This is a genomic window from Pedobacter petrophilus, assembly GCF_009674725.1.
Lineage (GTDB): Bacteria > Bacteroidota > Bacteroidia > Sphingobacteriales > Sphingobacteriaceae > Pedobacter > Pedobacter petrophilus.
This window is the reverse complement of sequence record NZ_WKKH01000031.1, coordinates 1-57,220: the sequence shown is the minus strand read 5'-3', so window position 1 is coordinate 57,220 and position 57,220 is coordinate 1. Positions and strand designations below refer to the sequence as shown.

29 protein-coding genes are annotated in these 57,220 nt (G+C 40.8%); 18 read left to right on the top strand and 11 right to left on the bottom strand.

Going from position 1 to position 57,220, the window contains the following annotated elements; genetic code table 11:
• Nucleotides 1–187: 187 nt before the first annotated feature.
• The 11 genes from rhaM (at nt 188) to GJU39_RS17020 (ending at nt 21,668) form a co-directional block, all read left to right on the top strand.
• The gene (gene rhaM, locus GJU39_RS17070) at nt 188–496 is read left to right on the top strand and encodes an L-rhamnose mutarotase (protein ID WP_154282213.1); all 309 of its coding nucleotides are present in this window, start codon (nt 188–190) and stop codon (nt 494–496) included.
• A 4-nt stretch (nt 497–500) separates the two neighbouring features.
• Nucleotides 501–3,272: a glycosyl hydrolase gene (locus tag GJU39_RS17065; protein ID WP_154282212.1), complete on the top strand. Its 2,772-nt coding sequence runs from the start codon at nt 501–503 to the stop codon at nt 3,270–3,272.
• A gap of 1,026 nt (nt 3,273–4,298) precedes the next feature.
• The gene (locus GJU39_RS17060) at nt 4,299–6,521 is read left to right on the top strand and encodes a fasciclin domain-containing protein (protein ID WP_154282211.1); all 2,223 of its coding nucleotides are present in this window, start codon (nt 4,299–4,301) and stop codon (nt 6,519–6,521) included.
• A 6-nt stretch (nt 6,522–6,527) separates the two neighbouring features.
• Nucleotides 6,528–9,821 carry a SusC/RagA family TonB-linked outer membrane protein gene (locus tag GJU39_RS17055; RefSeq protein ID WP_154282210.1) on the top strand — a complete coding sequence of 1,098 codons (3,294 nt, stop codon included), beginning with the start codon at nt 6,528–6,530 and terminating at the stop codon, nt 9,819–9,821.
• An 11-nt stretch (nt 9,822–9,832) separates the two neighbouring features.
• Nucleotides 9,833–11,308, top strand: coding sequence for a RagB/SusD family nutrient uptake outer membrane protein (locus GJU39_RS17050; RefSeq protein ID WP_154282209.1), 1,476 nt, complete (start codon nt 9,833–9,835; stop codon nt 11,306–11,308).
• A gap of 9 nt (nt 11,309–11,317) precedes the next feature.
• Complete coding sequence (locus GJU39_RS17045) at nt 11,318–13,129, top strand: fasciclin domain-containing protein (RefSeq protein WP_154282208.1); 1,812 nt, start codon at nt 11,318–11,320, stop codon at nt 13,127–13,129.
• 26 nt (nt 13,130–13,155) lie between these two features.
• A complete protein-coding gene (locus tag GJU39_RS17040; RefSeq protein ID WP_154282207.1) occupies nt 13,156–14,598 on the top strand; it encodes a fasciclin domain-containing protein in 1,443 nt (480 codons plus the stop codon).
• A gap of 27 nt (nt 14,599–14,625) precedes the next feature.
• Complete coding sequence (locus tag GJU39_RS17035) at nt 14,626–17,886, top strand: SusC/RagA family TonB-linked outer membrane protein (protein ID WP_154282206.1); 3,261 nt, start codon at nt 14,626–14,628, stop codon at nt 17,884–17,886.
• Nucleotides 17,887–17,910: 24 nt separating this feature from the next.
• The gene (locus tag GJU39_RS17030; RefSeq protein ID WP_167515710.1) at nt 17,911–19,656 is read left to right on the top strand and encodes a RagB/SusD family nutrient uptake outer membrane protein; all 1,746 of its coding nucleotides are present in this window, start codon (nt 17,911–17,913) and stop codon (nt 19,654–19,656) included.
• 119 nt (nt 19,657–19,775) lie between these two features.
• Nucleotides 19,776–20,234: a hypothetical protein gene (locus tag GJU39_RS17025; RefSeq protein WP_154282204.1), complete on the top strand. Its 459-nt coding sequence runs from the start codon at nt 19,776–19,778 to the stop codon at nt 20,232–20,234.
• A gap of 180 nt (nt 20,235–20,414) precedes the next feature.
• A complete protein-coding gene (locus GJU39_RS17020) occupies nt 20,415–21,668 on the top strand; it encodes a glycoside hydrolase family 28 protein (RefSeq protein ID WP_154282203.1) in 1,254 nt (417 codons plus the stop codon).
• A gap of 267 nt (nt 21,669–21,935) precedes the next feature.
• On the opposite strand, the gene GJU39_RS17015 is transcribed toward GJU39_RS17020, so the two are convergent.
• The 11 genes from GJU39_RS17015 to GJU39_RS23430 form a co-directional block, all read right to left on the bottom strand.
• Nucleotides 21,936–24,308 (bottom strand): glycosyl hydrolase 115 family protein, encoded by a 2,373-nt coding sequence (locus GJU39_RS17015; RefSeq protein WP_154282202.1) that lies wholly within the window; start codon nt 24,306–24,308, stop codon nt 21,936–21,938.
• Between the two features lie 7 nt (nt 24,309–24,315).
• Nucleotides 24,316–25,728, bottom strand: coding sequence for a family 43 glycosylhydrolase (locus GJU39_RS17010; protein WP_209437670.1), 1,413 nt, complete (start codon nt 25,726–25,728; stop codon nt 24,316–24,318).
• A gap of 54 nt (nt 25,729–25,782) precedes the next feature.
• Nucleotides 25,783–27,399: a family 43 glycosylhydrolase gene (locus GJU39_RS17005; RefSeq protein WP_209437669.1), complete on the bottom strand. Its 1,617-nt coding sequence runs from the start codon at nt 27,397–27,399 to the stop codon at nt 25,783–25,785.
• Nucleotides 27,396–29,063 (bottom strand): GH39 family glycosyl hydrolase, encoded by a 1,668-nt coding sequence (locus GJU39_RS17000; RefSeq protein WP_154282200.1) that lies wholly within the window; start codon nt 29,061–29,063, stop codon nt 27,396–27,398. The genes GJU39_RS17005 and GJU39_RS17000 overlap by 4 nt, the downstream gene beginning before the upstream one ends.
• Before the next feature lie 32 nt (nt 29,064–29,095).
• Complete coding sequence (locus GJU39_RS16995; RefSeq protein WP_245227980.1) at nt 29,096–32,059, bottom strand: glycoside hydrolase family 2 protein; 2,964 nt, start codon at nt 32,057–32,059, stop codon at nt 29,096–29,098.
• A 368-nt stretch (nt 32,060–32,427) separates the two neighbouring features.
• Nucleotides 32,428–34,395, bottom strand: a complete 1,968-nt coding sequence (locus tag GJU39_RS16990; RefSeq protein WP_154282198.1) for a RagB/SusD family nutrient uptake outer membrane protein — start codon at nt 34,393–34,395, stop codon at nt 32,428–32,430.
• 69 nt (nt 34,396–34,464) lie between these two features.
• Complete coding sequence (locus GJU39_RS16985; protein ID WP_154282197.1) at nt 34,465–37,689, bottom strand: SusC/RagA family TonB-linked outer membrane protein; 3,225 nt, start codon at nt 37,687–37,689, stop codon at nt 34,465–34,467.
• A 695-nt stretch (nt 37,690–38,384) separates the two neighbouring features.
• Nucleotides 38,385–39,884, bottom strand: a complete 1,500-nt coding sequence (locus GJU39_RS16980) for an acyl-CoA dehydrogenase family protein (protein WP_154282196.1) — start codon at nt 39,882–39,884, stop codon at nt 38,385–38,387.
• Nucleotides 39,885–40,193: 309 nt separating this feature from the next.
• Nucleotides 40,194–41,015, bottom strand: a complete 822-nt coding sequence (locus tag GJU39_RS16975; protein ID WP_154282195.1) for an MOSC domain-containing protein — start codon at nt 41,013–41,015, stop codon at nt 40,194–40,196.
• 120 nt (nt 41,016–41,135) lie between these two features.
• Nucleotides 41,136–41,891 (bottom strand): class I SAM-dependent methyltransferase, encoded by a 756-nt coding sequence (locus tag GJU39_RS16970; RefSeq protein WP_154282194.1) that lies wholly within the window; start codon nt 41,889–41,891, stop codon nt 41,136–41,138.
• Nucleotides 41,892–42,225: 334 nt separating this feature from the next.
• Nucleotides 42,226–42,378 carry a hypothetical protein gene (locus tag GJU39_RS23430; RefSeq protein WP_167515709.1) on the bottom strand — a complete coding sequence of 51 codons (153 nt, stop codon included), beginning with the start codon at nt 42,376–42,378 and terminating at the stop codon, nt 42,226–42,228.
• A 288-nt stretch (nt 42,379–42,666) separates the two neighbouring features.
• On the opposite strand from GJU39_RS23430, the gene GJU39_RS16965 reads away from it, so the two are divergent.
• The 7 genes from GJU39_RS16965 (at nt 42,667) to GJU39_RS16940 (ending at nt 56,674) form a co-directional block, all read left to right on the top strand.
• Nucleotides 42,667–46,782 carry a hybrid sensor histidine kinase/response regulator transcription factor gene (locus GJU39_RS16965; protein WP_154282193.1) on the top strand — a complete coding sequence of 1,372 codons (4,116 nt, stop codon included), beginning with the start codon at nt 42,667–42,669 and terminating at the stop codon, nt 46,780–46,782.
• Between the two features lie 373 nt (nt 46,783–47,155).
• The gene (locus GJU39_RS23630) at nt 47,156–48,169 is read left to right on the top strand and encodes a TonB-dependent receptor plug domain-containing protein (RefSeq protein ID WP_209437668.1); all 1,014 of its coding nucleotides are present in this window, start codon (nt 47,156–47,158) and stop codon (nt 48,167–48,169) included.
• Entirely contained in the window at nt 48,136–50,355 is a 2,220-nt protein-coding gene (locus tag GJU39_RS16960; protein ID WP_342448221.1) for a SusC/RagA family TonB-linked outer membrane protein, read from the top strand. The genes GJU39_RS23630 and GJU39_RS16960 overlap by 34 nt, the downstream gene beginning before the upstream one ends.
• 4 nt (nt 50,356–50,359) lie before the next feature.
• The gene (locus tag GJU39_RS16955; protein WP_154282192.1) at nt 50,360–52,051 is read left to right on the top strand and encodes a RagB/SusD family nutrient uptake outer membrane protein; all 1,692 of its coding nucleotides are present in this window, start codon (nt 50,360–50,362) and stop codon (nt 52,049–52,051) included.
• A gap of 159 nt (nt 52,052–52,210) precedes the next feature.
• Nucleotides 52,211–53,740: a glycoside hydrolase family 30 protein gene (locus GJU39_RS16950; RefSeq protein ID WP_154282191.1), complete on the top strand. Its 1,530-nt coding sequence runs from the start codon at nt 52,211–52,213 to the stop codon at nt 53,738–53,740.
• 36 nt (nt 53,741–53,776) lie between these two features.
• Nucleotides 53,777–55,621, top strand: coding sequence for a glycoside hydrolase family 35 protein (locus GJU39_RS16945; protein WP_154282190.1), 1,845 nt, complete (start codon nt 53,777–53,779; stop codon nt 55,619–55,621).
• A 39-nt stretch (nt 55,622–55,660) separates the two neighbouring features.
• Complete coding sequence (locus GJU39_RS16940; RefSeq protein WP_154282189.1) at nt 55,661–56,674, top strand: cellulase family glycosylhydrolase; 1,014 nt, start codon at nt 55,661–55,663, stop codon at nt 56,672–56,674.
• Nucleotides 56,675–57,220 lie beyond the last annotated feature (546 nt).

The window sequence follows — 57,220 nt, the reverse complement described above, 5'->3', positions numbered from 1 at the left end:
GTTACAACCTTCCTAAAACAAAATATTATTTGGAAAAATTTTAATTATTATTTGGATTTAAACACAGTTCATCCTGAACCTGGTTCAGAAACTACATTGTTTACTTTCATTCAGAACGCAGTAAAGAATCTGTAAGTGTAGGAATATAGGTTGTTCATAAATGCATTAATTTTAATAAAAGAACAAAATGAAAATCGCCTTCAAAATGAAACTGAAACCTGGTTTCGAGCAAGAATATAAAAAGCGCCACGATGAGATCTGGCCGGAACTCTCTTTGTTGTTAAAAGAAAATGGCATAAGCGATTATTCTATTTTCCTTGATGAAGAAACGAGCACCTTATTTGCTGTTCAACAGCAAGATGGGAATTCTTCTCAAGATTTGGGAAGCACAGCAATCGTGCAAAAATGGTGGGCTTATATGGCCGATATTATGGAAACCAACCCTGATCATTCCCCAACATCACAGCCATTAAAACTGGTTTTTCATCTAGATTAATAATATGCAAACGAAACGATTCCTCACCCTCATCCTGATCGGTATTTCCAGTCTCAACCTTGCAAAAGCACAGCTGCCAGCCAAAAAGATGGTTTCCTGGCCAAAGGTTGAAAGCCAGATGAAACCCTGGACAAGGTGGTGGTGGATGGGGAATGCCGTGGATGATAAGAATCTCGATTTCGTTTTACAGAAATACGCCTCGGCCGGTTTAGGTGGCGTGGAGATTACGCCTATTTACGGTGCGGTAGGTTTCGAGAATAAGTATCTGCAATTTCTTTCTCCGGCCTGGATGGATGCACTTCATCACACGGTAAAAAAGGCAAACACGCTGGGCATGGGCGTTGATATGAACACCGGAACGGGCTGGCCTTTTGGCGGTCCGCAGGTTAAACCCGAATTTGCCGCTACCAAACTCATTATTCAGGATTATAAAGTTAATGCCGGCGAGAAACTTATGGAGCCTATTAAGGTGAAAGAGGCTAAACAAGATTTTGCTCAAATCCAGGCCATAACTGCTTATGGTCCAAATGGCGAAACAGAAAATTTACTTTCAGCCCTGCAAAAAGATGGAACATTATCCTGGTCGCCAAAATCGGGAGTTTGGAATATCTATGCTGCTTTCGCAGGCAAAACAAGACAAATGGTTAAGCGTGCCGCACCGGGCGGGGAGGGTTTCACACTCGATCACCTGGATGAAAAATCGGTGGATGTTTACCTAAAAAGATTTACAGATTCCTTTCGCAATAAACCTCAGGGAATACGCTCTTTTTTTAATGATAGTTATGAAGTTTACGGTGCCACCTGGACCCCAACTTTCTTTGCAGCATTTAAGGAAAACAGGGGATATGATCTTTCCACACACCTAAAGGATTTGGTGAGCAAAGATTCGACCGATGAAAATATTGCCCGTTTAAAATCCGATTACCGGGAAACAATGGATGAGCTGTTGCTGAATAACTTCACCAAAAACTGGACAAACTGGGCGCATGGATTGAAATCACTTACAAAAAATCAATCTCATGGTTCTCCGGGTAATTTGCTCGACCTCTATGGAGCGGTCGACATTCCTGAAACGGAAACTTTCGGTTCCAGTTCTTTTAAAATTCCCGGTTTGCGCAGGGATGCAGCCGATATCAGAAATGTAGATCCTGATCCGGTCATGAGTAAATTTGCTTCCTCAGCAGCGCATACCAATGGAAAAACGTTGGTATCATCGGAAACTTTTACCTGGCTTACCGAGCATTTTAAAACTTCGTATTCACAATGTAAACCGGAGGCAGAAGCCTTATTCTTGTCGGGAATTAACCATGTTTTTTATCATGGTACCACAAATTCGCCACAAGATATTCCCTGGCCCGGATGGTTATTCTATGCGTCTGTAGAAATGAATCCAAACAATAGTTTATGGCCACATGCTCAGGGCTTAAACCATTACATTGCCCGTTGTCAGTCTATTTTACAATCGGGAAAGGCAGATAATGAATTGCTTATTTACTGGCCTGTTTATGATGTCTGGAACAAGGCAAAGGGCCTCGATATGGCATTGAAAGTGCATGATGTTGATGAATGGTTACACCCGTCACCATTCTACAAACTGGCGAAAGATTTATCAAAAGCCGGTTATGCTTTTGATTTCGCTTCAGATCGTTTACTGAGCAGAACAAAAATCGCTAATAACCTATTGCAAACTGCAGAAAATGCGGCGCCTTATAAAGTGTTGATTATTCCTGCATGTAAACTGATGAGTCCGGAAACACTTAATCAAATTGTAAAGCTGGCAAACGATGGCGCAAGGGTAATTTTTCAGGAATTGCCAAAGGACGTTCCGGGTTTAAATGATCTGGAAAATAGAAGGGTAAAATTGAAATCTACCCTGGATAAATTCGGTTTTACTGGTGATGGAAAGGCGGTTTCTGTCTTCAAAACAGGTAAAGGAGAAATTATTTTAGCACCTAACGTGCAGCAAGCACTTGTTCAGCAGCACATTAATAGAGAAACCCTTACCGATTCGGGATTACAATTCATCCGGAGGAAAAAGGATGCTGAAACCTTTTATTACCTGGTTAACCATACTGCAAAAAATATAGATACTTATATAGCCATTAATGCAACAGGTAAAGCTGTTATTCTTGATCCGCAAAGCGGATTAATTGGTTCAGCAGCAATGCAAAATAATAAGGTGCGTGTGCAAATTAAATCCGGTGAGACACTTTTTCTGAATGTTTCTCAAGCGCCAATGCAAAATACCGTCTGGACTTACCTCAATACCGCATCATCTCCAATTAATTTGAATAATCCCTGGACGTTGCATTTCACTGCCGGTGGTCCGGAACTTCCTGCCGATCAAAAATTGGACAAACTAACTTCGTGGACAGATTTAAAAGATCCAAAACTGGCTTCCTTTTCTGGAACGGGTGTGTATACTACTACATTCAACTTATCTGTTAAATCTGCAAAGGAGTATGTATTGAATCTGAATCAGGTTGATGAAAGCGCCAGGGTTTGGATTAACGGACAGGAGGTCGGTATTTTATGGAGTATTCCTTTTCAGGCCAGAATAGGTAAATATCTGAAAGCAGGCAATAACGCAGTTAAAGTGGAGGTGGTGAATTTAATGGCAAATCGCATTCGGGATATGGACCTTAAAAAGATTCAATGGCGAAATTATCATGAGATCAATTTTGTGAATATAGACTACAAACCTTTTGATGCCTCAAACTGGGATGTTATGCCTTCAGGTTTAATTGGTGCGGTAACGATTACGCCGTATAATTAACGGTGGTCTTCCTGAACTTGATTCAGGACCTAAATTTTCCTTTTTCGGGACAAGGTGCCGCTAGGCGGATCAGGGCTTTTGTATAAAACTATGAGGGGAACTCCCCTCCTAATTTAGGAGGGGTGGGGGTGGTTATTTTACATTAATTATCCTTAACTTTTTTGTCTTCCCTGTCATTTAATTCGAAGAGGAGAATCCCCGCTGCGCTGGCTTGCCTCGGCTGGCCGCCGAAGGGCTCTTACTTTTTTGCTTGATCAAAAAAGTAACAAAAAAATCAAGGCTTGGAACTGATGTCGGATAAAATCGTTAAAGCTTAATTTCGGCAGCACAAGCACCCGATGAAAAATCGGGCAGAACGCGCTGCCTTGGGTAGTGGTGATTTGAAAGATTGTGGTTTAAGCTTTAAAGTTTTCTCCTTCCATCATTTCCGAGGCCTGAGGGCAGGGTGGTGATAGCGGGGTGCCATCAATAAGTCGTCCTTGCGAACTGAAGCGGAGGTTGAGCGAGGGCGTGAAGCAATCTTTTTTTAATATTCATCGCTCGTCTTCCTGAACTTGATTCAGAACCTGTGTTTTAATATTTTTTTGCCTGTCGTTAACTGCGAAAAATTCTTATTACACGTCCTTCCACCTTCGGGGAAAGGTGCCGACAGGAGGATAGGGGTTATTAAAATCTAGCTTTTTATCAAATAATTCTGTAGTACTTAAATTACATTATCGATGTTACATAAACGGAGTAAATCGATTTATACGCATTTAAGATCAGGTTTCATTTTTGATGCTAATATCTTGTAGTAAATAGACAGGATGGTACAGGATGGGCATAAATTGTTATGTTTCTATATTTAGTCAACCATAACACTAACCAAATAACTTTTAACCAAATATTTAATAACGTTCGCTTAACAGAATCTATGCAATAGAAATCTACATTTCTTTCCGACTCTTTATTTTTCTTTACTGATCCACTCGTAGAATACATTTTTGCATACTAGTTTTTTGGCCGTTCGCATCCAATAAAATTGCTATGAGTAAAATTTTACCAAAATTTTTAATCGTCATTTTGACATTTTTAGTTTTTCTGAGTAGCTGCAGGAAAAAAGAATTCGATGAGTTTTATGGCCGCCCGGAAAACCTCGGCGAACCCATTTATCAACAACTTCAGGCCAAGGGCAATTTTATCCAGTTTTTAAGCTGTGTGGATAAGGCCAATTATAAAGAAACCCTCAGTACCGCAGGTTCATGGACTGTTTTTGCACCTACCGATGAAGCCTTCAAAACCTACATGCAGGAAAATGGCCTTACCGAAATACCGACAGACCTTGCCACCAGGATTGTTCGCTTTTCAATGATTTATGATGGAGAAAAAACAGAGCGGCTCAGCGATTTTTTCTCTGTTAAAGGCTTTGTTAAAAATACCGGTTTCAGAAGAAGAACGGTTTATTATGATTTTGTTTACGATGATAAAGACCTTAACGGTAATCCAATCAAAGCCATCGCCACAAATCGCAATGGCGTATATTTTCCCGGAGATTTTAACAATAAAAGCGTAACCTATTTCTTATCACCATTTATGGGCTTCGCTGGCTTATCCGCAACAGATTATAATTTCTTTTATCCAAATATTCCTTTCAACGGAAGTAATATCGGCCCTGCCAGATTACTCAGCGATCAACAAAATATAATCGCCGAAAATGGCGTAATTCATGTAATTGATCGGGTACTTACGCCTCCATTAAATATAGATCAATACATTAATAGTAAACCGGATTATAGTGTATTCAAAAACTTGCTCGATAAATTCGTGACTTTCGGGATCAATGCTGAAATCTCTCACCGGTATGAAGTTTTAACTGGTAAGGCTGGTAACGTTTACGTAAAAAGTTACAGCACACTGCTTGGCTTTTCTCCCAACAATGAAAACTACTTAAAAGTTGATGCAAACGATGCACAGCAGAGTTCATACAGTATTTTAGCACCCACCAACGGCGCTGTAGAAACCTATGCCAAAAATGTACTGCTTAAATACTGGCGGAAAAGAGGGGTAACCACATTAAATGAACTTTATGTTGTTGCGCCTGATGTGATCAGAGATTATGTAAATTCTCACTTATATACCAGTACGGTATGGCCGAGCAAATTTGCACTGACTCAAAATTTCCTGGGTGATCTAACCAAACAAACCACGGCAGATGTAATCGACAGACAAGTACTAAGCAATGGCTTTTTTTATGGAACAAACAAAAGTCAGGATGCCAGCGTATTTTCTACCGTTTATGGTAATGTGAATCTTGATCCTGATTTCAATATCATGAAACAAGCTTTACTATACTTCAACTTAAGCATTCCGCTGAAAATACCCTCCATCAGGTACCTGGTTATTCCCATCCCCGATGCAACATTGAGAAAAATGGGCTTTACTTACGATCCTTTTTTCGTTTCTCAGCCTATTCGTGGCGACCTTACAGCATTCAGAAGGATTCTTCAAACACATATTATTCCGCTGGGCAACAGACCAATTCCAAATTTCACCTCAGGAGCCGGAATTCTTGAAGCTTCCAATGGTGAATACATTAAGTATGATCGTGGCAGATTGCTCTCTGCAGGTACGCAAGATAGCGTAGCAGTGGCAAAACAAACTATCCCGGTAGATTCGGTGAGTACTACTCCTGTAAACGGGGCCGTAGTTTATGGTAAGGAAGCGTTAACCTATACGGTTCTTCCGGTAGGAAAACACATCGAAAAGTATGGAAACGTACCTGCGGCTCCATATTATAATTTCTTTCAGTATTTATTTAACAGCTTTATTTATAACAAAACCACCGGTGCCATTACAGGCTTAACCGATGGCGTGAATTATACAGTTTTTGTGCCTACCAATGCGGCGATTGTTGCAGCAGTTCGTGCCGGGTTATTACCTGGAAATCCTGCAACAGGCGTTCCAAACTTTACCGCTACCGATGGGATTTCAGTAACGCTGGTTAATAAATTTATTCAATACCACATCATTAACAAAGCCACGGTAGTGAGTGACGGGGAAAAAATCGGTCAGTTCGAATCTTTATTGAAAGATGATAACGGCGATGCTGCAAAAATAAATGTATCCATTAATACGGTAAATTCTCTGCAACTGAGAGATGTTACGGGTGCAACTGTAAATGTGTTATTGGGGGCAAATGATAGAAGTAATGTGCTATCTAACAGAACGGTAATACACCAAATTAACACTTACTTAAAATATCAATTCTAACCAAATATGACTAGAAAAATTGCATTCAGTGCATTTATTGTATTGTGCTGTCTGTTGGTGTCGTTCATCACCAGCGCTCAACAAATTAATTATGTAAAAGGAAGGGTAATTGATAAGAAGGATAAGCAACCTATTATTGGCGCCTCTGTGGTGATTATTGATAAAGATCGCCGGGTTATAAAAGGGGTTTCTACAGATATTGATGGTAATTATTCCCTTCCTGTTGTGGATAAAACCTACCGGATTTCAGTTTCTTACATCGGATACAAATCAAGCGCACCACTTTCAATAGATAAAGCTGTTATTAACTTTCAATTAGAATCTGCTGATAACCAGATGGATGAAGTGCAGATTGTATCAAGAGCAAAAACGGATAACGGAAGCGGAATGGCGATTGATAAGAGAGATCAAACCTCTGCCGTTTCTACCATCAACGCCAAGGAACTCGAAGACATGCAGGCGGCATCTATTGATCAGGCCTTGCAGGGGAGATTAGCAGGTTTGGATATTGCGGCAAGCAGTGGCGATCCGGGTGCACCGATGCAAATCAGGATTCGCGGTACATCGTCTATCAATGGGGCAGTTGATCCGCTGATTGTGGTAGATGGTATGGCTTATGATATTACTATTCCTTCTGATTTTAACTTTGCTACCTCTGATGAAAATAACTACGGCCAACTTTTAAATATTGCACCTTCAGATATTAAGGAAATCAGTGTATTAAAAGATGCTGCGGCTACCGCCGTTTGGGGTTCCCGTGCGGCGAATGGTGTATTGGTAATTACTACAAAAAGAGGGGTAATGGGCCCGCCAAGTATCTCCTATAACTTTAAAGGGTCGTATTCTAAGCAGCCAAGCGCCATCCCCATGTTAAATGGTAATCAATATTCTTCCTTAATTCTGGAAGAATTTTACAACGCCGGACGACAATTTTCTACTTCGGATTTTGCTAAACAATTTCAATATGATCAAAACGATCCTTACAATTATTACAACTACAGCAACAACACCAATTGGTTAGAAGCCATTACCAGGGTTGGTTATCTGCAAGATCATAACTTATCCATTTCGGGTGGCGGTGAAAAGGCTAAATACCGTGCTTCGGTAAACTATTTCAACCAGAACGGAACAACTGTGGGTACCAGCTTAGGCCGTTTAAGTGCCAGGGTAAACCTGGATTATACGGTGTCTACAAAGATTCGGTTCAGTGCTGATATTGCTTATACCCATATCGATAATCAAAGTTTATATCCAAGCGGATCGAGAGATGCCAACGTGAGGGATGTAGCGTATACCAAAATGCCGAACCAGGCGGTTTATGAGTATGATGAATATGGAAATTTAACTTCAAACTATTTTAGCCCGGCGAGTACTGCACAAGGAAGTTTTGTTTACGACTTTGCAAATTCCAGGGTATCAGGAACCTATAATCCGCTGGCGATGGCCATTGCTGCCAGCAATAAACAGCTCGGAGAGCGGGTAATTCCGAAATTCGGTTTACAATATCAGATCATTCCGGAAAGATTAAGGTTAAATGCCAATTTCCAGGCAGACATTAACAATACCAAGGTGAAGAAGTTTTTACCTCAGATAGCTACCGGAAGACCATTTTCTGAAGCCATTGTAAATTATGCAGGCGATTCTGACGGAGATTCTTTTACCATGGCAACCAACATGACGCTGACCTACACACCGGAGATGGGTAAAAAACACGATTTAATCACCTTTGCCAGGTTTGATAGCTACGATAGCCGCAGAACCGGACAGGGCATGTTTGCCAGCAATACTGCATCATCATTTCTTGCAGATCCATCTATTGATGGAAGGACTAATCAAACAGGTTCAGCATATTCCTCATATGCGCAAACACGTACAGTTGGCTTATTGCTAAATGCACAGTATAAATTCTTAGATCGTTACATCTTCAATGCAGGCATTAGAGGTGATGGGAACTCGAAATTCGGCCCCAACAACCGTTATGGTTTGTTCCCGTCTGCTTCGGTAAGATGGAGGGTTTCCGGCGAACCTTTTATGAAAAATACCACCAGCTATATTGATGACTTAAGTTTTAGGGCAAGTTACGGGGTGGTGGGTAATGCACCGAAAAATGACTATTCCTACCTGAATACTTATCAAAATTATGGATTTGGTTACCTGGGTTCATCGGGTGTTTTTCCTTCAAATATTGAGTTATCTGATCTGCGCTGGGAAAAAGTTACCCAATCTAATGTGGGTTTAACACTGGTGCTATTAAAAAATACGCTAAATATGGATTTCGATCTTTACCGCAAACGCACTACAGATCTTTTTTATCAGGATTTAGCCATTCCAACTTATAATGGATTTTCAAGCATCGATATGAATGGCGGTACGATGGATAATCAAGGCTGGGAGTTTAGCATGTTCTATACCCCTGTAAAAAGCAAAAAACTTCGGGTAGATTTTAACTTCAACATTTCGCATAACCAAAACATGATTCGCGAAATTTCTCCATTGGTACCCAGAGAAAATAACGCCCGGATAACACAAAACAATGCTTTTAAAGTATACCTGCAAGAGAATAATCCATTCGGTTCGTTCTATGGCTTCAAATTTAAAGGTGTTTATAAAGACAGGAACTCAACCATTGCGCTCGATGAAAATGGTAACCAGATTATTGGTCCAAACGGGCAGCAGATTTTTATGCGTTTCGCTTATCCGACAATTGATTACGTTTTTCAACCGGGAGATGCTATTTATGAAGACATTAACCACGATGGAAATATCGATTATAAAGATGTGGTTTACCTCGGTAACGGTAATCCAAACCTAACCGGTGGCTTTGGAACTGCCATTACCTTCAATGGAAACCTGCGTTTAGGAGTGAATTTCACCTATAGAACAGGTTACGAAATCATCAACGGAACAAAAATAAATACCACTAACATGTACGGTTTCAGCAACCAGAGTACAGCTGTATTGCGCCGCTGGAAAGCTGAAGGTGATGTAACCGATATGCCACGGGCAACCTATGCCACAGGTTATAACTTCCTGGGCTCTGACCGCTACGTCGAAGATGGCTCATACCTCCGTTTAAGAAGTGTTACCCTGAAATATGATGTTAATAAAGACTTGTTGAAACGCATTGGTTTAAAAGGTTTGAGTGCCAATGTAACCATGGAGAATATCTTAACCTTTACCAAATATACCGGCCAGGATCCTGAGGTTCCGGTAAGGTTATCTACTTTTTCTACCGTAGTTGATAATTCGACCACTCCTCCAATTAAAACAATTACCCTCGGTTTAACTGCTAATTTTTAATCAGCCTTCACATGAAAAAAATAATATATAGTGTTGCAGTAGTCATGGTACTGATCATGTCTAGCGCTTGCAAAAAATGGCTGGATACCCAGCCCCGCGATGGAATTACCAGACAAGGATTTTGGAAAACCAAAGAAGATATTCAGGCAGCTGTTTCAGGTTGTTATGCGTCTTTACTCGCTCCGCCTCCGGGTATAAACGACCGTGCACTCACCGAATATATGTTTATGTTTGGTGAATTTCGGGCCGATATGATTGATCCGGCTGCCGCTGCACTGACTGATGAACTTGATATTTTCAATGTCAACATTACAGATAATAATTCGCTGGTTCGCTGGTCGGCATTTTACCGCACCATTAACTTCTGCAATACCGTTATAGATAATGCGCCTGCAGTTAGGGAAATCGACCCTACATTAACCGCCGGGCAGCTAAATGCCTATTTAAGTGAGGTGCTTACACTGCGGAGCATGATGTATTTCTACCTGGTTAGAAGTTTTAGAGATGTGCCCTTAAAACTCACCGCAACCACAAGAGATACTGACTTACAGAGCCTGCCAAAAACTGCCGGAGCTGCAATTTTAAACCAAATTGTTAGTGATTTAAAAACAGCAGAGACCGGAGCCGTAACCAGCTACGGGAACAACGTAACCGATAAGGGCAGGGTAACCAAATTTACAGTCAATGCGCTTTTGGCGGATGTTTACCTATGGATGGATAATTACCAGGGCTGTATTGCAGAATGTAACAAAGTGATCAACTCACAAAGATTCGCCATGCAATCTGCCGCATCTTCCTGGTACCTGAATGTGTTCTTCAACGGCAGTTCTACCGAAACCATTTTCGAATTTGCCAATACCGGAGCAGTGAATAATATCTTTTTTAATCTTTTGGTAAACCGGAATAAGCGATATACAGCGTCTGCCTATTTGCCATCTGATGTTTTTATAGCGGATGATGTAGATCCCGACAGAAATTTTGATATCCGTGGCGATGCGTTTTATAATACTTCCGATTTAACCATTACAAAATGGGGAACAGAAAACATCTCTTTTGTAAACTGGCAGGCCTACAGAATTACCGATGTGTTGCTGCTAAAGGCAGAAGCACTGGCACAAACCGATGCCGGTCAGGAAGCGCTGAATATTATTGCTGACATCAGACTGAGACGAAATGCCGTATCAGCAACTGCGCAAACGGTAGATCCGGCTGATAAAGATGCCATATGTGATTATATTCTGGCCGAGCGATCACGCGAATTTGCATTCGAAGGGAAGCGCTGGTTTGACGTGTTACGGATTGCTAAAAGAGATAACTATCGTCGTTTAAGTGTGCTTTTAGGAATGGTGGCACAAACCGTTTCGCCGGCAGTTCAACAATCAGCACTGGCCAAGTATCAGGATTTTAACAGCCATTATCTGCCCATCCTGCAATCAGAAATTGTTACTGATCCTCAATTGGTTCAAAACCCATTTTACACCAGATAAAAACTTAGCATGATGAAAAATAATTTTAACGTCCGCAGCATTACCTTTATGGTGATTGTACTGGCTTTTATATTTGTGTTTATAAATGCTTGTAAAAGGGAATCATTCACATCGGCTACAACCGATGATGTAAATATAACGGGGTATCTGGATCGTTATCCGGAGCAGTTCTCTTTGCTTAAACAAATTATAGACCGGTCTGGAACTGCAGGGTTTCTTGGAGCATATGGAAAGTATACCCTGTTTGCGCCAGATAATGCTGCAGTTACAGAATGGCTAAAGGCAAAAGGTAAAGCCTCTGTTGCTGATCTCAGCGTTGAGGAACTTAAAGGTGTAATTACCTACCATTTACTACCGGATACCATTGCCACTAACAAATTTACCGATGGTAAGTTACCGCAGATTACCTTATATGGGCAGTATTTACAAACCGGAGCAGTAAACCAGGGTGGGGTAAGCAGTTTTATTGTGAACAAAACGGCGAAGCTGATCAAATCGAATATTAAAGTGGGTAATGGCATCATCCATGTTCTGGATCATGTGCTCCTGCCCGCAACACTAACGCTGGCCCAAACCATTGAAAACAATCCACGCTACAGCTATTTTACCCAGGCGCTGAAAGAGACGGGTTTTTACGATTCGCTTAACATTAATGGTACCGCAGCGAAAGATACCACGCGCAGGTTTCAAACTTTCATTACCGAATCTGACTCTGCATTAAAAGCAGCTGGTTATGCCAGTTACGCCAGTTTCAGGAGCCGGTATTCCAAAACCGGAGATCCGAAGAATCATGCAGATAGTTTATGGTTGTATATGGCTTATCACATTTCTGCCGGACCGAGTTATACACCAGATATTATCAGCTCTCCAGCAATTTTCACGCTGGCACCAAAAGAAATTATTACTACGAAATTTTCGGGTCAGTCTATTCTTTTAAATGAAGATGAATTTAACGGTATCGTAGAACCAGGGGTGGAAATTAACAGAACTTTTAGTGATAGAACCGCTTCAAACGGCGTAGCACACGAAGTAAAAAAACCTTTTGCCATTAAGGTTCGTTTACAAACGGCCGTTTATTTTGATGTGGCCGATCAACCAGAGTTAAGGGCAAACCCAAGGTGGAGAGGCACTTCGGCTGCAACCATTCCACTATTTGCGAACGGCGCAAACCTTACCTCAGGGATATTATTTTTCGATCCCTCAAAGATCTCACAACCACAAACTTATCAAACAGTAACCGTACCAGATCCAAGCCGGAAATATAACGGTAATGACTACCTGAGTTTATCTGTCGGGCAGAACGTTGCGAGAGCATCATCGTTTGAAATCAGGACACCAATGCTGGTAAAAGGCCGGTATAGGGTATGGGTTTGTTATGCTCAAAATGGTTCATCGGGTGCTTTCCAGGTAGTGGTAGATGCTGGTCGCGCAGGCGAACAAACTTTACCGAACCTGGTCGATTTCCGACAAAATCTAGACGTTTCCGGTGTAACCAGCACTACATCAAGTCTGCCTTCTGCCGATCCGCTGATGTTAACCAATGGCTTCAAAAGATATATGGCCACTACAGCCGATGTTCAGGGAACGTTAAGAGGACTTCAGCCGATTAATGGTAGTACCTGGGGTTTGATGGTGGGAAGATTAGCGGGTACTGCCGATATTCAAACAACAGACAGGCATTGGATTAAGTTTAGCATTATCACCACTGGTAATGGAAGTAATGGTGCTACAAACATTGATATGATTCACTTCATACCCATAGATGCTGACCAGAACTATCCGAGATTCTCCATATCCGGAACAGCATTTAACAGGCCATAACCATTTTCACCATTAAGAATGTTCTAATGAAAAAATATATTTTAAATACCCTGTTTATTTTACTCACTGCCTTTGGCCTTACTGGTTGTAAAGATCCTTTGGAAGAACACAATGAGGTCATTAATGTAGACAATACCATTGATGTGTTCCAAAAATTAGCTGCCCAACCAAACCTGAGCAAGTTTAGTGAGTACGTTCGCAGCACAGGTTATGATCAGCTGCTGAGTTCATCACAAAACTATTCGGTATGGGCACCCACAAATGATGCGCTTGCAGGTTTAGATGCCGCCATTGTTGCTGATCCGGCGAAGCTAAAAGAATTTGTGGCAAACCACATTGCTTTAACTACAGTAACGGGCCCCCAAACCGCAAACGATACGTTAAAAGTAGCCCTGATTAATAAAAAATATGCTACCATTATCGGCAATAAATTTGAAGATGCTACGGTTGCGGGTAAAGGTGCATTCGTAAAAAACGGCGTAGTTTATTCCATTAATCAAGCGGTACCCAGCAGGTTAAATATCTGGGAATATATGTTGGGCAGTACCGATGCCGCAGCGCAGACGGCTTACATCAGTACCATTACGGCCCAGGTTATAGACTCTGCCAACGCTACAATTATCGGTTACGATAATCTTGGTGCACCAATCTTTGCACCAAACCCGCCAACAGTTTCGAGAAATGCCTATTGGACTAATGTTGCAGATCTACGGGTAGAAAACCAGCAATACACATTCTTTATGTTGCAGGACGGGGCTTTTAATAGTGAGGCCGCCAAGCTTACGCCGTATTTTTCGTTTTCTGATAAATTTGCACTGGTGCGCGATTTAACGGTAAAAGGTTTGTTTACGCCAGATCAATTGCCCGATACCTTGTTATCACTGCGGGGAGTTAAAATTCCAATCTCAAAATCTGCAATAGTAAAATCTTACCGTGCCAGTAACGGAATGGTATATGTGATGAGTGCGCTGCCATTCAGGCTGAAAGATAAAGTGTCGGGTTTTAAAATTGAAGGTGAAAATCCATCATCTTTCAGGGCGATCAGAACTGCCAATACTTTTTACCGGTTAAAACTTGATGATAAGGGCATCCAATACAAAGATATTGAGGTGTATAACCATGGTGTTGCCGAAAACTACATCCGATACCTAAGCAGCAGCGTACCACTGGTTAAATACAAAGTCTACGCCAGGGCCATTGCAGGTAACACCGGTGATGCACAGGTTGCGGCCTTCACCCAGCGATATTTCATTTTGAATCCGCTTACTTCTACCATTGATGCACCGGTTTATGATCTTTTCGCTACCCAAACGGTTAATCCATTAAATTATAATGAAGTTTATTTAGGCGATTATTCACCCAAGCAATACGGCCTTTTAGATTTAAGACTTACGGCTGCAAACAGCACATCAGTAAACGTTAATACGCTCATATTGGATTATTTGAGATTCGAACCTATTCTTCCTTAACCAAATAATTCTGAAATAAAATTGACTATGGATCATTTTACCATTATAAAAAGAGGATTATCATTGGCCTTATTCGGTTTAATATATGCTGCTGCCGCAATGGCACAGCAAACCGATACGATTGCTACAGACTCCAGCGAATACAGTACCGATACCACAACTGTTAAAATACGACAGAAAAAACTGGTTGGCCAAAAAATTACCGGTACCGTTGTAGATGGCTATACCAATAAAGTTATTGTTGGGGCAAAACTTACCGTTACCGATTTTTCCGGCGCTTTAACCGATGATAAAGGACGGTTCTCTATCATTGTTCCTAACTTAAATTCGACCATTTTAATCAGCAATACAGGTTACCATACCAAGCTGCTGGCGGTTCATGCCGGGAAAATGGCTGTAATTAAAATATATCCTACAGATTATAACTCCTTATTTACGGAGGTCGTGCTACCTTCAGGTACACAAAACCTGGCCCGTACCTCTTCAGCTATTTCAACTGCTAATCCTAAAGGTGCCTGGAGCACCAATGGCGAAACATTAGATGGCTATTTGCAAGGCAGGATGGCCGGGGTAAATTCCATCAGAAGATCTGGTACACCAGGCATTGGCGCAGATCTTTTTGTGCGTGGTTTTACTTCGCTGTATGGCACCAATCAGCCACTTTATGTGGTAGATGGAATGATCTACGATGCCAATTCTTATGGAACTTCACTTACCGCAGGGCATCGCAATAACCCGCTTCAATTTATTGATGTGAGAGATATCGAAAGCATTACTTTAATTAAAGATGCTGCGGCTGCAACCGTGTATGGTACAAAAGCTGCAAATGGCGTAATGGTAATTACCACCAACCATGCACAGGATTTGGCCACACAAATTGATTTCTCCGCTTATAGCAGTATGAATCTGGTTCCGCGGAAGCTTTCCGTAATGAACAGTGGCGATTTCAGAACTTACCTTTCTGATGTATTGCAAAGTCAGGGTTTAAGCAGTAGTGCAATTGCTGCGCTGCCTTATATGAATGATGATCAAAATGTGGCTACCAACCCTTCTTATCCGGTTTACCATCAAAATACCGATTGGCAAAAAGAGGTTTTCAAACGCAGTTTTGATCAGAATTATTTCTTAAAAGTAAGCGGTGGCGATAACATTGCGAAGTATGCATTGTCGGCAGGTTATGCGAAAGATAAAGGCATTATCGATTCTACCAACAATGTTAACTATCACATGCGTTTCAACAGTGATTTAAACCTGACTAAAAAATTTCAGGCCAATACCAATCTTTCTTTCACTTATACCGAACAGGCACTAAAAGATCAGGGTATTGCGCCACGTACCAATCCAATTTTTCTATCACTGGTTAAAGCGCCTTTTCTGACGAGGAACGAAATCAGTTCTACCGGAGCCGTTTCGCCAAACTTAGCCGATGCAGATATTTTGGGGGTAAGTAATCCGAGGGCATTAATTGAAAAAGGATTAAACCAGAAAAAAGCCTATCGAATCTTCGGAAATATTAACTTTAATTATCAATTATCTAAAAGTATCACGCTTTCCAATTTAACAGGTCTTGCTTACGATAAAACGCAGGAAACGTTATTCATCCCCAGAAAAGGTGTTACAGATGAAGTTTTGGATAATAGCATCGGCGATAGCAAATTGGGTTCTCAGGTCATCCGGTATTCGAATGTGTTTAATGACCTTCGCTTTGCGTACAACAAAACTTTTGGCAAGAATCATCATTTAAATGTGAAACTCGGTTCGCGTTACTCGCAGAATTCGAGCGAGCAGGATTTCGCCATTGGCTACAATTCTGCAACCGATGTATTGATTAGTATCGGGAACAGTAATGCCGCATTACGGTTCTTCGGTGGTGACATCGGCAACTGGAATTCGTTAAACACTTACTTGACTACCGATTATAATTACAAGGATAAATACTACTTAAATTTCGCATTGGCTGTAGATGCTTCTTCCCGCTTCGGCAGAAGAGATGGTGCTTCTACCATTAGTTATACTAAAGGCGATTTAAGTATTGTTGGCGGCAGAACGGCTTTGTTACCCGCCATAAGTGGTGCCTGGCTGGTCTCTTCAGAAGATTTTATGAAAGGTTATAAAGAGGTTGGCTTATTAAAGTTACGCATGAGTTATGGTTTGGTTGGGAACGATGATATCGGTAATTACAACAACAGGCAATATTACGTTTCTCAAAATCTATTGGGTTTACAAGGGCTGGTTCGTGGAAATATTGCCAATCCTAACATCCAATGGGAGCAGGTAGCTAAGTTTAATACCGGTGCAGATGCATCATTTTTTAACGAACGTTTAAACTTAAGTCTTGATTATTACGTGCATATCACCAGCAAAATGCTTACCTATATTCCGGTAACTTCTATTGGCGGCATCGATTCTTATATCGATAACCAGGGCGGGATGAAAACTTCAGGTCTTGATTTCGCGTTAAACGGCCGTATTCTGAATAAAACATTTAAATGGGATTTAGGTATTAACCTCGGTACCTATAAAAATAAAATACAAAGTTTACCCGGCGGAAATGATATTTTAACCACTTACGCAGATGGAACTTATATTACCCGGGTTGGCCAGGCAGCTAACTTATTTTACGGACAAAGAACGAACGGTGTGTATGCTACAGATGCTGAAGCTACTGCCGCAGGATTATCAATTGTAAACAGCGCTGGCGTTACGCTTCCCTTTAAAGGCGGCGATATGCGGTTTGTAGATACCAACGGTGATAAAATCATCAACGGTGCAGATCGTGTGGTAATTGGAAATCCAAATCCTGATCTTTTTGGAAGCTTCAACAACACTTTCGGATATAAAAACTGGTCGTTAGATGTTTTAGTCTCGTTTGTATTGGGTAATGATGTTTACAATTACACCCGTTCGGTGCTCGAATCTGGCGATGCCTACTACAACCAATCCAACATCATCAGAAACCGCTGGAAAGGGGAAGGGCAGGTAACAAACGTGCCTAAAGCAAGTTTTGGCGACCCTATGGGCAATGTGCAATTCTCAGATCGCTGGGTCGAAGATGGTTCTTACCTGCGCCTTCGTTCGGTAAATCTCACCTATAATGTGCCGTTAAAAACAAAGGCGATTAAGTACGCAAGAATTTATGCTACGGGAAATAACCTGCTGACTTTTACCAACTATTTAGGCTACGATCCGGAGTTTAGTGCCAATGGAAGTATTTTTACCCAAGGTGTTGATACCACACTGGAGCCGCAGTTTAGATCGGTGCAATTAGGGGTAAGAATTGGTTTATAATTGATAATAGATAAAACGATGAAGATGGATTTTAATAAAAAAGTTGTCGCCATATTTACAGTAGCCATACTTGCAACAAGTTTATGGTCTTGCAAGAAAATAACAGATGAAGTACCCGAAGATAAGCTCGACATTAGTAATGCCTACCGCAATGTGGCAGATGCCGATGCAGCTGTAATAGGTCTTTATGGTCAGTTTCTGAGTCTGGAAAAAACATATATTTTACAGAATGAATTGCGGGCAGATTTAGTGGATGTAACCGCAAATGCAGATCCCTATTTAAAGCAGCTGGCGAATCATACCATTACAAAAGACAATCCGTATATCGATCCCAGACCTTACTACAAGGTGATTTTAAACTGTAACGATATCCTTAAAAATTTTAAAATAATGGCTGATAATTTCCGCATGAGTGTGGATGATTATAACAAACATTATGCTGATGTGGGCGCTTTGCGCAGCTGGATTTACCTGCAATTGGGGATTCAATATGGTAGCGTTCCCTACATTACAGCGCCAATCGAAAATGTAGATGATATTAAAAACCTCAGTAATTATCCCCGCATTCCTTTCGAAGAGCTGTTAACACGATTAATTGACTTTACCGAAAAGTTACCATACAAAGAAGTTTATGCCTATCCATCAGGTAATCCTCTGGTAATTACCATTGATGGAAATAACACCCAGAAAATATTTATTTGCAAACCTTTTGTATTGGGCGATTTGTATTTGTGGAACAACAATTATGTAAAGGCTGCAGAAAATTACCATAAAATTATGAATGTAGAAAACGATAATACCAATATCAACTTCGCATACGATGCTTATAAAATTGGCTATTATCTTAATTCTGCATATAATGATCAATCGGTTAGGTATGCAAGATCTCAGGATGAAAGCACCCTGCTTTATGATCAGGGTTGGAAAACAATGTTCAGTTCTCCAAATACCGGCAACGTATGGAACATGGAGTTTTTATGGGGGATTCCTTATAGTTCTGGTTTCAAACCCGGGAACCCGATGATCGAATTCTGTTCACCGCTTTATGGTAAATATTTGATTAAGCCTTCGAATGCCGCGATAGATAACTGGAATGCACAAAGACAGTATAACGGCATTCCTTATGATGCACGTGGACGTTTATCGTATGAAACCACTACCTCCGGACCAGCAATTACCAAGTTAACGGATAATCTAATCCCGGTTTCTAATTTAAATAAAGGTGGTAAATGGGGCATTTATCGTGCAGCTTTATTGCATTTGAGAATGTCTGAAGCCGCTAACCGTGATGGAAAAGGGAAATTGGGTTGGGCATTTCTTAATATAGGAATTGCAAATACCTTTTACGTAGGTACCAGAACTGCTGCCGGAGCTGCTGCACCGGTTTCTTTCGAAGAGATTAATACCATGGCATCGCCCTATGGTTATCCCTTCAACTTCGATGCAAGATTTAATGGCGATTACAGAAGTGCATGGTACCGGAATACCGGGATTAGAAACCGGGCAGGCGTAACCGCTTTAAATGTGAGTTTTCAAACCGATGTAATTGGCCTGGAAGGCAAACTGATTGATGAGGCTGCTTTAGAACTGGCCTTTGAAGGAAACCGCTGGCCGGATTTGCTGCGGATCGCACGGAGACAAAATAACCCGGCCTTCCTTGCCGAAAGGGTTTACCAGAAATTGTTAAAAGACGGAGACCCAAATGCAGCCGCTGCAAGAGCAAAGCTGATGAATCCAGACAACTGGTATTTACCATTTGAATGGAAGTAAAATTTTTAAAGAGCTTTTATCTGATGAAAAGGCTATAAGCTTTTTTTTAAGTAAAAAAAAGCTTATAGCCTTGTAAATTAAAGGTTTATTTTTAAATTTAATTCGCTTAAATTAACGAAATGAAAAAATATCTCCTCTTTTTGCTGATAATTGCGCTCTTTATTTCTTGTAAAAAAGATAAGATTAACGAAAGTGCTTCTGCATCCGTAACAGGGAAGTGGTCGACTGGAGGTTACGAATTGGTATTGTACGACGCTGCAGGACAAATAGTTTCGCATGGCATAGCCGATGCAATTAGGACCTATTGGACGTTTGATCAATCGCAGATTAAAGTGAGCTATGATTTAAGAGCAGATGTCATCACCTCTGGTTATAAAGTAGTAAATAAGATGGATGGAGTTTTTTTGTTAATTGATAACACCAATGTTGCCGCCCAAACCGAATGGAAAATTGAATCTCAAACGGATCAATACATGAGCATTTCATCAATCATTACTGATCAGGCTTTTTTGAACTATGGCCCCAATAAAAAGGCATCAAGAGGGGTGAAGACCATTTATTTGGTTCTCGAGAAGTAGCCAATATTGCAGGATACCACAGGATGCATTTAAAACTCACATTGCTGATCTTTGAAACGGACGGAATTGATATTCGTCTATTACCAAATATCCTCACGCACTACAAACAGCTTTTATGCTTCATCATTTATTTTTTTTGAAATTAATTGAGCCAAAAGCCAAATCTGTACCCTCAAACCTATGAAACAAATACTTGCACTTTTTCTGATTCTTGCTTTTTTTTACACTGCGAATGCGCAGGAATACGATATTACTAAATTCGGTGTTAAAAACGATAGTACAATTCTTCAGACTAAAGCCATTCAGAAAATAATTGATAAAGTTTTTGCAAAAGGGGGAGGAACGATCGTGGTTCCAAAAGGTACCTATTTGAGCGGAGCATTGTTTTTTAAAAAGAAAACAAGTTTAGTGCTTCGGGATGGGGCAGTGCTAAAGGGGTCTGATGAGATTAAAGATTACCCGTTTATCCCATCCCGTATGGAAGGGCAAAGTTTAAAATATTATGCGGCGCTGGTGAATGCTTACCAGGTTGATGGTTTTAGCATTAGTGGTCCGGGAGCGATTGATGGCAATGGCTTAAAATTTTGGAAGGGCTTTTGGGCTCATCGCGAGGCGATGAAAAAAATAGGAAAGGAAAGCACTAATCTGGAGGTGAGCAGACCAAGATTAATCTTTATCTGGGGAAGTAATGGCGTAAATATTCAGAATGTAAAACTCCGGAATGCAGGTTTCTGGACTACCCATTTATACCAGTGTAATGATGTGCTTATTGAAAAGGTTGATATCCGTTCGCCATTTAAACCGGTGAAAGCTCCAAGTACTGACGGAATAGATATTGATGTTTGTAAACGGGTTATGGTGCGGAACTGCTATATTTCTGTAAATGATGATGCGATTGTGATTAAGGGTGGAAAGGGGCCAACAGCGCATAAATTGCCACAAAACGGTATTGTAGAAGATGTGCTGATTGAAAACTGTACTTTCGGTCAGGCCCATGCTACACTTACACTTGGAAGTGAAAGTATTCATGCAAAAAACATCACTATGAGAAATTGCGTGGTGAATAATACTTGTCCGATTTTGAAATTTAAAATGCGTGGCGATACCTTCCAATTGTTCGAGAATATTACTGTAGACAATATTACCGGAAGTAGCGGTGCCGTGATCGATTTAAATCCATGGAGCCAGTTCTTTAACCTTGCAGGCAGCGCTGAGAAACCCTTCGGCATAATTAAAAATATTACGATATCGAATATTAAAGTAACGGGCACTAAATTCGGCGAAATGCAGGGGAATCCGTCAGATCAGTTATCTAATTTTACTTTTAAAAACATTGATGTAACTACAGCAAAACCTGTGCTCATAAATAAGTATTCAGATGTGAAGTTCGAAAATGTGGTGGTGAACGGTAAGCCTTTGGAAGTTACGAAGTAGCTAGAAGGGGTATCGTTATGCGTTGCTCGTCTACCGTCTGCTCTTTGCTTTTAGCTTTGGTTTTCTGCTTCCTCGCTTGCGCTAGTTTTTAATGAGTGCAGTATTCTACAGCGATTTTATTGCATTTTACTTCGTCATAGACGAAGAGATATTCCGCACTCGTTCGGAAACGAGCGCGAACCCTACTTGCTTGCGTTCGTTTTAACGAGTGCAATATATCCACGCGGTTTTATCGCTTTTTTTACTTCATCAAAGCGGAAAAAAAATTTACTTTAGTCTTTCCGCTTTCCAAACCTTAAGCTGGTCGAGCACCACACCCTCATCCAAAGCTTTAATTGAAAATATATGCAGGCCCTTTTTTTTCAATAACTTCGTTTTCGTTATTCTTATCGCCTGGTTTCTCAGTACATTTTCCTTCCATTCTTCATTTCGGTCTACCGTATGAAAATCCACAACCTGCAAAAGTGCGCCGTCGAGGAAAATTTCATAACGAATCGATTTTCCATCTACGGGATGATTCGGGGCAAGGGCTACTTCAATATTAACAGAATCCGCACTTAGGTTTCTAAAATGATAAGATACCAGATCTCCTTTTTTCAGGCTCACTGCACCGCTATTGTATCCCAAGCCATGTGCGGCTGGTTTTGTACCTTTAAAAGATGAATATGCAGAACCATCAGCAACTGCTAATGGCATTTTGAATAAATGTAGTGGTACTTTTGATTCGGTATGCTCCACTTTCTGAAAAACCGCTAAATCCCGTGGTTGGGCACTCATCATATTTTTCCATTTCCCCTTACCCAGCGAATTATATCGGACTGTCAATTCCTGAATGGCATCATAGGCCTCATCACTTTTCGCCCATTCGGCTAAGCCATGTCTGGCTAACTCTGCATATAAGTGCTTTTTATTCATTTCTGCGGCGCCCCTCACCGGGTATTCCACCAGCTGAAACCAGGCATCCAGTTTCTCTGGCGAAATAGACTTAGAAAGCTCAATTACTTTACTTGCCAATAGATCATAGGCTTTGATGCGAGCCTTAATTTCCTGCTCGTTCCAAGGCAAATCTGCAACCTCCTTAAATTTTGGATCCTTTTCTTCAGTTCGTGTATTGGCCATAAATTCAGGTTTCCGGATATAGGCAAGGCGATAATACTCATTCATTACTGCGCGTGAGGCAGGTGCATTTTTGGCACCGAATTCGCGGCTCAGCCAATTTTCTAAATGCCGGTCTAAACCTTCTTTGCTATTATCAATCTTGTTAATATCCCAGGCCATATCTAAAAACAACTCTGTGAGGTATTCGGCAGGCTTAATATCGCCAACATTGAGCATCCAGATGTCTTTTGCGCCCTTATCGTAGGCCATTTTCATCTGTGTATAAATTTGTGCTGGGTGATTGGTGGCCAGCCATAGGTAATCATGCGGACGACCCCAGTATGAAATGTGGTAATATACACCGTTACCACCTTTACGTTTTCGCTCCGTTTCATTTGGAAAATGCCGGATATAACCATAATTATCGTCGCACCATAATAAGGTCACATCATCGGGAACTTTCAAGCCCATATTATACACCTCCAGCACTTCTTTATAAGGGATAAAAACCTGAGACACCTTTTCAGGATTGCTGTTTAGTGTATTCTTAATCATTTCACGCTGATCTTTCAGTACATTTACCAGCGCATCTTTCTGTTCTTGCAAGGTATTGGCGCCCTGCATTTTACCATCGTGTACGCCTCTGATGCCGAGTGTATAAAGATTGTCAGAGTTTTGAAGTTGCGTTACGCGATCCTGCCAAAAATTAAGCACATTTTTACGGTTATTAACGAAATCATAATTCCCTTTACCATCAATTTTCCATTCGGTATTTGCATTTCGCATCATCGGTTCACAATGAGAGGCGCCCATCACAATGCCATATTTGTCAGCCATTTCTTTATTGCCAGGCGTTTGGTAAAAAGCAACCGAAACCTCGTGCATGGCTGGCCAGTAGGTGTTTGCACGGAGGCGCAGCAGCAATTCAAAGATCCTGGCACTTGTTTTCGGCCCGATTTGGCCTTTAATTTTAGAAGGCTCGTTGGTGAGGTAACTCCAGGGTGTTAAACCCCAATCTTCATCATTAATAAAAATTCCCCTATGGACTACTGATGGATGTTCAAACAAACTGAAACCATTTTTAAGCACTACTTTATTTTGTTTTTCGATAGCAGAATCTGCCCACCATTCCCAGGGCGACACACCGATACGTCTGGATAGTTCCAGAATCCCATACGCCGTTCCACGTTTATCGCTTCCTAAAATATAAACTTTATCGTTCTTTACCTGGATTACATAGCCTTCCTGATGAAGTTTTAGATCTCGAATAAAGTTCAAATCGATGCCTTTTTCAGCCTCAGAACCATTACCCAGGGTGCCGATGAAGATTTGGGCATTGCCGCTGATATTAACTTTTCCGGCAAACACAGCGTTATAATCCCGGCCGAAAATTTCTAAGGCGGTGTTTACCACAGCTGCTTCTTTGGCTGAAATGGCAATATTTACATTGGTGTCTTTTTTAAAAGCAAAATCTGCGAAAACAGGGCAGGGAAGGGCAAGGGCGAATACGGCAATGATGGTAATGAATTTCTTAAAATGCATATTAATATTATTCTTTGATGATCAGTTTAGAGATGGTGATATTATTGGCAGTGCTACCGTACTTTGTTTTTTTCTTGTCAGACCAATTTGGTCGCTCGCCGGCAGTGGAAATTGTTAATTTATATTCACCTTTTGGCAAAACAGGACTTAAAAAAACCAGCCTCGAAGCAGAAGTTTTCGCATACATATCGACCAGGTTTTTTATCCGTATTTTCCCTTTTTTATCAGTTAGAACAATGCTGGCGTAACCGTTGTCTGGTCGTACTACCGTTTGCAATCCAATTTGGGTGCCATTGAATGTAAAACTGCAGGATGCGTTTACAGCTTGCGACCGACTTACCAGATCAGCTTCTATTACTGATTTATCCCAATCTCCAGCGTATTGAAGCTGTTTGTCATTACGCTCAATTACACGATACTTGATATTCTTTTCAACAGCCAGGCCGGTTTTTGGGTCTATCGTCCAGGCATCTAAATACTTTGGAAGTGAGATCGAATCCCCATAAAATTTAACAGGTTGCCAAACGTAAGTTGCAGCAGAAAGCTGACGCGGATAAGACCATCGGTCGCCCATAAACAGGTAAGTTGTATCTTTGCTGCCCGCAATTTTCAATACAAATGTGGTTTGCGAGTTCCAGGTAAGCTGATCTTTTGGTGTAAGTAATCCGCCATAAACCCATGGCCCTGATAATGATTTTGCTGTATAGTAGTAGTTATCGTTTTTCTCCCAAGAGGTTAAATGAGAACCGATAAAATAATAAGTATCACCTTTTCTGAAAAGCGTGGGAGATTCAAAACCTGAGATAATCTGTTTGTTGGTTTCTGCAATGATAGATTTATAATCATCGCTGAGCTGATGAATAACACCACCGTGGGTAAGCAAATAACCTTTGCCGTCATCATCCTGGAAAGTGCCCATATCCCACTTTTTTATCGGCATGCCATGATATAGCAATGCGCCTTTAAATTGGTACGGGCCCGTTACTTTTTTGGAAACCGCATAACCCACAAACTGATCCTGGTAACCAAGTGTGTCTACGTGCATATACATGATAAATTCACCTGTTTTTAGGTTTTTCATTACTTTCGGCCTTTCTCCAACCCGGTTTGGTCCAAGCTTTCCGCTTAATTGAACCGGCAAGGCAATTCTCTCAAACTCCCAGTTGTTAAGATCTTTTGAAGAGTAACAATTGAAGCCAGCAAAAGCGTTACTGGTATCGGTATGGGCTTCGCCAAAAAGATAAAATAAATTCTTCTCTTTAATGATGTTGCCACCATGTGCACTAACTACATTTCCATGCTGATCATACCAGGGTAAACCTGAATAGATAGCATCTGTTTTACCGGATTGTTGTGCATATGATAGTTGGTAAGAGAATGCAAAGGCAAGGGCTAATAATACGATGTTTGAGATCTTCACCGCTTGAGATTTACAATAAGTCATTCAGTGTATTTACTATTCATTTCAAATTTACTATTTCATTTTCACCAGGGATACATCATCAACCAGGCAAAAAGCATTGGCTTCTCCACTGGCGATAAATCCAATTTCAACCTTGCCTCCTTTAACGGTAATCTTGGTTGAAATGGTTTTCCATTCCTTATTTTCACCTGTGATGGGGTATTTCGCTTGCTTATTTCCACTTAAAGCATACATTGCCAAGACTTTGAAGCCTTTGCTGTTTTTTATTTTGGCCGTAAAGGTGTAATTACCATCCGGTAACTTAACATAAGGAGAGGAAGAGATAACCTGCGAAACTTTGCGTTCAAACGCAATCTGATCACTGATGTTTAAACTTTTTTCGCCGACTACTATTTTTCTTTCAAGTATGGTATTAAAATGGTTTAAATCTGGTGATGAAGTACTATCTAAACTAACCTGATTGCCTTTTGTAATTTTTGTTTCCCAACCAGTTAAGGTGGTTTGTACCGGTTTTATCACACTTGGAATCCGTTTCCGATCGGCTTCAAAACTGCCGTTTTTAACATAATTATTATTGGCAGCGACTGTCCATTTTCCGGTAATGGCATTTAAGTTCCATGAATGAAGCGAATTAAAATATGGCGTTGAACCATTAAAGGAAAGCGGACACCACTGGTTGTAGCCCAGGCCATTTCCAGCAAAGTCAGACCAGCGATCGCCACAATAAATTACCGTTTCGGTTTCCGTTCCTTTTACATTTACAAAAAATCCGGTTTGAGAGATGTGTGCATAGTCTGCCTCACTTCCATTGGTTACCAGCATTTTATTTGTTGGAAGGAAAGGGCCGCGTACATCATCAGCTACTAAATAATAAGCCAAGGAGCCATCCCAGCCATAAATATTTGATGCGTACATGTAATATTTTCCCTGGTATTTGAACATGCAATTTCCTTCCCGGCTTTCGCCCTGAAAAATTTGTTTGCAATCCAGCAGGTCTACCTTTCCAGCCTTTACACCGATTTCTGAAACATAAATTTTGTTTCGTCCCCTGCCGTAGGAATATACCAGATAAGATTTGCCGGTATCTTCATCTGTAAAAACGGTTTGATCTCCGGTATTTGAAGTGCCAATCATGGGCTCCATATTAATCCGCTGGTGCCAGGCAAAGGGGCCGGCAGGCGAATCGGATACGGTGATGAGCACCTGGTTGCCGTGCTGAACAAACATGGCATATTTGTTTAGTTCCTTAACATAGGCTACACCTAAACGGCCAACCCAGGTTTTTCCAGATTTATTAGTCTCTGCTTTTGTAAGCACATTGCCTTCTTTTTTCCAGTTGATAAGGTCGGTAGCGCTATAGCAGGTTACCGATTCAAAAGTAGCATTCGGTTGCGTAACTGACGGATCATTTCGATAAAGATCAGCCTCTGCATAATGAACGCCATACCAATAGTACTTTTTGATGCCTGTTTTTGGGTCTTCGAACTTGAAAATCCCACCGCCCTGGCTGTTAACCGGCTGACCATCCTGTGTATTCCAGAAAGAATCGTTTTTAATATTGATGTTCTGCGCAAATGCATTTTCGGTAAAAAGAAACAGCATGGCAAAAAGCATCGGGCAGGCGGCGAAGGTATTTTTGTAAATCAAATTTATTCTTTCACTTTTCATTTTATACTCAATAGGGAAACGCCTTGTCTGGGTAATGCGAATTTAAACGGACCATCGCCACTGTTATGTTTTACAGGTTTGCCGATGGTTTTTAAATCGCTCGATTTTGCCAGTTGTGAGATCTGAACTGCAGTTGGCATCTTTGGCGATCCCATTTTTTTCCAGGCCTCATAAGAATTACTGTATTCATCATCAATGCGGTATTGGGTAACTGTTACCGTTTTTTTGTTTAAGCCAGTCAGATATACAGAAACCGAATCCACAGGTCCTTTTTTGTCTTCATCATGGTAATTCCAAACCAGAACAGTGGCCGTTTGTTGATCAGTTGCCGCAATTACGCCGACATCTGGAGTGGCTTTTCTAATGCTGGAATCTAATACCGTTTTTAGTGAATACATGTGGCTGCTTTCTACTTTCACCCTGTTACCCTTCATCATGCCTAACATTTTGAAGACATTCAAAACGGGTTTGTTAATGCCATTTGTTGCCAGATCTCTGAATCCTGCAAACCAGGGCTGGTTCTCAAATTCGAACGACCAGCTCACGGCGCCTAACAGATTGATTTTATATAGATCTGTCAATTCGTAAAGCCTTGCAAAAGATGCAGCCGTATAACTCGAATACATGGTGCCATTACGGTAGGCATTTTCCGGGTTGGTAGACATGCCACAGGCGGCACAACCTTCCGGATCAAATTCACCAATGATTACCGGAATGTTTTTGAGTTGAGGATATTTGTTGATGACTTTATAGTTCGATTCTACATTGCGGAGTTCGGTGCGAAGGTTCATTACCACCACATTGTTTACCACTTTGGGCGAACCCTTCGCATGAAACAAAACAGCATCTAACGGAGAACCGATTTTGCCGGTGACGTAATTGGTATCTGTGAGGCAGTGTTTTAGAAAAGCATCCAGGTATTTGCTTCCACCTCCGGTTACATTTGCACCGCCGATTTTTGCGCCGGGTAATGCCCTTTTCAAGCCATCGGCTGCGTAGTCATATAATTTGAAAAACTCTGCCTGCGTACCTTTCCAATAAGCACCATCAGCTTCATTCCAAACCTCCCAATACCAGCTTTCTACTTCTTTTTGGCCGTATCTTGCAACGCAATGTTTTACCCACTCGTATACCAGGTTCCCCCATTTTTTGTAATCTTTTGGAGGATAAGCCCAGCCTGTTAAAATTTCCTCATAACGAGTACCCGGCTTCCATTTGTGCTGATAGGGTTGGGGCTTGATGGATAAAGCTTCTGGCATAAAGCCGATTTGTGCCAAAGGTTTCATTCCACGTTTTACGTAGGTGTCGAAAATCCGGTCAACGATGGTCCAGTTGTAAACCGGATTGCCATTTGCATCTTCTGTATAGGCATTTGTTGAACCCCATTTCAGCGCCGGTGTACCATCGCCGGAAGTTAACAAATTATGCGTCCGTACGTAAACCGGCACAGGACTTAATCGAGAAAGATCAGTTAATAGTTTCTGCCCGTCCTTCATATAGGTATAATTCGGTTCGTCGTAGCCAAACCATGCCCAAATGGGTTTCATTGTGCCAATTTTACGGTCGAAGTTGATTTTAAGATCTGCTTTATTTTGAGCAAAACTGCTATTTGCTGTTCCAAAGCAGAGCAGTAATACAACAGCAAGTTTAATATGATTGGTCATAACTATGGATAAATAGTATTCAATTTGTACTGTTATTTAGATTCGTAAATTTCTGCTTCGATGATACTTAAGCCACCTTTGGATTTTGTTTCGGCCCTTTCAATACCATCATCTAATTTTTTGCCATTCACTTCTACCCCAATTTTTTCGCTTTCAGCGGTAGCTTCGCCCGAATTTAACAACTGTACCGTTACCGTTTTACCTTTTGTTGGCTTACAAATGGCCGTAAAATAACCTAAACCAGGTACGGTATTTCCCTTGAAAACTTCCCTGCCATCAACCAAAATCCGGATGGGGTATATTTTAGTTCTGAAGCCATTCACTTTGAGTTCCACCTGTGTAACCGTGCTGGCTTTTTCCAGTTCATATTTAATCCAGGCAGTATTGATGTTTCCATCGTTAACCCAGTCGCTTAATTCGTTATCATCATAGCTAAATCTGGTTTTATCGCCATTGGCACCAGCCGTAGCATTCACAATTTTTACCGCTTTTCTAGTCACCTGGTAAGTCTGTTCGGCAGGTGTAGCGCCTCGTTTTAAGCCCGGCTTTAAACCATCTGCCGGGAGTTGAGTAGATAATCCGTTTAAAACCCGAACCGGTAATGTTTCCAAGACAATCGCTGCCTGCTGCAATCCATCGGCCTTCGCGGTGATGTTGATTTTTCCTGCATTTGTAGTTGATCTGATCAGCACCCGGTTTACGCCACCCTCTACTGGCAGTTGTTTAGATAATATGTAATTATCCGGCCCTTGCGCAATACCACCGCGCCACTCACCCGGGCCGGTAATTTCGAAATTAATCATATTTAAAGCAATAGGACAACGCGCTCCCATGGCATCAACTACTTCTACTTGTACCAGCGCCAGGTCCGCACCGTCTGCCTTAAAACCAGTAGGGTTTTGGATTGGAGTGAGTTTTAATGCAACTGGCTGGCCCGAAGTTTTGATTTGCATCTTTGCCAGTTTGTTGTTTTTAGAATCATAAGAAATCGCTTTTAGCATTCCTGCCTGATAAGCCACATCTTTAAAGGTGTAAAGGAATCCATCGCTTTTGATGCCGAAACCGAGCGACTTTCCATTTAAGAATAGTTCAGTTTTATCTCCAGAAGCCACTACATAAATATTCTTTTTTGTCCCCGCATTGTAATTCCAGTGACCGATGATATGAATACCTGTCTTTTTTGCATCCACCCAGCCATTCCACATTACCTGATGGGCGAAAAAAGCATCTTTAGGGATTCTCATCGCATCTACTTCACCACTGCGGCGGTAGTTTTCTTCACCACGATAATGGGTATTTGAATCAGAAAAAATAATATTTACGCCGCCCGAGCTCACGCGGGTTCCGGTTCCTGGTCTTTCTTTATAATATTCGTTCCATCGGATTACGTTTTCAATGGCATGTGTATCCTGATTCCGATTATAAACGCTTGCATCGGCTCCTTTATAAAGTGGCCCAGCACCGTCTTTATGAAAAGGAGGGGAGAACTCATCCCAGTATTTTCTCAATCCTTCATCTCTGGCATATTCCATAGACCATAGCGGTTTGGTTGCACTTTTATTAATGTATAACATTTCGCCGCCATACTCTGCCGCAGGAATATCCAGCATTTCCCTTGAACCTATGGCTCTTCCGCCATGCAGATCAAACTGATCCCGGATGGCTTTCATTTCTTCCATGTGTGCAGCGCTGATGGATTCGTTTCCACACTCATAAAAAAGTATACTTGGATTATTTCTATTGTAGATAATAGCATCCGTCATCACAGCTTTCCGCTGATCCCAGCGTACGCCTGTTACATCTTTTTCAGCATCACCGGCGGGCATCGCCTGAATTAAACCTACTCTGTCGCACGATTCTACATCCTGTTTCCAGGGTGAAATATGCATCCATCGTACCAAATTCGCATTGCTTTCCACCATCAGTCCGTTGCTGTAATCGCTTAACCAGGCGGGTACTGATAAACCGATGGCTGGCCACTCATTACTGGTACGTTGTGCATATCCTTTCATCATTAATACACGGTCGTTCAAATAAACCATGCCATTTTTGAATTCACCTTTTCTGAAACCGGTTTTCGTCGCCAGCTCATCAACAACTTTTTCATTTACCTGCAAGCGTGAAGTTACGGTATACAGATAGCCGTATCCCCAGCTCCAGAAGTTGAGTCCGTTAACCAATGATTCGGCCTTGAGTGTCGTTGTGCCGCCTGCCGGAATGTTTTGTACTGCGGAACTAAATGTTTTGATCACTTTCCCATCAGCATCTTTAATTTCGACTTCATATTTAACATTTTGAGCCGCGGAGGTTTCATTTTTAACTTCCGATTCGGATACAATTGCAGCACTTTTACCCGTAATATTGAAATTTTTGGCATAGATGTAATTACCGGTTGTTTTTAAAATTGCATTTAGCGGCAAGGTTTGGTAAAGCTTTCCGGTTACGTGCAAACGGACGTTTTTTGAGATGCCACCATAATTTGCATTGAAATTTTTATCACTCCATTGATAGCCGGAGTTTGTTGCCTTTTCTTTATAGTTCCAGGCATTGTCGATTCTAACGGCGAGAACATTATCTTTTTCAGGGTCGATTAAACTACTGATATCGAATCCGAAAGCGGTAACACCGTTTTCATGCCTGCCGATGAATTTTCCATTCAGGTAAAACTCTCCAGCTTGTCTGATGCCTTCAAATTCCAGGAAAATTTTCCGGTCTTGCACATCTGTAACTTTAAAATGTTTGCGGTACCAGGCGATGCCGGTAGACAATTGTTCAATTGATTTTTTAAATGCTTCATCTTCATTCCAGGCATGCGGAAGGGTAATTGACTTCCATTTTGAATCATCAAATTCACCCGATTCTGCACCTTGCTGATCGCCAACAAATAACTTCCACCCGGGATTAAAGTTGTATATTTTACGAACCGGGTTATCCGTTTGTGCCTGGGTATAGCTTGCCATCAGACCGCAAAATAATAGAAGAAAGAATTTGAGCATTTTCATTTAGCAATTTGGATAAGATGTATATTTTAAGATAATTAGCATTTGGTTTGATGTATTAGTGCATGAACAACTTCGTTATGCATAAAAAATGATCCGCGTAAAATGATAGCAGATCTTTTAATTTCGCCAATGCCGAAAAATGATAGTTATTGAAGGATATTTGGCTAGATACTTCTACGATTTTACCGTTTATTAACTGTAAAGCCATCCTGTTCCATCCTGCAAAATATGCCATAGATCTGTTACAAAAGAAATTAACGATCGTTTCAATCGATTGAAAAAATGGAAGTGAAAATTATTATTAAAACAAAAAGCGCAACTGGCTTTCGACCAATTGCGCTTTGAAAAAATTACCTTTGAGTTTACCAGTTTGGATTCTGCATGGCCTGTTTTTGTGCAGGAGATAAAGCAGCGCCATTTATTTTAATTACATCAAGAAAAGATTGAGGTAATGGTCTCAAATAATGTTTGTTTTCCTGAGGTTTAGCCTCGCCGTTAAAAGCTGCTGTTCTTGCAATTAATGTCTTAGTACGGGCAAGATCTTCCCACCTCATTAACTCGCCCATTAACTCTCTTGAGCGCTCATTTAAGATGAAAGCATTGAATTTATCAGCTTGAGATACCGCACCGATTTTATCATAGAAATCTTTATTTGAATTAAAGATATCAGCTTCGCTGTTCAAGTGCATTGGCGTTAGCGTACTCGTAGTAGTAACTGGTAAATTATTCGATTCGAAATAAGTATTTCTATCTGAATAGGAAACATTAGGATTAGTCACCGCAGGATTGGTTTTATAAGATATTCCACCATCAACGTAAGAAGAACGATCCTCCCCGTCTTTATAAGCAGCACGATCGCGAACTTTGTTTAGATAGGCAATTGCCTGACCATATAAACCTTGTCTTCCGGCAGCTTCGGCAGCAATCAAATAAGTTTCGCCTAATCTTGCCAAGATCCCATCACGTTGACCAAATTGTGAAGCCACTAAGTTTCTGGAACCATCTATAAATTTTGATAAAGCCACATATTGACTCACACCATAATTTCCATGAGCGTTTAAATAGCTTTGCGGCTGTCCGGCAAAATACCTTACAAACATACTTGGCGCTCTTAAGCCAATGTTGGTACCCGTGTATCTGTTGTCGCCAGCGTCATTAACAATGTATAGGATTGATTCCTGGCCAACAGTAAATTTATTTTGGTTTACCTGAGCTGGCGTAGGCGCATTAGCAGCAGTCCATTTAGGCAGGTTGTTTGCATTATTTGCAATATAACGCGTTTTAAAACTTTTCCAGAATCTCGAATCGTTTACACGGTCATAAACATCAATTGCATAATCTGTAGTTTTCAATCTCTGGAATTCACGTCCACCAGCAATATCACGCACCATACCGGGAAGTGTTTGATATATGGAAGGATAATATAAATGTACTTGGTTTGCGTAACGGCCCTGTGTTGCGGTGTTGTTAGAAAACTGTGCCGATAAGATTACCTCCCTGTTGTTTTCGTTTGGTCCGTCTACCGTAGTAAAATTCCAAAGATCACTGTAGTTAGCAGCTAAAGTGTGCGCTCCGCTATTAATCACCAGGTCAGCATATTTCACTGCATTTTGAAGATCTGCAGTTTTGGTGTCACTATTCCAGTCATTATAAAGTTCGCTTGCACGAAATAAATACGCTTTAGCTAAGAAGTGAGCGGCTGCCCATTTGGTAATTCTACCGGGTTGACTTGGGGTAGTGGGTAACAGATCATAAGCTTGTGTAAAATCTTTAATTACCTGATCATATACTTCTTTTGCTGAATTTCTGGTAAATTCTTCTTTAATTACTTCTAAAGATTCTAGTTGTAACGGAACTCCACCATATTGTTTCACTAACTTAAAGTAATCGAAGGCACGCATAAAATAACCTTCGCCTAAGCGGGCATTTTTATCGGCTCCTTCATAATAGATGGGTACATTTTTGATTAGAATGTTTGCTGAATTAATGTTGGTATACATGTTATCGAAAACGGCTCTAACATCAGCATTAAATGAGTTTAAGGTTCCGTCGTAAGAGTTCCACATTTGCTCAGTCCGATCACCGCCTACCGTAAATTCATCAACACCGTAATTGGTGCTGGTATAAGCCCAGGTATAATTAAAGTGAAATTTTAGACTTTGATACATCCCCACCGCCAGGTCGTTGAGGCCAAGCGTGGTGGTAAAATCGGACGTATTACGGGCGTTGATCACTTCTTCATCGAGGAAGCTTTTCTTACAGGAAGTAGGTAGAACCATTAAGCCGCCTAGTAAAGCTACGCCTGATATTAAATTTATAATTTTTTTCATCTCAATATTATTTGAACTGCCTGAAGTATTTAAAATTGAATGATAATTACTTCACGATCAGCGTGAATGTTAAAAGCTTGCGTTAATTCCAAATACAACACCTCTGTTAAAAGTAGAACCGCCTAAATCCGGATCGATCCATTTAATATTTGAATAGATTAAACCTGGATTAATGGCTTGTGCGTAAACCCTTAATCTGGATAGTGTTAATTTTTTAGCCATGTTTTCTGCAAAATTGTAGCCCAGAGAAATGTTTCTGATTTTGATAAAAGATCCGTCCTGGTAGTTCATCGAACTTTTATATTGATCGCCTGCAGCACTTGCATAATTTGGCGCGGGATAATTGTTGGTCGGATTTGTAGGGGTCCAGTAATCCAACACCCGTTGGGCAAAACGACCTTGCAATGCTTCTGCACCGGTTTCGATCAGGAAGTTATATCTTGCTACGATGAAGATGGATAAGTCGAAATTTTTGTAGCCAAAAGTGTTGGTTAATCCACCAGTCCAGCTTGGATTGTAATGACCAATTACCTGACGGTCGTTATTGGCATCAATTCTGTAATCGCCGTTTAAATCTCTAACTTTAATATCTCCGGGATTGAAGTTTACACCATTGGTTTTAAATTTTGCAATCTCAGCTAAATCTTCAGGCGTGTTCTGCCAGATGCCATCTTTTACAAAGTCATAAGCAACGCCATTTCTTTGTCCAATAAAGAAACGATTTGTAACCATATCACCACCGTTAAGTTTAACAATTTCATCTTTACTGGTGGAGAAATTCAAGGTAGATTCCCAGGTGAAATCTTTTGTTTTAACGTTAACGGTACTCAAAGTCAGGTCTAGTCCTTTATTTTTTGTTTCGCCTATGTTATCATACGATGTTGGGTAGCCATTGATAATATTGATGTCCTTAAGCAAAATTAAATCTGTAGTGTTAGATTTATAGAGATCTAAGGAACCGCTGATTCTTCCGGCCAATAAACTAAAATCAATACCTAAGTTATATTGTAAGGTTTTCTCCCAGCTTAACAATTTGTTTGGGAACGAAATTGGATTTGCCAAAGACGCATCAGAGGCGACATAGCCCACTTGTGCAGCGCTGCCAAAGGTATAAGTAAGTGGCTGTAGAAGCCCTAATGTACTGCCAATATCTACAGATGAATTTCCTGTACTACCAACGCCTAACCTCGCTTTAAGTGAATTTACCCACTTGATGTCTTTCATGAAGTCTTCCTGGTCTATTCGCCACGCGAAAGCAGCAGATGGAAAAAAATCCCACTTATTACCAGCAGCTAATTGTGAGGCACCATCCCAACGGCCGGAAGCAGTTAGCAAATACTTGTTATTAAAGCTATAATTTATTCTCGCCATATAAGAATTTAGTGTAGATTCTCTCAGGTTTGTGTCAAAGGCATCTAGTGCAGTAATATTTGCGCCTCCTAATCCGTACCACAATGGTGCAGCCAGGTTAATTCTGCTTCCCCTCATCGATGATGATTCATTTCTGAAAGAGGAGGAACTTTGTAATAAGGTTACCCCAAAATTATGTTTGCCGAGTGTTTTATCGTAGTATAATAAATGGTCAAGGGTATAAGCAAACCTATTGCTTTGATCCAGTTGTGCAAAGTTGTTGTTTGATCCTGGGATCCCGGCATCACGGTTTACCGAACGCGCATCCTGATACCTTCCATTGTAGAAATTAGAAAAATCGGGACCGAAGTTTATGCGGTATTTTAATCCTTTAAGCAGGTTCACTTCGGCAAAGGCAGAACCTAAAGTTCTCAGTGTTTTACGTAAGTTAATATTATAATCTGCTTCAAGTACTGGATTTTGAATGTTGATATCGCCACCCGGCAAATTAATTCGATTACCGTTTGCATCAAATGGGATAGCCAAAGGAAGCATTCCGCGAGCAGCTGTGTAAATGTCGCCAGCACCAGAAGCACTTGCTGCCTGAAAGCCATAATTTTGTAAACCATAGGTCGCCGTTAAATTAAGCCCCATTTTAAACCATTTTACCGGATTAAGTTCAACGCTTAGTTTTCCACTGTATCTTTCAAAATCCTGACCCAATTGCGTGCCTTTTTGATTTAGATAACCAAATGAGCCGTAAGCTTTAATTTTATCAGTACCGCCACTTACGCTTAAAACATGATCTTGCGTAATGCCTGTTCTGGTTACTAAATCGCCCCAGTCAGTTGTAGGTACCAAACTGCCATCAAATACGCCATTCGACCATCCCTGATCCAGATTTGCAAGCATATTTGGATCTTGTTTGAAAATCTCTCTATCTGCAGCTTGCGTGGCAATAATGGGATATGGATATATCGGCACAACGTTTGTTTTATTAATGGTATTTAAATATGCCGTACGTCGATAAGCATCACGGCGAAACTCAATGTATTGACCAGAATTCATCATTTCATTCCTGTCTTCTAACGTTTCAATGGTAGCCGTTCCAACATAGTCCATGGTTAATCTTCCTGTTTTACCTTTTTTGGTCGTAATTAAAACCACACCATTTGCGCCACGTGAACCGTAAATAGCAGTAGCTGATGCATCTTTTAAGATATCGATGTTCTCAATGTCATTTGGGTTAATGGCATCGATCCCGCCCGCCTGTAATGGAATCCCATCCACTACATATAAGGGAGAATTACTTGCACCTAAAGAGCGTACACCACGAATTAAGATACTTCCTATTTGTCCCGGGCGCTCGTTTGAGGTAACATCCACACCGGCCGCCTTACCTTGAATGGCTTGCAACGCATTGGTAACTGGTCTAGATCTGATTTCCGCTGCACCCACACTTACTACTGATCCTGTTAAATCGCTCTTTTTTACGGTATTGTACCCGACCACTACCACTTCTTCCAGGTCGTTAATGGCGCTTTTAATCTGGATGGTGATACTTGCACGTCCGTTCACAGCAACCTCCTGTGTGGTATAACCCACATAAGAAACCACCAAAACCGGATTAGCTGTTCCTGTAGGAATGGTAATCGAAAATGCGCCATTGGCATCTGTTGTGGTAACTATAGTTGTGTTTTTTACTTTAACAATTACACCTACCAGTGTTTCGCCTTTATCATCGGTGATTTTCCCTTTTACAGTTTCGTCAAAATTATTTGTTCTTTTTTCGATGAAGGGATGTTCGTTTTTAAAGGTGAAGGCTGCGCTAACAGACGTGCTCGCCATCATCAACGAAAGGGCAGAGATTCCCATAATCAGGAATTTTTTACCGCCAGATGCATTTCGTAGATGAAGTGATTTAGAATGTAAATTAAAATACATAGTTTTTAATTATTGATTAGAAATATTTAGTTAGTAAAATCAGAGTCTTTGCACACGGCAAAATTCTAATATTGAAAAGATCAGTTGTTTTAAGCCAGTCTGGAAATTCAGACCTGATCAAGTCGATTTCATTGCTTGTATCTGGTAGACATTTTTATATTTGGTTTATAGACAAATTGCTGCTCAAGGAGACCTCTTTTTTAATTGTAAGTTATTTGTGATAAAAGGTGTCTGGCCCTGATTTGCGAAGTCTGGAAAATTTGGTTTGGTTATTTGATTGTTTTAAGGCTTGATAGCGCATCTTTAGCTATACTTATTCCGTAATAACTGAGCTTAAATGACCGATATTTGTGTTTTTTAGCTTGATGAATATATTTGGTTAATTGCAATCACGAGATTAAAACATTTATTTTGTTATCCCATCCTGATCTATCCTGCATTGGGCGCATTATGTCAATAATTCTTAATCTTATTGGATCAGGAGGTATTAATATTATGGGTTGAAATCTGAATTCGCAAAACTCATCAGGTCTGATTTTGACATAGTGAAGCTAATACGATCGGCTGAGAAAGGACTCGATCGGCCGGATATAAAATACCCCAACATCGGGCGACCTGTCGATTACGAAGTTTTCATTCTATAATCAGGTATCCGGATGATGGGGTGTTCAAAAATCTAATTAAGTTAATCTGTTTTATGCGAAATCAAGCCATAAACTATCCACGTGATAGTCAGTTACTTCAATAACCGAGTTATTAAACCGGAGGGAAGTAATTAAGCTGGCAACTTCTTGTTGTAACATGGTGATGCAATTTTCTACCAGTTCTTTTCTAAAGCCTTTTTCACCAAGTTCAATTACGTAACCTACGCAGATAATTCTGGCTACGATTCTTCCAAGATCAACCAGCTTTCTTTGCGCCAATTGTTCGTCTGGATTAAAGGAAAGGCCATCTCTGAAGTGATCACTAGCTTTCGCCGTGAGCGGAAAATCTTTCAGATATTGGTAGAGTTGCGGCTGCTTTTGCTTTTTCATGGCTTTGATAATCATCTCGCCAATTTGTGCGTAAAGCATTTCGTTTGAGCCTTCAAAGATCTGAAAAGGACGGCTATCCATAATTCCCCTCCCGCCGATATGGCTGGTGCGGTAGCCTTTTGCACCTGAAAGTTGAACCAATAATTGTGCTGCTTCCTGCATTAAGTCGGTCACCACGGTTTTCATTGTGTTGGCCTCCAGACCTTCAGTTGCAAGATTATTTTCTATCCCACTAATGGAAGAGCTTTTCGCACACATGGCCGAACAAATGGTATAGGCTGCCTGTAATCTCGAAATCTGGAACTTAACATTATCCATCCCAAGCAAATTGCCAACCCCTACTTTTCTATTGTGGCACTGGCTGTAAGCTTCATCCAGCATACGCTTGATAAAACCCATTCCCATACCTGGAAATTGCATCCTGCTTCTGTGAAGGATATCCAGCATCATTTTAATTCCGGTAGTTTCCGGCTGAAGTTTCTGGTTTTTCGGAACCGTTAAATCCAGCTGATTAAGGCCATAAGGGATCAGGTATAATCCGGCATTATCATAATACTCTTCCACGGTGATCTTTTGATCTGCTTTCGTATCATCACAAACAAAAAAATCGATATCTCTTGATAACGAACCATCATTACCTTCGTTTCTTGTCGCAACAATCCAGTAATTGGCCATTCCGGTAAGGCCCTGCCAATGTTTAGTTCCTTTAATTTTGTAGCCGCTTTCTGTAGCCACATTGGTGGTTCGCATGTTAAGTGCATCGCTGCCAAAATTAGGTTCGGTAATCATTAGCCCGCCCATATTTTGTTCTTGTAAGAACCGATCAAAAATTCCCTGTTTAATTTCCTCATTACCGTATTTGGCTACAGGTTCTAAAAACAGTGCGATGTTAATGCCGAAAGTTAAGGAAAGTGATAATGATTCGTACGAAGCGGCCGAAAGAATGCCGAGACACTCTTTAACCTTACATCCTCTGCCGCCAAAAGCCGAAGGAACTGCTACTGATAATGGAACATGATCCATAATCTCTTTAAGCAATTCTGGTGGAAGTCCTCTCTGCAGGCTTAACTGATCGATATCATGTTTTTCCTGAAAGAGGTGTTTAAGATTTTGTTCAAAGTTTTTTAAAAATTTAGGAAACTCCTGGTTAAAGTTATTCATTATTTATGCTTCGTTAAGCTCATTTATATATGTGGTTCAAGGTTTTTTAACCTCTTTTATCAAATTAATTTGGGCGTTGTTGTGATTGCCCGCATCCTTCCAACAAATTTCAAAGCCTTAAACAGCGAGGCCGTTAATTGGTTTTAGTTTTATTGCTTATCGCGAATCCAATAAAGATCGCATTTAAGCCCATAAAACAGTTATTTAATTCAGCACTTCTGGTACTATTCAATATCCCGGATACAAACCAAAATTGCTAATAATTATTTAGAATGATTATAAATAATTATCAACATTAAAGTGTCTTATTTAACCTATTGACTTCCAGTCTTGTATATTCATTTCATCGCCGACTTTAATTAGTCCTGCTCCCACATGAAGGAGATTTTGGCCAAACATGATTTTTTTATTTTGCGTCCGGTAAGTGGCTAAGGTTCTTAATGGCTCCAAACCTTTTATCCCGGTTTCCTGATCAATAGTAATTAAAACACATCTGGCACAAGGCTTTACTGCGGAGAATAACACATTTCCCAGTCGAAAGTTTTTAAAGCGGTCTTCAACATGTGCTTCTCCACCCGAAAATACAAAGTTTGGCCTGAAACGGTTCATCTGTACCGGTTCATCTAGTTTTTCATTTAATCCATCAAGTGATGACTGACCAATAATGAGACAAGGATAACCATCTGAAAAACTTTTGATTTCGCCATTCGCGGCATACCTCGGATCGACGTAAATCTTTTCTTCGTCAGACATCCGAACCAGTTTCACATCGAACTGAAGATAATCTGAAAACCAGTGGCTCACCGTTTTGCTTACCTCTGACCCTACAGATGTATCATCCCAAACGGTTACTTCTATACTTTCTCCGGTATTTTCGGCGAGCTTGAAAGAAATTTTTAATTCTTCGTCTTCCTTGTGGCCAACTGATAAGTGATCCTCCTCAATACGAACCTGGAGCAAAGAGAGTTGGTGGTGCTTTCGTTGTGTAATAAATGTTCCTTCCTGATCAACCAACATCCATCGCCTGTCGTATTGCAGGCCTTTTTCTTCCAGCATGGCTTCTTCTAATCTAATGCCGCCAAGCGATTTAATCGGGTAAATATAAATATCGGTCAGGTGAAACGCATTCATCCGATAAATATACTAAAATTGGAATGCAACAAATAACGGGTTAATTTAAGATGATGTTTTAAAGCCTAAAAAAACTCAAACCCTGTCATTATTTAGGGGTCTGAATTGATTCCTGTTTCTTTAGGTAAATGAAGAGAAATATAACTTTGCATCATATTCGAGTTTAACGAAACCGTTTTGCTGATGCTCATCAAAAATCTGATCAATTTCTGCGACCAGGTTTTCATAACCAGGTTCACCTTGAATGGGAGAGTAGCTCGATGACCTGAAATATCCTAAAAGTTCATCTTTATTTAACAAGCGACTGTGGTAAATCTCCTGCCGCACAATTTTTGCTGGCCCCAGGAAGTTTTCTATACGAATGGTTTCCAACTTTTCAACGTATGGTTTTCTGTCGGTATACTGGTCTTTTAATGCCTGGTAAGCTTTTAAAAACTGACTTTTTTGCTGCAAAATGTTCCAAATCAAAAGCACATGCCCCCCAGGTTTTAAGATTCGCTTAAACTCTGTTTTGGTCTGCACTAAATCGAACCAGTGAAAAGACTGCGCCACCGTAATCAAATCGACACTATTTTCTGTTAAACTGGTTTGCTCGGCCGTTCCGCTTACATGATCAAGCTTTGGATATTGTTTTAAACGAATTTCTGCCTGATTTCTCATTTGCTCGTTTGGTTCAACTGCCGAAACCTGATAATCGCTTTTCAACAACAACTCTGTAAAAATCCCTGTTCCGGAACCGATATCTGCAATGAGTTGGTCCCTTTTTAAGCCAATGTTCTGCTCCAGGTAGGTAATGATCGATTCTGGATAGCGTGGTCTGTATTTTTGATAGTCTTCCGAATGGTTCGAAAATCTCGATAGGGGACTTCTGTTCATGTAATTCAATTTTTAATGCACTGGGTAGGAGCAGTCTATTGATTATCGATGCTGTTCTAGTTCAGAAGATAAGAACCGGAATATAATTGGTCACCGAAAACTATGCAAATAAACGGATAATATTAAATTCAAACCTAATTTAAGCAGGTCAGGCTATGGTCATTTAACCGCTGAGTTAACCATGCAAATTCTTTTCAGGGTTTTAAATATCCTTTGAGGTAAATTTAGTTAAAAGCCTGTATATTGTCTCGTTCCGGCTTTATAATACCATTCTGCCAGCGTTTTCTGATACCGGCAATCCTACTTTCCTGTTTAATTTTCATATCAATCAACTTCATTTCCCGGCTAAACGTTTTGTCCCTTTGCGTAATTTGTCACCACTGCCAAAAGCAACATCAAGCACAACCAGCGTTTTAAAATCTTTTTCATTATGTTTTCCACAGTTATTTTTATCCTTACACTCACCCGATGGCTCTTTTTTCCACACTCGGAGGGAAGCCATTAAGCTGTAGCCAGATCTCGTACCAAAGTGGTACTGATCTAAAATAACCCGACCGTAACCTGGAAAGCGCTAAATAAAAAGGTTTGATGAGGTTTAAATGAAATTAGAATAAGTGAAAATTGGTAAGAATACCGCTGGTAGAGACGCGTTGGAATGAAATAGAATTCGCGGTTTTGTAAAAGAGTGTAACCAGATTAATACATATTAAGCTATATTCGTTAATTATTTAAATGCGCTCCCAGCATTTTAATTTTGAAGTCTAAGCATATAAGAATGAAATTTATAAGAACAGCTGCTTTGAGCTGCTTTCTTCTTTTCACCATCACAATTTCTGTAGCCCAGAAAATTAACCTTCCTTTTACGCATGGGCAGTATAAGAGCGAAATCAAGACCTACTCTACAAATGATGGTTTACCCTCTAAAAATACTACTGCCACACTTAAAGATAGAAGGGGTTTTATTTGGGTGGGTACAGAGAATGGCCTGTGCCGTTTTGATGGATATACCTTTAAGGTTTTCTCGAATAAGGCTGGCGACAGTTCATCAATCTCCAACAATTTTGTTAATGCAATTGTAGAAGATCGCAACGGGAAAATCTGGGTGGCTACTATGGATGGATTGAATTTATTGGATCCGCTTTCCGAAACCTTCACCAGGTTTGTACACCGAGATAACAGTTCACGCTCATTAAGCAATAATAAAGTCTGGTCATTGCTGTGTGACAGAACCGGCGCTATTTGGATAGGAACTGATGATGGTTTCAATCAATATGTATCGGCAGGCAAAAATTTCATCGTTTACAAACCCAACGCTATAAATAAAAATAGCATGGTTGGTAAATCTGTTAACTCGATTATAGAAGATGCCAAAGGTGATTTATGGTTAGGGAACTGGAGCGCCGGACTAAACCGTTTTGACAAAAAGAAGCGGACTTTTGCTAATTATGCACAGTATCAAAAGCCGGGAGCGAAAAATCCCAACGATGTTTGGGCGCTGGCTTATGCCGCAGATGGCAATATTTGGGTTGGCACTTATTGGGATGGGCTTTTTAGTTTTAACCCTAAAACGCTAAAATTTTCGAAAGTTGCTATTCCAGATCGTGAAAACTACTCTGTTTTCAGCATTATGCCTGCTGGTAAAGATGTTATATTAGTTGGCGGGAATAATGGTTTTTACTGGCACAATACCCGCTCCGGAAGCTGGAATAAGATTAACGACATTCCTAATTTTTCTTACGGCGATAGTTATAAGGATAAAGATGGAATGATCTGGATTAATGGACGAAACGGCCTGCGGAAGATCGATCATCAGCAATATAAATTCAATATTAATTTGCTGCCACTGGGCAACCGTGAGGTTAAAAGCATTGTCATCCGTGATTCCGTTATCTGGCTGGGGACGAATAACGGGCTTTTCTCTATTAATGAGCGTTCAGGGAAGACGGTATCATTCGCAAAAAACAGCAGCATAAACAGCCTGACCAGCAATGAAATCCTGAAGCTTTATTTTGATCGTCAGGGACTGTTGTGGATCCTTACTGAAAATGGTTTCGACAGTTATGATCCAAAAAATAACCGTTTCACCCATCATTTTCACCATTCCGCTATTGGTAATTTATTTAACGAAGATGTTTTTAGAGATATTTTAGAAATTGACCACGGTATTTATATCCTGGCTACTGATGCCGGGATCAAGATTTACAATAGTAAGAAAAACCAATTCGAGCACTTTTATAATCAGCCTAAAAATCCCTTATCCATTAATAATAACCATACTTATGCACTTTCAAAAGCGCCGGATGGAAAGATTTGGATTGGTACCTACGGTGGTGGTATTAATGTTTTTGATAGAAAAACCGGGCATTTTCGGGCACTGGAAACCGTTAATGGTGGAAATAAAGGTTTGAGCAGCAATATTATTAAAGCAATTTATACCGATTCGAGAAAAAATATCTGGGTGTGTACCCCAGATGGCCTCAATAAATTTCTGCCCAATGGCAATGGTCCGCAGGTTTATTCTAAAACAAATGGTTTTGCCAGCAACGTATTTAATGATATTGCAGAAGATGCAGATGGCAAGATCTGGCTCGCTACTGAAAGTGGAATTTCCAGCCTTGATCCAGCCAGTAAAAAGGTAAGGAATTTTGATGAGGCTGATGGCGTGCTTGCGAATTCCACTATCATCAATAATGGCAAATCAATTTTCGTTGCAGGCAATAAAGGCTACTTTTCTTTCAATCCCGATCAAATCCGGTTTAACCGGGTGCCGCCGCCGGTTTACCTTACCGATTTCCAGGTGTTCAACAAATCGGTTGTTCCGGGGCCAGGTGGTCCGTTAAAGGAAAACCTGAATGTGGCGAAAGAAATAACGCTCAATTACGATCAGAGCGTTTTCTCCATAGAATTTGTCGCCCTTAACTATGCCTATTCCTGGAAAAATGAATATGCTTACCGCCTGGTAGGCTTCGATAAAAAGTGGAATTATGTAGGCAATCAAAGAAAGGCAACTTATACCAACCTCAATCCCGGAACCTATCGTTTTCAGGTGAAGGCATCTAATAATGATGGCGTTTGGAATGATGAGGGCTATACTCTTGTCATTAAAATTAATCCGCCGTGGTACCTGAGCTGGTGGGCGTGTTTACTTTATGTTGCGGCAATTGGTGCGGGTGCTTACCTCTACATTTCCTACCGCAAAAAGCAGGATGAACTTAAATATGAGATTAAAGTAGCGCATATTGAAGGAGAAAAGGAAAAGGAATTAAATGAACGGAAGCTGTCTTTTTTTACGAATATTTCTCACGAATTCAGAACGCCGCTTACCTTAATTATTAACCCGGTGAAGGAGCTACTTTACCAGGATGATAAAAATCTGGATACCAGCAGTATGCATATTGTTTACAGAAATGCCAAACGATTATTGAGCCTGGTAGATCAGTTATTGCTTTTTAGAAAGGCAGATGCACAGGGCGATACCTTAAAAGCAGCTAACCTTAACCTCACCGCCTTAATGAAGGAGGTTTTTTTATGTTTTTCTCACCAGGCGCGCAGCAAAAGCATTCAATACGATTTAGTTTCCCCCTCAGAAAGAATTGATATTTTCGCCGACAGGGAAAAGCTGGAGATTGCAATATTCAACCTGTTATCCAATGCCTTTAAATTTACACCGGACGGTGGCCGAATTGTGGTAGAAATAAAGGAAACAGACACTCAAATCCACATTTCAATTACTGATACCGGCTGTGGTATTGCAGAAGATTCTACAGATAAGATTTTTAACCGGTTTTACCAGGAATCAGATGCCAGCCGTTCATTTGGAAATGGGTTTGGCATTGGATTGTTTTTGGTGAAGAATTTCATTGAAATGCATGGTGGTTCAATTTCCTGTCAGAATAACGAAGGAGCAGGAACATCTTTTAGCATCACCTTAAGAAAGGGAAATTCGCACATCAATCCTGCTTTCATCGTGCCCGATCGGCAGGAAAGTTCTTCTTTTCTTAAAGAGTTAAATCAGGATGATCTGATTACGGAACCCGTTAAGAAAAAGGAAATGATCTTGGGCGATATGCTGGCGCAAGAGAAAAAATCGATCCTGATTGTTGATGATAATGAAGAAATTGCCAATTACCTGGGAGAAGTTTTTAAAGAAAAATATCAGATTTACAAAGCCAGTGATGGCGAAAGTGGTCTCGCCATTATCCGGGAGTTTCTGCCAGACATTGTAATTAGCGATGTAATGATGCAGGGGATGGGTGGGATAGAACTTTGCAGCATTGTAAAGGATGATGAATCCATCTGCCATATTCCAATCGTATTGTTAACTGCCAGCACCTCTGCAGAAATTAAACTGAAAGGGGTAGAAAGTGGCGCAGATGATTACATTAGCAAACCGTTTGATAAGGAATTGCTTGTTGCCAGGATCGCCGGCATATTAAAAAGTAAAAATAGTCTGCAGAAATATTTCTACAGCGAGATTACGCTGAACCCCACCAGTTCAAAAATTTCTGCGGAGTATAAAGATTTTCTGAAAAATTGCATCAGGATTGTGGAACGCAATATCGAAGATCCAAATTTCAATATCAAAATGCTGGCAGAAGAAATTGGAATGTCCAGGGCCAATCTTTTTAATAAAATAAAGTCCATTTCAGGTCATTCATCCAATAGCTTTATCCGGTTTATTCGGCTAAGAAAAGCTGCCGAAATTTTTATCAGCAGCGATAAAACCATTCAGGAAACCATGTACATGGTAGGGATGAGCGATATCAAATATTTTCGGGAACAGTTTAAAAAAGTATTCGACATGAATCCATCAGCGTATATTAAAAAATACCGGAAAAACTTTTCGAATACCCGCTCCATCGATCCTGAATTGAAAAAGACAAAACTGTAATACCCCTTATTGGCCGGTTGATATAAGCGCCGCTTTCTCGTCTTATTTTCGACTACAGAAAACAATTCTTAACCAAATTGAAGGCTTCATTTCAAAACCGTAAGCTGAAATTTTTCTGCCTATTGAGGTTATATAAAATATGACCCGATCAATAGTGTAAAAAACCATTTTTATTTAAAAAGGACTAAACGGGGGATATTTCTAGTGTTTTACCCCGCTAATATTAGCTGTTTACCCCCTTTAATTTAGTTGGATTTGGTAGAATTTAGCAGTGTTTTCAAATGAACTTTTGGTAATGCCTCAGCAGCACAATGAAGCATCCGAAAGAGATCGAAAGAAAATGCTAATTATTAAGTAACCAAATTAAACCAACATGAGAAAAGTTTTACAGCGCCAAGCTGTTCTGTTTTGTCGCAGTGCGAAACGAACGCTGTTCATTGTATCCCTCAGCAGTGTTTCTTTGTTATCTGCCCAGGTGGCGATGGCATCCGCACATTTAAGCGCTACAAATCCTTTACAAGCTAAAGATGAAATTACCGTAAGCGGAACCGTTTACGATGAAAACGGTGGAATTCTTCCAGGCGTAAGTGTGGCCGTAAAAGGAACAACGGTAGCCACCCAAACCAATAGTGAGGGTAAATACACCATTAAAGTGCCTAACGAAAGTGCGGTTCTGGTTTTTTCATATATCGGATATGCCCGTACAGAAGTGGCAACCCGCGGTAAAGCTACTGTTAACACACAGCTTGCGCCTGATTCTAAATCTTTAAATGAGTTAGTGGTAGTGGGTTACGGTACACAGAAAAAAGCCACATTAGCAGGTTCAGTTGCTGTGGTAAAAGGGAGCGACCTGGTTAAAAGTCCGCAGCCAAATCTTTCTAACTCACTTGCGGGTAGAGTTGCCGGTGTAGTAATTAACAACAGGGGTGGAGAACCTGGCTTTGACGGGTCCAAAATCCTGATTCGTGGTTTAGGTACCACCACCAATACTGATGTTTTAGTTGTAGTAGATGGTATTCCTGGTCAGTTGGGAGGTTTAGAAAGGATCGATCCAAACGATGTGGAGAGCATTTCTGTGTTAAAAGATGCATCAGCAGCGGTTTATGGAAACCGGGCAGCGAATGGTGTAATTTTAATCACTACAAAGAAAGGTAAACTCGGTAAGCCAACCGTAAGTTACACCTTTAATCAAGGTTTTAGTCAGCCAACCCGCCTGCCAAAAATGGCCGATGCAGCCACATACGCCCAGTTAATGAATGAAATTAATTTCGATTCTAATCCTGCAGGCGGCCTTAACCAATCTTATACACCAGCACAAATCCAAAAATTTGGAGATGGCTCTGATCCGCTTTTATTCCCAATACCGATTGGATTGGACAAACGTTAAAAAGTGTTGCCCTTCAGAACCAGCATAGTTTATCGGTGAGCGGTGGTACAGAAGATGTGAAATATTTCGTGTCGTTAGGTAAAATTTATCAGGATGCGATTTACGAAAATGGCGCAGCGAGCTACAAACAATATAATTTCAGATCGAACATTGATGCCAACATTTCTAAAAGACTAAAAATTGGATTAGGTATCTCCGGAAGAGAAGAAGACCGCGTGTTCCCGATCTCAGGAGCAGGAGATATTTTCCGTTCCATTTACCGTGCAAAACCAATTGTAGGTGCCTTTTATCCGAACGGTTTGCCAACAACAGGTATCGAAAATAATAACCCTGCCGTTCAGGTAACTGATCTTGGAGGTACTGCAAAAAATCCTACCCAGGTTTTCAACGCTATTTTAAGAGGTAGCTACCAAATTCCAGGTGTAGACGGACTTTCTGTTGATGGTTTTTTCTCAGTAGACAAAACTTTTAATTTCGCAAAGAATTTCAACAAACCATATAATTTGTATTCTTACGATCAATCTTCCGGAGTTTACAATACAGTAATTGTGGGTGGCAGTAATGCAAAGGCAACTTTATACGAGTCTCAGGCAAACACCAGCCTCATCACCTCTAACGTAAGGTTAAATTACACTAAGAAATTCGGCAAGCATAGTATAGATGCCTTTGTTGCTTATGAGCAAAGCAGACAACGCTATGAGATTTTTGATGCGCAACGTTTAAACTATATTTCAACCACTTTACCTGAACTTTCACAAGGAGGAACGGCAGCTACAGATTTGAGAAATTCGGGAAGCAGTACAGATTATCCGCGCCAGAGTTACATTTCAAAAATTGCCTACAATTACGATGAACGTTATATTATAGAAGGCCAGATGCGGGCAGATGGATCATCGCTTTTCGCTGATGGCAATCGCTTCGGTTATTTCCCTTCCATTCTCGGTGCATGGAGAGTGAGCAAAGAAAAATGGTTCAGTGATCATGTTTCTTTTATCAATGATTTAAAAATCAGGGCATCCTATGGTTCACTTGGAAGTGATTTAATTGCACCTTACCAATATTTTGATAATTATACCCTGGTTGGAAACGGTTTTGTGGCCAGCGAGCCGGGAAGTGGAAAAACTGTAATTCAGCCAAACCTGAATCTGGTGAAACTGGCAAATCCAATCGTAGGTTGGGAACGCGCCAATAAACTAGACATCGGTATTAACGCTACCTTCTTAAAAAACTTCACTTTAGAAGCAATTTATTTCAATCAGAAACGTAGCGATATTCTATTAACCAGAAACGCTTCCATTCCGGCAACGTCTGGTATCGTAAACCCTTTTCCAGAGCCAAATAATCCCGCGATAGTTCCGTTAGTGCCATCAGAAAATATCGGTAAAATCAATAGTTCAGGTGTAGAGGCGAGTTTGGGCTATAACCACTCAGGAGAAAACTTCAATTGGGGGGTAACCGGAAACATGACTTATGCAAAAAGTGAAATCATTTTTATAGATGAAGCTGCCGGTACGCTGGATTATCAGCGCCAGACGGGCCAACCGATCGGAAGCTATTTGCTTTTCAATTCTTTAGGCATCTTCCGCAATGCAGATGAATTAAATGCTTATCCACATGTTACAGGCGCAAAAGTAGGCGACTTAAAATATGAAGATTTTAATGGAGACGGCGTGATTGATTTTAAAGATCAAACCAGAAGCAAATACGGAAACGTGCCCCAAATTACCTATGGTGTAAACTTGAATGCCTCTTACAAAAACTTCGATGTGTCTGTGCTTTTTGCAGGGCAGTCGCGCGTAAGCCAATATGTTTTGCCAGAATCTGGTAGTGTGGGTAATTTCTACAGCAGCTGGGCAGATAACAGATTTTCGCCTACCAATAATGCAGGTACTTTTCCAAGGGTAACAGAACGCGCCTCTAATGCCATTAGTGGCGGTGCTTTCCGCAATAACTTTTGGTTAAATAATGCCTCATTTTTCAGGATGAAAAACGTAGAGTTGGGTTACAATTTCAATACCAACCTGCTTTCTAAAATCAAAATCTCTGGTTTAAGATTGTACGCAAGTGCTTTCAACTTATTCACCATTTCGAAAGTAAAAGATTACGATCCTGAAGGAAGCAGCGAAAGCGGCCAGTTTTATCCACAACAAAGAATCATCAACATAGGCGCAAACGTTAAATTTTAACATCATGAAAGTATATAAACCACTATACATTACCCTTGGTGCGGCGCTTCTATTCGCATCATGTAAAAAAGATTTTTTAGAAATTACTCCCACTTCAGTAATCAGTACGGCATCAGTAGAAAACGATTCGACCATTTTTGAAGCTTTTGTGCTTAACCGTTACGTAAGCCCGAGGTTGCAGGATAAAGAAGGCGAGGGCTCTAACCCTGGCTTTGGCCGCGGATTCGAATACAGCATGTCCAGTTCTTACACAGACGAATCAATCTATACCAACGATGATGGAAGCTGGGCAATGCAACGCGGACAGGTTTCGCCAGATAATCTGGGCAGCACAGCCTCTTTCTGGTCGAGAAGTTACCGCGGGATCCGCGAATGTAATTACGCATTGGATGTGCTCTCTAAAATTAATATGAGTGCCGGACATAAACGGTTAATTGAAGGCGAACTGAAATTTATCAGGGCCTTCCGTTATCAGGATGTGATCCGTAACTATGGTCGCGCGGTGTTAATGAGCGATAAAGTGACTCAGTTAAACGATAACCTGCAAGATGATGCACTTTTTAAAAGGGCAACACTTAAAGAAAGTATGGATTATGTACTGGCACAACTTGATGCAGCTGCGGCACTTTTACCTGTCAATAATAGCAGTTCATGGTTATTGGGAAGAGCAACTAAAGGCGCTGCCCTGGCATTAAAATCAAGATTGGCGCTTTATGCAGCAAGTCCGCTTTACAACGCCGGAACCTGGGCAGATGCAGCGACAGCAGCTCAGGCGGTAATCAGTTTAAATAAATATGGCATCTATACTGGTGGCTACAACAATATGTTCCTGGTGAATGAAACCAATGAAGTAATTTTTGAAAGATTATTCACGACCAACGCCAGGCACGTATGCCTTGAAATTGCCAATGGACCTAATGGTTATAACGCCTGGGGAGGAAACACCCCTTTGCAGAATCTGGTTGATGATTATCAAACCGCTGGCGGGAAAGCAATCACAGAAACGGGTTCGGGTTATGATCCGGCTAAGCCATATGAAAACAGAGATCCAAGATTTGGTTACACGGTAATTTATGATGGTGCGAGTTACCGCGGAAGAAACTTAGAAGCATTTGTTCCGGGTGGAAAAGATAGTAAGGATGGTAACTCCAACTGGAACACAACCAAAACCGGTTATTATCTGAAAAAATTCATGAATGATGCATTTCCAATTGATAACCCATGGGATGTTGCTGGTTTACAACCCTGGATTTATATGCGTTATGCAGAAGTATTATTAAACTTTGCAGAAGCATCAAACGAAGCTTACGGACCAGATGCCGTTCCGGCTGGAGCATCAATGAGTGCCAGACAAGCTGTTAATATGGTAAGAGCAAGACCAGATGTGAATATGCCGCCTCTTGCCAATGGCTTAAGCCAATCGCAGATGAGAGATGCCGTTCGTTACGAACGCAGGGTTGAACTGGCTTTTGAAGAGCATCGTTATTATGATGTCCGCCGTTGGCAGATTGCACCACAGGTAGAAAGTAGACCTGCTTCGGGTATTATCGTAACAAAATCAGGAAGCACTTTAACCTACGCAACGAAAGTAGCGCTTGATGGTAAAGCCTTTCAGAATAAACAATATTGGCTGCCAATTCCAAGAGCAGAAATTCTATCTTCGGCTGGTAAGCTGGAACAAAATCCTGGTTACTAATTTTACGCGGGGCATATTGCCCCGCTTTTTTAACCTATTGTAAAACCAAAGCTTTAAAGCCTTCGCACCAATGCGTTCCAAAATCCTCAGCGGCGGGTTTTTTAACTGGCAGATGGTATTTTAGATACAGGCTTCTTGCTTATTTTGACTTATCAAAAAATGAATCGCTTTTCACAACGAACATCATTTACATTCCTTTTCTTTGTACTGCTGGGGATTGTTGCTCCGGAAATATCAAAAGCACAAAACCAGCGACACATCACTGCTGAGGTAGATTTCAGAAAATCTGCCCAAACCATAGAAGGCTTTGGCGCTTCTGATGCCTGGACTTGCCAGTTTGCAGGTTTATGGCCGGATGTAGAAAAAAACAAAATGGCCGACCTGCTTTTTAGTACGAAAACTAATGACGCTGGGAACCCGCTGGGAATCGGCCTTAATTTCTGGCGTTTTGCCATCGGCGGAGGAAGTGCAGAACAGGGAAAAGCCAGCGGAATCCGCGATGAATGGAGAAGACAACAATCTTTTCTTAATTTAAGTAAAACCTATAATGAAGAGGCCATGCCCGGGCAGGTATGGTTTATGAATGCCGCCAAAACCAGGGGGGTAAAGCATTTTCTTGGTTTTGTAAACAGTCCGCATGTAAATTTCACCCTGAACAATAAAGCGTTTTCCGGCGATGGAAAAACCAACCTGGATTTCAGCAAGGCGGATGATTTTGCACTGGATCTGGTGAATACCATTAAAATTCTTAAAAAGAAAACGGGAGTGGAGCTGGAATACCTCAGTCCGGTGAATGAACCGCAATGGAAATGGAATGAAGGAAACCAGGAAGGCTGCCCTTATACCAATCAGGAACTGGCAGTTTTAATAAAAAAGCTCAGTGCCACATTAAACAAAACCCAGCTGAAAACGAAAATTCAGATCGCAGAAGCAGGCCAGTTAAATTACCTCACCAATCATCCTGATACCGCTAAAAGCAGGCAGGTCGAATATTTTTTCAGCCCGGCTTCGCGAGGCTATCTCGGGGATTTAAAAAACGTAGACCGGAGCATCTCTGGCCATAGTTATTTTACCACGAGCCCGGAGCAAAAATCCATCGAAATAAGAAAGGCCGTAAAAGAAGAAGTTGCCAAATATGATCGGTTAAGATTCTGGATGTCTGAATACTGTGTGCTTGGCGATAGTTTATTAAAAGGAGAAGGCCGGGATCTGGGAATGACTACCGCATTATTTATTGCGAAACTTATCCATCACGATTTAACCTATGCCAATGCCAGTTCATGGCAATGGTGGCTGGCCATTTCAACCGGCGATTATAAAGACGGGCTGGTCTACATGGATAAAAGCAAAACCGGTGGAAAAGTTTATGATAGCAAAACGCTTTGGGCTTTTGGAAATTACAGCCGCTTCATCCCGCAAGGAAGTGTAAGGATTGAGATGAAACTTTCGGATGAAAAAGACTTTTATGTTTCAGCTTATCTTAAAGATCATAAATTAATAACGGTAGCCGTAAACAATAGTGATGACACAATCGACCTTGATTTGGCTGGAATAGATCAAAAACAAAAGAACGTGACCATTTACACTACTGCAGCCGGTAAAAATTTAGAGCGGTCCGTTACTGTGGCCGGAGCATTTAAGCTCCCTGCAAAATCCGTTACGACCATCATTGCCAATAAAGAAAAATAGGAGTTTGCCTAAAGGTGAACCCAAAAATCAAATACCATGAAAAAACAAAAGATACTTATTTTAAATATACTGCTGCTGGCTGTAACGCTTTTTGGTTGCAGAAAAGCAAGCAACGAACATTCCTTTACCTTAGGAGATAGCACCTTCATGCTGGATAATAAACCGTACCAGATCATTTCAGGAGAAATTCACTATCCAAGAGTGCCAAGAGAGGCGTGGCGAGCACGAATGAAAATGGCTAAAGCGATGGGGCTCAATACCATCGGAACTTATGTTTTCTGGAATCTGCACGAACCAGAAAAAGGCAAGTTCGATTTTACCGGCAACAACGATATTGCCGAGTTTGTAAAAATTGCAAAGGAAGAAGGCTTATGGGTAATCCTCAGACCAAGCCCTTATGTATGTGCCGAATGGGAATTTGGAGGCTATCCTTACTGGTTACAAAATGAAAAAGGCCTGGAAGTGAGAAGTCGCGAAAAACAATACCTGGCAGAATACAAAAAATACATCAACGAGATTGGTAAACAACTGGCACCGCTGCAAATTAACCACGGTGGAAATATCATCATGGTTCAGGTAGAAAACGAATATGGTTCTTATGGAGCAGATAAAGTTTATTTGGAAATGAACCGTAAAATGTTCGTTGATGCTGGCTTTGACGGTTTATTATACACTTGCGATCCTGAAAAAGATATAGTAAAAGGACATTTAAAAGGATTGATGCCGGCCATTAACGGGCAGGATAATCCAATAAAAGTAAAACAAGCTGTTCGGAGTCTGAATGAAGGAAAAGGTCCGTTTTTTATCGCAGAATGGTATCCGGCATGGTTCGATTGGTGGGGTACACCACACCATAAAGTTCCGGCAGTGCAATATACCGGGAAGTTAGATACGGTACTTTCAAGCGGAATTTCGATTAACATGTATATGTTCCATGGCGGAAGTACCCGCGGATTTATGAATGGTGCCAACTTCAGAGATACCATTCCATTCGAGCCGCAAATTAGCAGTTATGATTATGATGCCCCACTCGATGAAGCCGGAAATGCCACCGATAAATTTATGAAATTCAGGGAAGTGATAGCGAAACATTTGCCTAAAGGCCAGAAATTACCAGAAGTGCCGCAGGCAAAATCATCAATAGCGCTGGAGCAGATTAAATTTACCAAAGAGATCGGAATTTTTGATCAGCTTGGACAGGGCAAGGTGAGTGAGCAGCCATTAACTTTCGAAGATTTGAATCAGGCGTATGGTTACATGTTGTATAAAACGCAGATTAAAGGCGGTAAAAAGGCAGATTTAAAAATCGACGGCCTTCGCGATTATGGTATTATCTATATTGATGGAAAAAGAAAAGGAACCTTAGACAGAAGATTAGGCCAGGAAAGTTTGGTGCTTGATTTATCTGCCGGAACACATACGCTTGAAATTTTTGTAGAAAATATGGGGCGGATTAACTTCGGGCCTAACCTGCTGAAAAATAAAAAAGGAATTGTTGGTCAGGTGTCTTTTGGTGGCACGCCGCTAAAATCATGGACCATGTATTCTTTACCCTTCGATAAAGTTGAAGCAGCAAAAATTACTGCTGTGAAAGCAAAAAGAGATTCCCCTGTGCTCAAACTGGGCACTTTCAATGTAACTACGCCAGCTGATACTTACCTGGATTTACGCAAATGGGGCAAGGGTGTAATTTGGGTAAACGGACATAATCTGGGTAAATATTGGAGTATTGGACCACAACAAACCATTTATTTGCCGGCAGAATGGCTTAAAAAAGGTGCGAATGAAATTATTGTATTGGAACTGAATAAGCCAGACGTTAATGTGCTGACCAGTTTGAACAAACCCATTTTGGATGAGGTAACAGAAGTGAAAAAATAACCTAAGCAATGCAATTGAAAACAAGGTAAAAATAACATCATGGGCATCAGAAATTATGTATGGATTACAGGCTTAATCCTCGCTTTATCGGGCTGTACTAAAGAGGCGCCCGAAGTTTCCCAATCGGTTTCCACAGAGCAGGCTGTACATCCGCTAATTGCTGGTATTAACTGGGCTGATGCCCGTGATAATTTTGTAGATGGCTGGGTAATTCCATCTGGTCTGGATGCTGGTGATGATTACGCAAGTGTCGCCACAAAATCAAATGCCCTTTATAACGGCGTAATTTCAAATTTGCCCGGCGTTAATGCGATCAGGTTACCCATCAATCCGCCATCGGTAACAGAAAGATGGCGGACGGCTTATCAGGCAACCATAGATCAGGCGCTCAATAAAAAGCTAAAAGTAGTTTTATCGTGCTGGGAAAGTTCGGCCACTAAAGATGGGAAGATCGATAATTTAGATGCTTTCTGGCAAATGTGGACAATCGTAATTAATAAATACGGTCAGCAGAGCGATGTGTATATCGAAGTGATTAATGAGCCTTATGGTTACTCACTCACCCAGTTAAGCACAATTTATGAACAATTCTTAGCCCGGTTTCCTAATTTGCCAAGAAACAGAATCCTGTTATCAGGTACAGGTTATTCTGAAGATGTAAATGGGGTAGGTGCAGATGTGCGATTTAAAGACTGTTTGCTGGCTTTACACAATTACGCATTTTGGAATACCAGAACGCAAAGCGAGTGGGAAGCAAACTGGCAGACAAGGTATGGCGCTTATGCCGCAAGAACAATTGTAACAGAATTTGGTGCAGGTATGACGACCGGAAAAAATTATACCGGAGCAGGAGGTAATGATAATGAGGTGGCCTACATGGTAGGCTCCACGAATGTATTCAGGAACACTAATTTATCAAGTGTTTATTGGCCCGGCATCAGAGATGGCGATAGCTATAGTTTATTAAATAAAAGCGGAACAGGGACTGGCATTACCTTTTCAGTTACTAATCCATCAGGTGTTGCCCGGGTACGTTTTGGTTGGGGTTATTAAGGCTCTTGGTCTATTATAATTAGCAATGTCTCCCGGGTTTAGGTCTTTACAGCCCAGGTTTCCCCCTCAATGGAGAAGCCTTATCCTCGTTCCATTTTCCTGAACCTGATTCAATATCTATATGATAACTTTTTAAGTCTTAGCATCTCGCCAGGACTTTTCTATTCATTTTCAATAGTCTTGAAAGTTAACGGTGGGGAAAAAATCTACAATTTGTACAAAAAGTCTACAATCTTTAATTGTTTCACGACTGTATTTAAAATGTGACGAAAAATAATATCTAAAAAAATACATTTTTCTGCTGGATAAAAACCGCGTTTCCAGTATCAAATGAATGTTTTTTGAAAAAAAATAAATTTATTAATGGTTAGTTATGAAGGAGATACATAATATTTGGCTTAATATTTGGTCTAAAATTAATGTGGCGGACGCTACAAGAACCTATTATTTAACCTTTAAATTTAGAAACTATGGCTTTCAAAGCTAGATTGAATTTTTCGGGCAAGGAGTACGATGTACTTCATTGCGCCTATGCGTTAAACCGCG

What these genes read in the sequence shown, in the direction of transcription:
- rhaM (WP_154282213.1), top strand. Translation starts at nt 188, where the DNA reads ATGAAAATCGCCTTCAAAATGAAACTGAAACCTGGTTTCGAGCAAGAA.
- GJU39_RS17065 (WP_154282212.1), top strand. Translation starts at nt 501, where the DNA reads ATGCAAACGAAACGATTCCTCACCCTCATCCTGATCGGTATTTCCAGT.
- GJU39_RS17060 (WP_154282211.1), top strand. Translation starts at nt 4,299, where the DNA reads ATGAGTAAAATTTTACCAAAATTTTTAATCGTCATTTTGACATTTTTA.
- GJU39_RS17055 (WP_154282210.1), top strand. Translation starts at nt 6,528, where the DNA reads ATGACTAGAAAAATTGCATTCAGTGCATTTATTGTATTGTGCTGTCTG.
- GJU39_RS17050 (WP_154282209.1), top strand. Translation starts at nt 9,833, where the DNA reads ATGAAAAAAATAATATATAGTGTTGCAGTAGTCATGGTACTGATCATG.
- GJU39_RS17045 (WP_154282208.1), top strand. Translation starts at nt 11,318, where the DNA reads ATGATGAAAAATAATTTTAACGTCCGCAGCATTACCTTTATGGTGATT.
- GJU39_RS17040 (WP_154282207.1), top strand. Translation starts at nt 13,156, where the DNA reads ATGAAAAAATATATTTTAAATACCCTGTTTATTTTACTCACTGCCTTT.
- GJU39_RS17035 (WP_154282206.1), top strand. Translation starts at nt 14,626, where the DNA reads ATGGATCATTTTACCATTATAAAAAGAGGATTATCATTGGCCTTATTC.
- GJU39_RS17030 (WP_167515710.1), top strand. Translation starts at nt 17,911, where the DNA reads ATGGATTTTAATAAAAAAGTTGTCGCCATATTTACAGTAGCCATACTT.
- GJU39_RS17025 (WP_154282204.1), top strand. Translation starts at nt 19,776, where the DNA reads ATGAAAAAATATCTCCTCTTTTTGCTGATAATTGCGCTCTTTATTTCT.
- GJU39_RS17020 (WP_154282203.1), top strand. Translation starts at nt 20,415, where the DNA reads ATGAAACAAATACTTGCACTTTTTCTGATTCTTGCTTTTTTTTACACT.
- GJU39_RS17015 (WP_154282202.1), bottom strand. Translation starts at nt 24,308, where the DNA reads ATGCATTTTAAGAAATTCATTACCATCATTGCCGTATTCGCCCTTGCC.
- GJU39_RS17005 (WP_209437669.1), bottom strand. Translation starts at nt 27,399, where the DNA reads ATGAAAAGTGAAAGAATAAATTTGATTTACAAAAATACCTTCGCCGCC.
- GJU39_RS17000 (WP_154282200.1), bottom strand. Translation starts at nt 29,063, where the DNA reads ATGACCAATCATATTAAACTTGCTGTTGTATTACTGCTCTGCTTTGGA.
- GJU39_RS16995 (WP_245227980.1), bottom strand. Translation starts at nt 32,059, where the DNA reads ATGCTCAAATTCTTTCTTCTATTATTTTGCGGTCTGATGGCAAGCTAT.
- GJU39_RS16990 (WP_154282198.1), bottom strand. Translation starts at nt 34,395, where the DNA reads ATGAAAAAAATTATAAATTTAATATCAGGCGTAGCTTTACTAGGCGGC.
- GJU39_RS16985 (WP_154282197.1), bottom strand. Translation starts at nt 37,689, where the DNA reads ATGTATTTTAATTTACATTCTAAATCACTTCATCTACGAAATGCATCT.
- GJU39_RS16980 (WP_154282196.1), bottom strand. Translation starts at nt 39,884, where the DNA reads ATGAATAACTTTAACCAGGAGTTTCCTAAATTTTTAAAAAACTTTGAA.
- GJU39_RS16975 (WP_154282195.1), bottom strand. Translation starts at nt 41,015, where the DNA reads ATGAATGCGTTTCACCTGACCGATATTTATATTTACCCGATTAAATCG.
- GJU39_RS16970 (WP_154282194.1), bottom strand. Translation starts at nt 41,891, where the DNA reads ATGAACAGAAGTCCCCTATCGAGATTTTCGAACCATTCGGAAGACTAT.
- GJU39_RS16965 (WP_154282193.1), top strand. Translation starts at nt 42,667, where the DNA reads ATGAAATTTATAAGAACAGCTGCTTTGAGCTGCTTTCTTCTTTTCACC.
- GJU39_RS23630 (WP_209437668.1), top strand. Translation starts at nt 47,156, where the DNA reads ATGAGAAAAGTTTTACAGCGCCAAGCTGTTCTGTTTTGTCGCAGTGCG.
- GJU39_RS16955 (WP_154282192.1), top strand. Translation starts at nt 50,360, where the DNA reads ATGAAAGTATATAAACCACTATACATTACCCTTGGTGCGGCGCTTCTA.
- GJU39_RS16950 (WP_154282191.1), top strand. Translation starts at nt 52,211, where the DNA reads ATGAATCGCTTTTCACAACGAACATCATTTACATTCCTTTTCTTTGTA.
- GJU39_RS16945 (WP_154282190.1), top strand. Translation starts at nt 53,777, where the DNA reads ATGAAAAAACAAAAGATACTTATTTTAAATATACTGCTGCTGGCTGTA.
- GJU39_RS16940 (WP_154282189.1), top strand. Translation starts at nt 55,661, where the DNA reads ATGGGCATCAGAAATTATGTATGGATTACAGGCTTAATCCTCGCTTTA.